This window comes from Rhodococcus gannanensis (assembly GCF_042681175.1).
Taxonomy (GTDB): Bacteria; Actinomycetota; Actinomycetes; order Mycobacteriales; family Mycobacteriaceae; genus Rhodococcus_G; species Rhodococcus_G gannanensis.
This window is the reverse complement of the sequence record NZ_JBHUFB010000020.1, coordinates 465,702-521,449: the sequence shown is the minus strand read 5'-3', so window position 1 is coordinate 521,449 and position 55,748 is coordinate 465,702. Positions and strand designations below refer to the sequence as shown.

The 55,748-nt window shown below is 69.5% G+C and carries 52 protein-coding genes and 2 pseudogenes (1 of these 54 only partly in view); 29 read left to right on the top strand and 25 right to left on the bottom strand.

The genetic code is table 11. From position 1 onward, the window contains the following. On the bottom strand, positions 1–299 hold the beginning of the coding sequence (locus ACFSJG_RS23190) for an SDR family NAD(P)-dependent oxidoreductase (RefSeq protein ID WP_378487578.1). It extends 571 nt beyond the left edge of the window; the window shows 299 of its 870 coding nt (coding positions 1–299); its start codon is at positions 297–299; its stop codon lies beyond the left edge, outside the window. A gap of 135 nt (positions 300–434) precedes the next feature. On the opposite strand from ACFSJG_RS23190, the gene ACFSJG_RS23185 reads away from it, so the two are divergent. Further along, positions 435–1,790, top strand: coding sequence for a hypothetical protein (locus ACFSJG_RS23185; RefSeq protein WP_378487577.1), 1,356 nt, complete (start codon positions 435–437; stop codon positions 1,788–1,790). Here ACFSJG_RS23185 and ramB read toward each other — a convergent pair. Next, a complete protein-coding gene (gene ramB / locus ACFSJG_RS23180; RefSeq protein ID WP_378487576.1) occupies positions 1,741–3,159 on the bottom strand; it encodes an acetate metabolism transcriptional regulator RamB in 1,419 nt (472 codons plus the stop codon). The two genes, ACFSJG_RS23185 and ramB, sit on opposite strands and share 50 nt — an antisense overlap. An 80-nt stretch (positions 3,160–3,239) precedes the next feature. Beyond that, positions 3,240–4,073: a TetR/AcrR family transcriptional regulator gene (locus tag ACFSJG_RS23175; protein WP_378487575.1), complete on the bottom strand. Its 834-nt coding sequence runs from the start codon at positions 4,071–4,073 to the stop codon at positions 3,240–3,242. Positions 4,074–4,161: 88 nt separating this feature from the next. Between ACFSJG_RS23175 and ACFSJG_RS23170 the strand changes: the two are divergent. The 3 genes and pseudogenes from ACFSJG_RS23170 to ACFSJG_RS23160 all read left to right on the top strand — a co-directional run. Further along, a pseudogene (locus tag ACFSJG_RS23170) lies at positions 4,162–5,157 on the top strand (RNA-guided endonuclease InsQ/TnpB family protein); the annotation flags it as partial. 255 nt (positions 5,158–5,412) lie between these two features. Then, on the top strand, positions 5,413–6,408 hold the full coding sequence (locus tag ACFSJG_RS23165; protein WP_378487928.1) for an ABC transporter ATP-binding protein: 996 nt from the start codon (positions 5,413–5,415) through the stop codon (positions 6,406–6,408). Further along, a complete protein-coding gene (locus ACFSJG_RS23160; protein ID WP_378487574.1) occupies positions 6,405–7,229 on the top strand; it encodes an ABC transporter permease in 825 nt (274 codons plus the stop codon). Before ACFSJG_RS23165 ends, ACFSJG_RS23160 begins: the two co-directional genes overlap by 4 nt. Positions 7,230–7,389: 160 nt before the next feature. On the opposite strand, the gene ACFSJG_RS23155 is transcribed toward ACFSJG_RS23160, so the two are convergent. The 3 genes from ACFSJG_RS23155 to ACFSJG_RS23145 all read right to left on the bottom strand — a co-directional run bounded on the left by ACFSJG_RS23155 (position 7,390) and on the right by ACFSJG_RS23145 (position 10,422). Continuing rightward, positions 7,390–8,175 (bottom strand): hypothetical protein, encoded by a 786-nt coding sequence (locus ACFSJG_RS23155; RefSeq protein ID WP_378487573.1) that lies wholly within the window; start codon positions 8,173–8,175, stop codon positions 7,390–7,392. A 217-nt stretch (positions 8,176–8,392) separates the two neighbouring features. Further along, positions 8,393–9,379 carry an esterase/lipase family protein gene (locus ACFSJG_RS23150; RefSeq protein ID WP_378487572.1) on the bottom strand — a complete coding sequence of 329 codons (987 nt, stop codon included), beginning with the start codon at positions 9,377–9,379 and terminating at the stop codon, positions 8,393–8,395. A gap of 128 nt (positions 9,380–9,507) precedes the next feature. Continuing rightward, entirely contained in the window at positions 9,508–10,422 is a 915-nt protein-coding gene (locus tag ACFSJG_RS23145; protein ID WP_378487571.1) for an MBL fold metallo-hydrolase, read from the bottom strand. Between the two features lie 521 nt (positions 10,423–10,943). Here ACFSJG_RS23145 and aceA point away from each other — a divergent pair. From aceA to metE, 3 genes are all read left to right on the top strand, one after another. Continuing rightward, positions 10,944–12,233, top strand: a complete 1,290-nt coding sequence (aceA, locus tag ACFSJG_RS23140) for an isocitrate lyase (protein ID WP_007534416.1) — start codon at positions 10,944–10,946, stop codon at positions 12,231–12,233. Positions 12,234–12,402: 169 nt separating this feature from the next. Continuing rightward, positions 12,403–13,299 carry a 3-hydroxybutyryl-CoA dehydrogenase gene (locus ACFSJG_RS23135; protein ID WP_378487570.1) on the top strand — a complete coding sequence of 299 codons (897 nt, stop codon included), beginning with the start codon at positions 12,403–12,405 and terminating at the stop codon, positions 13,297–13,299. Positions 13,300–13,420: 121 nt separating this feature from the next. Then, a complete protein-coding gene (gene metE, locus ACFSJG_RS23130; RefSeq protein ID WP_378487569.1) occupies positions 13,421–15,706 on the top strand; it encodes a 5-methyltetrahydropteroyltriglutamate--homocysteine S-methyltransferase in 2,286 nt (761 codons plus the stop codon). Positions 15,707–15,852: 146 nt separating this feature from the next. On the opposite strand, the gene ACFSJG_RS23125 is transcribed toward metE, so the two are convergent. Beyond that, positions 15,853–17,328, bottom strand: a complete 1,476-nt coding sequence (locus tag ACFSJG_RS23125; protein WP_378487568.1) for an endoglycoceramidase I — start codon at positions 17,326–17,328, stop codon at positions 15,853–15,855. 156 nt (positions 17,329–17,484) lie between these two features. Between ACFSJG_RS23125 and ACFSJG_RS23120 the strand changes: the two genes are divergently transcribed. From ACFSJG_RS23120 to ACFSJG_RS23110, 3 genes are all read left to right on the top strand, one after another. Continuing rightward, a complete protein-coding gene (locus ACFSJG_RS23120; RefSeq protein WP_378487567.1) occupies positions 17,485–18,525 on the top strand; it encodes an NAD(P)-dependent alcohol dehydrogenase in 1,041 nt (346 codons plus the stop codon). A 97-nt stretch (positions 18,526–18,622) separates the two neighbouring features. Further along, positions 18,623–19,189 (top strand): type 1 glutamine amidotransferase domain-containing protein, encoded by a 567-nt coding sequence (locus ACFSJG_RS23115; protein ID WP_378487566.1) that lies wholly within the window; start codon positions 18,623–18,625, stop codon positions 19,187–19,189. Between the two features lie 94 nt (positions 19,190–19,283). Further along, positions 19,284–19,538 (top strand): hypothetical protein, encoded by a 255-nt coding sequence (locus ACFSJG_RS23110; RefSeq protein ID WP_378487565.1) that lies wholly within the window; start codon positions 19,284–19,286, stop codon positions 19,536–19,538. 3 nt (positions 19,539–19,541) lie between these two features. Here the strand turns inward: ACFSJG_RS23110 and ACFSJG_RS23105 are convergent, their stop codons facing one another. After that, complete coding sequence (locus tag ACFSJG_RS23105) at positions 19,542–20,399, bottom strand: polyphosphate kinase 2 family protein (protein WP_378487564.1); 858 nt, start codon at positions 20,397–20,399, stop codon at positions 19,542–19,544. 202 nt (positions 20,400–20,601) lie between these two features. After that, positions 20,602–21,357, bottom strand: coding sequence for a TetR/AcrR family transcriptional regulator (locus ACFSJG_RS23100; RefSeq protein ID WP_378487563.1), 756 nt, complete (start codon positions 21,355–21,357; stop codon positions 20,602–20,604). A gap of 149 nt (positions 21,358–21,506) precedes the next feature. Here ACFSJG_RS23100 and ACFSJG_RS23095 point away from each other — a divergent pair, with 149 nt between their 5' ends. From ACFSJG_RS23095 to ACFSJG_RS23070, 6 genes are all read left to right on the top strand, one after another. Continuing rightward, positions 21,507–22,769 (top strand): DUF445 domain-containing protein, encoded by a 1,263-nt coding sequence (locus ACFSJG_RS23095; protein WP_378487927.1) that lies wholly within the window; start codon positions 21,507–21,509, stop codon positions 22,767–22,769. Between the two features lie 84 nt (positions 22,770–22,853). Further along, positions 22,854–23,288: a helix-turn-helix domain-containing protein gene (locus ACFSJG_RS23090; RefSeq protein WP_378487562.1), complete on the top strand. Its 435-nt coding sequence runs from the start codon at positions 22,854–22,856 to the stop codon at positions 23,286–23,288. Continuing rightward, a complete protein-coding gene (locus ACFSJG_RS23085; RefSeq protein ID WP_378487561.1) occupies positions 23,285–24,187 on the top strand; it encodes a heparin-binding hemagglutinin in 903 nt (300 codons plus the stop codon). The genes ACFSJG_RS23090 and ACFSJG_RS23085 overlap by 4 nt, the downstream gene beginning before the upstream one ends. Positions 24,188–24,291: 104 nt before the next feature. Beyond that, positions 24,292–24,585 (top strand): DUF2516 family protein, encoded by a 294-nt coding sequence (locus tag ACFSJG_RS23080; RefSeq protein ID WP_378487560.1) that lies wholly within the window; start codon positions 24,292–24,294, stop codon positions 24,583–24,585. 129 nt (positions 24,586–24,714) lie between these two features. Further along, positions 24,715–25,632, top strand: a complete 918-nt coding sequence (locus ACFSJG_RS23075; RefSeq protein WP_378487559.1) for an AurF N-oxygenase family protein — start codon at positions 24,715–24,717, stop codon at positions 25,630–25,632. 32 nt (positions 25,633–25,664) lie between these two features. After that, complete coding sequence (locus ACFSJG_RS23070; protein ID WP_378487558.1) at positions 25,665–26,675, top strand: alpha/beta fold hydrolase; 1,011 nt, start codon at positions 25,665–25,667, stop codon at positions 26,673–26,675. A gap of 39 nt (positions 26,676–26,714) precedes the next feature. Here ACFSJG_RS23070 and purU read toward each other — a convergent pair whose 3' ends face one another. The 3 genes from purU to ACFSJG_RS23055 all read right to left on the bottom strand — a co-directional run bounded on the left by purU (position 26,715) and on the right by ACFSJG_RS23055 (position 29,131). Next, entirely contained in the window at positions 26,715–27,602 is an 888-nt protein-coding gene (gene purU / locus ACFSJG_RS23065) for a formyltetrahydrofolate deformylase (protein WP_378487557.1), read from the bottom strand. 65 nt (positions 27,603–27,667) lie between these two features. Next, positions 27,668–28,558, bottom strand: coding sequence for a class I SAM-dependent methyltransferase (locus tag ACFSJG_RS23060; RefSeq protein ID WP_378487556.1), 891 nt, complete (start codon positions 28,556–28,558; stop codon positions 27,668–27,670). Between the two features lie 48 nt (positions 28,559–28,606). Continuing rightward, positions 28,607–29,131, bottom strand: coding sequence for a GNAT family N-acetyltransferase (locus ACFSJG_RS23055; protein ID WP_378487555.1), 525 nt, complete (start codon positions 29,129–29,131; stop codon positions 28,607–28,609). A 98-nt stretch (positions 29,132–29,229) separates the two neighbouring features. On the opposite strand from ACFSJG_RS23055, the gene deoC reads away from it, so the two are divergent. Together deoC and ACFSJG_RS23045 are read left to right on the top strand one after the other, a co-directional pair. Beyond that, entirely contained in the window at positions 29,230–29,892 is a 663-nt protein-coding gene (gene deoC, locus ACFSJG_RS23050; protein WP_378487554.1) for a deoxyribose-phosphate aldolase, read from the top strand. Between the two features lie 10 nt (positions 29,893–29,902). Continuing rightward, a complete protein-coding gene (locus tag ACFSJG_RS23045) occupies positions 29,903–30,181 on the top strand; it encodes a zinc ribbon domain-containing protein (protein ID WP_378487553.1) in 279 nt (92 codons plus the stop codon). A gap of 67 nt (positions 30,182–30,248) precedes the next feature. Here ACFSJG_RS23045 and ACFSJG_RS23040 read toward each other — a convergent pair whose 3' ends face one another. Continuing rightward, positions 30,249–31,019, bottom strand: a complete 771-nt coding sequence (locus ACFSJG_RS23040) for an LmeA family phospholipid-binding protein (protein ID WP_378487552.1) — start codon at positions 31,017–31,019, stop codon at positions 30,249–30,251. A gap of 121 nt (positions 31,020–31,140) precedes the next feature. Between ACFSJG_RS23040 and ACFSJG_RS23035 the strand changes: the two genes are divergently transcribed. Continuing rightward, positions 31,141–31,734, top strand: a complete 594-nt coding sequence (locus ACFSJG_RS23035; RefSeq protein ID WP_378487551.1) for a type IV toxin-antitoxin system AbiEi family antitoxin domain-containing protein — start codon at positions 31,141–31,143, stop codon at positions 31,732–31,734. A 30-nt stretch (positions 31,735–31,764) separates the two neighbouring features. Here ACFSJG_RS23035 and ACFSJG_RS23030 read toward each other — a convergent pair whose 3' ends face one another. The 4 genes from ACFSJG_RS23030 to ACFSJG_RS23015 all read right to left on the bottom strand — a co-directional run bounded on the left by ACFSJG_RS23030 (position 31,765) and on the right by ACFSJG_RS23015 (position 34,224). Continuing rightward, positions 31,765–32,550, bottom strand: coding sequence for a class I SAM-dependent methyltransferase (locus tag ACFSJG_RS23030; RefSeq protein WP_378487550.1), 786 nt, complete (start codon positions 32,548–32,550; stop codon positions 31,765–31,767). 36 nt (positions 32,551–32,586) lie between these two features. After that, positions 32,587–33,087: a DUF2505 domain-containing protein gene (locus tag ACFSJG_RS23025; protein WP_378487549.1), complete on the bottom strand. Its 501-nt coding sequence runs from the start codon at positions 33,085–33,087 to the stop codon at positions 32,587–32,589. Between the two features lie 99 nt (positions 33,088–33,186). Then, positions 33,187–33,693 (bottom strand): DUF2505 domain-containing protein, encoded by a 507-nt coding sequence (locus tag ACFSJG_RS23020; protein ID WP_378487548.1) that lies wholly within the window; start codon positions 33,691–33,693, stop codon positions 33,187–33,189. A gap of 27 nt (positions 33,694–33,720) precedes the next feature. Next, positions 33,721–34,224: a DUF2505 domain-containing protein gene (locus ACFSJG_RS23015; RefSeq protein ID WP_378487547.1), complete on the bottom strand. Its 504-nt coding sequence runs from the start codon at positions 34,222–34,224 to the stop codon at positions 33,721–33,723. Here ACFSJG_RS23015 and ACFSJG_RS23010 point away from each other — a divergent pair. Beyond that, entirely contained in the window at positions 34,223–35,335 is a 1,113-nt protein-coding gene (locus ACFSJG_RS23010) for a UDP-N-acetylmuramate dehydrogenase (protein ID WP_378487546.1), read from the top strand. The two genes, ACFSJG_RS23015 and ACFSJG_RS23010, sit on opposite strands and share 2 nt — an antisense overlap. 69 nt (positions 35,336–35,404) lie before the next feature. Further along, positions 35,405–36,664 (top strand): L,D-transpeptidase, encoded by a 1,260-nt coding sequence (locus ACFSJG_RS23005; RefSeq protein WP_417716671.1) that lies wholly within the window; start codon positions 35,405–35,407, stop codon positions 36,662–36,664. A gap of 101 nt (positions 36,665–36,765) precedes the next feature. Here the strand turns inward: ACFSJG_RS23005 and ACFSJG_RS23000 are convergent, their stop codons facing one another. From ACFSJG_RS23000 to ACFSJG_RS22985, 4 genes are all read right to left on the bottom strand, one after another. Next, the gene (locus tag ACFSJG_RS23000) at positions 36,766–37,785 is read right to left on the bottom strand and encodes a DUF2804 domain-containing protein (protein WP_378487544.1); all 1,020 of its coding nucleotides are present in this window, start codon (positions 37,783–37,785) and stop codon (positions 36,766–36,768) included. 2 nt (positions 37,786–37,787) lie between these two features. Continuing rightward, entirely contained in the window at positions 37,788–38,531 is a 744-nt protein-coding gene (locus ACFSJG_RS22995; protein WP_378487543.1) for an SDR family NAD(P)-dependent oxidoreductase, read from the bottom strand. Between the two features lie 84 nt (positions 38,532–38,615). Further along, entirely contained in the window at positions 38,616–40,925 is a 2,310-nt protein-coding gene (locus ACFSJG_RS22990; protein WP_378487542.1) for an arylsulfatase, read from the bottom strand. After that, positions 40,925–41,869, bottom strand: a complete 945-nt coding sequence (locus ACFSJG_RS22985; protein ID WP_378487541.1) for a TauD/TfdA dioxygenase family protein — start codon at positions 41,867–41,869, stop codon at positions 40,925–40,927. The genes ACFSJG_RS22990 and ACFSJG_RS22985 overlap by 1 nt, the downstream gene beginning before the upstream one ends. Positions 41,870–42,392: 523 nt before the next feature. Between ACFSJG_RS22985 and ACFSJG_RS22980 the strand changes: the two genes are divergently transcribed. The 5 genes from ACFSJG_RS22980 to ACFSJG_RS22960 all read left to right on the top strand — a co-directional run bounded on the left by ACFSJG_RS22980 (position 42,393) and on the right by ACFSJG_RS22960 (position 48,919). Next, positions 42,393–43,673 (top strand): ROK family transcriptional regulator, encoded by a 1,281-nt coding sequence (locus ACFSJG_RS22980; protein WP_378487540.1) that lies wholly within the window; start codon positions 42,393–42,395, stop codon positions 43,671–43,673. Continuing rightward, a complete protein-coding gene (locus ACFSJG_RS22975; protein WP_378487539.1) occupies positions 43,670–45,268 on the top strand; it encodes an ABC transporter substrate-binding protein in 1,599 nt (532 codons plus the stop codon). The genes ACFSJG_RS22980 and ACFSJG_RS22975 overlap by 4 nt, the downstream gene beginning before the upstream one ends. A gap of 19 nt (positions 45,269–45,287) precedes the next feature. Then, positions 45,288–46,247, top strand: coding sequence for an ABC transporter permease (locus tag ACFSJG_RS22970; RefSeq protein ID WP_378487538.1), 960 nt, complete (start codon positions 45,288–45,290; stop codon positions 46,245–46,247). Positions 46,248–46,249: 2 nt separating this feature from the next. Beyond that, entirely contained in the window at positions 46,250–47,137 is an 888-nt protein-coding gene (locus ACFSJG_RS22965) for an ABC transporter permease (RefSeq protein ID WP_378487537.1), read from the top strand. Positions 47,138–47,269: 132 nt separating this feature from the next. Next, positions 47,270–48,919: a dipeptide ABC transporter ATP-binding protein gene (locus tag ACFSJG_RS22960; RefSeq protein ID WP_378487536.1), complete on the top strand. Its 1,650-nt coding sequence runs from the start codon at positions 47,270–47,272 to the stop codon at positions 48,917–48,919. A 52-nt stretch (positions 48,920–48,971) separates the two neighbouring features. Here ACFSJG_RS22960 and ACFSJG_RS22955 read toward each other — a convergent pair whose 3' ends face one another. Further along, positions 48,972–49,829, bottom strand: coding sequence for a class II glutamine amidotransferase (locus ACFSJG_RS22955; RefSeq protein ID WP_378487535.1), 858 nt, complete (start codon positions 49,827–49,829; stop codon positions 48,972–48,974). A gap of 312 nt (positions 49,830–50,141) precedes the next feature. Here ACFSJG_RS22955 and rsgA point away from each other — a divergent pair, with 312 nt between their 5' ends. After that, positions 50,142–51,248 (top strand): ribosome small subunit-dependent GTPase A, encoded by a 1,107-nt coding sequence (gene rsgA / locus ACFSJG_RS22950; protein ID WP_378487534.1) that lies wholly within the window; start codon positions 50,142–50,144, stop codon positions 51,246–51,248. A gap of 59 nt (positions 51,249–51,307) precedes the next feature. Here the strand turns inward: rsgA and ACFSJG_RS22945 are convergent, their stop codons facing one another. Then, entirely contained in the window at positions 51,308–52,336 is a 1,029-nt protein-coding gene (locus ACFSJG_RS22945; protein ID WP_378487533.1) for a tocopherol cyclase family protein, read from the bottom strand. Positions 52,337–52,404: 68 nt separating this feature from the next. Then, a complete protein-coding gene (locus tag ACFSJG_RS22940) occupies positions 52,405–53,367 on the bottom strand; it encodes a TauD/TfdA dioxygenase family protein (protein ID WP_378487532.1) in 963 nt (320 codons plus the stop codon). A 163-nt stretch (positions 53,368–53,530) separates the two neighbouring features. Between ACFSJG_RS22940 and ACFSJG_RS22935 the strand changes: the two genes are divergently transcribed. Both ACFSJG_RS22935 and ACFSJG_RS22930 read left to right on the top strand, forming a co-directional pair. Then, positions 53,531–54,166, top strand: coding sequence for a TetR/AcrR family transcriptional regulator (locus tag ACFSJG_RS22935; protein WP_378487531.1), 636 nt, complete (start codon positions 53,531–53,533; stop codon positions 54,164–54,166). Positions 54,167–54,223: 57 nt separating this feature from the next. Further along, positions 54,224–55,051 carry an alpha/beta fold hydrolase gene (locus ACFSJG_RS22930; protein ID WP_378487530.1) on the top strand — a complete coding sequence of 276 codons (828 nt, stop codon included), beginning with the start codon at positions 54,224–54,226 and terminating at the stop codon, positions 55,049–55,051. Between the two features lie 90 nt (positions 55,052–55,141). Here the strand turns inward: ACFSJG_RS22930 and ACFSJG_RS22925 are convergent. After that, a pseudogene (locus tag ACFSJG_RS22925) lies at positions 55,142–55,748 on the bottom strand (Ig-like domain-containing protein); the annotation flags it as partial.

Genomic DNA, 55,748 nt, shown 5'->3' with positions numbered 1-55,748 from the left:
ATCGGCAGCTGCGCACCGACCCCCGCGTTCGCGACCACCACGTCCAGTCCGCCGAGCCCGTCGACCAGCTCGCCGACCGCGGACTCGAGGGCGTCCGGGTCGCGCACGTCGCAGTGCCGCCACGGGGCACGGCCGCACGTCACGGCGACCTGTTCGAGCAGTTCCGGGTCCAGTCCGAGTAGTGCGACCCGGGCACCGCGGCGGTGCAGGCGTGTGGCGAGTGCGGCACCGATGCCGCGCGCCGCGCCGGTGACGAGCACCCGGCGTCCGGCCAGGAGTTCGTCGAGCTGGCGTGCCATGGTGTCCCCCCGATGTCGGCGTCGTACGCAAAATAACAGGCATCTCCGACGCGCGAGGCGACTCCGCGTCGCGGCTGCCGGTAAATCGGTGGGGCCGTCGGTAGGGTGGGGAGCCTGTCTGCCAGGAGGGAGCCGATGGCGCTGCTGTCCCTGCTGCCGCCGGCGCGGAACCCTGTGGTCTTCACGCCGAGCGGGGTCGACTCGACCGTTCCTGTGACCGTCACGTGGGACACCGGCACGCTCGCGTCGGGTCGGCTGACTCTCCGGGTCGACGGGGGCGCGGAGTCCGTGTGCGGATTCGGGCGGACGGGATCGGCGGTCTCGACGGTGACCCTCAACCAGACCCAGACCTTCACACTGCGCTCCGCCCTGGGGCAGGTGCTCGCCACGCTGGTCCTCACCACCGCCCTCGAATCGGCGGCCGTCCCCGTGACGCCGAGCGAGCGGATCCGGATGAGTCGGGTCACGGTTCACCGTGACTCGATCCACTTGCGTTGGCGCACAGCACTGCCGATCTCCTGCTGGGCGGAGGCAACCGCGCCCGGGGAGCGGGCCCGGTTCGCCTGGACCGACCCCGGTTCCGTACACGAGGTGCGCTTCGATCGGCCCGGCGCCGACTGCACGCTGCGCATCGCGACGGAAGGCGCCGCGGCCCGATACGTGGGCACGGTCCGCGCGGGGACCGGTGAGTGGGTGGCCGACCCGGCGGAGTACCGCGCCCTGCACCTGCGGACCCGGACCGACGCGACGTCGTCCGGTGTTCCGGTCGCGAGTCACGTCGACGTCGACACCCCGGCCGGGCCGGTCACGGTGCGACAGTGGCCCGACGGTTCGCTCGCGGTCCAGGGCGACCGAGAGTCCACCCCGCTCGGTGGACCGTTCCGGGACGGCGTGCTCGCCTGCGTCGGCGCGGACGGACTGGTGGTCGTGGCGACGACCGCGGCCGGGGACCTCGTGGCCTGCGGGGCGCGCCCCGGCGCTCCCGCCGAGTGGGTTCCGCTGGGACAGCACGACCCTCGGTCGGTGGCGGCGGTGCCCACGCCGGACGGGGTGCACGTGCTGGTCGTCGGCGCCGACGGGACGCTGCGTCACCGCGTGTTCGACGGCGCGCCCGACGGGACCTGGGAGTCGCTGGAACCCGGCGTCGCCGCCGTCAGCGCGGTCGGTCACCCCTTACACGGCGTCGCGGTCGTGGCGGTCACGGGGACCGGGGCGGTCCGGCACCGGCGCCGAGATCTCGCCGGGGGCTGGGACGAGTGGGTGTGCCTCGGATCGGTGCCGGAGGCCGTCTGCGTCGCGTACCTGGAGGACCCAGACACCCTCGCCCTGACAGCCGTCGACCCGGACGATGCCGTGCAGGTGCTCGCCTGGACCGGCTATCCGGCGTCGTCGGGCCGCCGGACGTGGATGCCTGCGGGCACCCTGACCTCGGTCGAGGCGGTCACGACTCCGCGATCTGATACGGAGAGACGGAACTGCGGTGCTCGTTGATGTCGAGTTCCTTGCCGAGCGGCGGAAACGCCCGCTGCGGGCAGTTCGTCCGCTCGCACACCCGGCAGCCTGAGCCGATGGGCGTTGCGGCGGCGTCGGATCCGATGTTGAGGCCGTCCGCGTAGACGGTGCGGTGGGCGTGCCGTAGCTCGCAGCCGAGGCCGATCGCGAAGGTCTTGCCCGGCTGGCCGTACCGGGCCGCCCGACGCTCGACGGTGCGTGCGACCCACAGGTAGTTGCGACCGTCCGGCATCTGCGCGATCTGCGTCATCAGCTTGCCCGGATACGCGAACGTCTCGTACACGTTCCACAGCGGGCAGGTGCCGCCGCTGGACGAGAAGTGGAAACCGGTGGCGGACTGCCGTTTCGACATGTTCCCGGCCCGGTCGACGCGGACGAACGAGAACGGCACCCCGCGCAGCTTGGGTCGTTGCAGGGTGGACAGGCGATGGCAGATCGTCTCGTACGACTGGGAGAAGAACGCCGAGAGCCGCTCGACGTCGTAGCGGAAGTCCTCTGCCACATCGTGGAACTGCCCGTAGGGGAGCACGGTCGCGGCCGCGAAGTAGTTCGCCAGGCCCAGCTTCGCAAGGGACCGGGAGGAATCGGAGGTGAAGCTGCCCTCGTCGACGAGTTTCTCGATGAGGTCGCCGTATTCGAGGTAGGCGAGTTCGGCGGCGTACTTGAAGACCCGCTGCCCACCCGAGAGGTGAGGCGAGATCTCCAGCACCCGCTGGTCCGGGTCGTATCGGTGCAGGACCCCTTCGCCGAGGTCGATACGCTGCACGATCTGGACGTCGTGGACGTTCTGCAGCCGTTTCGCGATCTCGCCGGCGACGTCGCCCCGGTGGAACCGCATCCGGGCGGTGAGATCCTCCGCGGCCGTGTCGAGTTCGTGCAGGTAGTTCTGGCGTTGGTAGAAGTAGTCGCGTACCTCTTCGTGCGGCATCGTGATGGAGCCGGATCCGCTGCCGTCGCTGTACCGGTCCTCCGTCGCCGCGGCCAGCTGCGCGGTGGTGTTGCGGTAGCGGCGGTGCATGTTGACGACCGCGCGGGCGAGTGTCGGATGCGCGGACACCATCTCGGCGAGTTCCTGTGGGTCCGCCTCGAACCCGATCTCCTGGTCGAGGGCGACCTCCCGGAGCTCGGCGATGAGGCGGGTGTCGTCCTGGGAGGAGAAGAAGGACGTGTCGACGCCGAACATCTCGGTGATGCGGAGCAGGACCGGGACCGTGAGAGGCCGCGCGTCGTGCTCGATCTGGTTCAGATAGCTCGCCGAGATCTCGAGTGTCTTGGCCAGCGCGGCCTGGCTCATCCCGCGTTCGGTGCGCAGCTGCCGGAGGCGAGCCCCGACGAAGGTCTTGGCCATTGCACCAGGTTAGGCGCGTGCACCACACCTTCGCAATCAGGCCTTCGCACTCTTAGCTGCGCCGTCGAGGACGCGTCGGGTCAGGCCTGGCCGTCGACCGGAGGTGGGCAGTCGGTATCGGGCCACGGCACGGCCATGCAGTCGTCGAACGACGGGATGGGATCGCCCGAGGACTTCTCGATGAGCAGTTCGATGGTGTCGAGCAGGGCGCCGATACGCAGTTCGAACGGGGTGGCGCCGTTGTCGAACGCGCCGACGGTCCACAGCCTGGTCATCGTCGGGTACAGGCTCGGCTGGAAGGTGTTCTGCCAGAAGTCGGTCTGCGCCGCCCAGTAGGTCTCGTAATCGGTGCCCTGACTGCGCTGGTCGGCGTCCTCGGCGGCGGCGGACCGGGCGAACCCGGACACGGTCTGGTTGACGATCGCGATCGTCTCGACGACCTGGCCCGCGGTGAGTCCGGTGTCGACGAGGATCCGGAAGCCCGCCTCGTCCGCATCGAACACATTCGGAGCCAGTGGCATTCGCCAGCTGTTGATCGAGGTCAGCCAGGGGTGCGCGCGCAGCAGCGAGAAGTAGCCGTGGGCGTACGCCTCCAGTGCGGGACGCCATGCGAGATCGCGGTCGGGGAGGGCGAAGTCCGCGTAGGCGCGGTCGACCATCGCATCGACGAGGTGGTCGCGGCTGGGGACGTGAGAGTAGAGCGTCATCGCTCCGACTCCGAGCGCCCGGGCCACCGACCGCATCGACACCGCGTCGATTCCGTGTTCGTCGGCGACACCGACGGCGGCGTCCACCACCTGCCCTCGGTTCACGCGGGCGGGCCGGCCGCGGGTGGACGGCGGGGCCGGCTCCTCCCACAGTCGGGCGAAGCGCTGGTTGTCCGCCGCGGGCGTCTCGGGGGTCGAGTCGGTCATCGGGTGTTTGGCGCGGATACTCCCTCGCTCACGGAGAGAGGAAGCGCCGTCCTCCCTTCTGTCGGTGGTCTCGATTACGTTGCCGTGCATGGGGGAAGTGGTGCGGTACACGTTCCGGTTGCGGCCCGGCGCTCAGGTGGAGCGTGCCCTGGTCGCGGAATGGGATCGGTGCAGGTTCCTGTGGAATGAGGCGGTCCACCTGCAGAATTCGGGGGCACGGCCGACGTTCGGAAGCCTGTCTCGACTGTTGACCGACGCGCGATCGCGCAACATGTGGTTGAAGGATGGTTCTCAGGTCGCGCAGCAACAAACCCTGCGGACATACGCTCAGTCGCTGCAGCAGTCGTTCACGGTGAAGGGTCGTGGCCGGCCGACGTTCAAGGCCCGTAAGAAGGCACCCCTGACATTGGAGTTCACGCGACGCGGATTCCGGATCCACGACAGTCGGCTGATTCTGCCGAAAGGCATTTCCGTTCCGGTGGTGTGGTCGCGGGAGTTGCCGTCCGAACCGTCGAGTGTCCGCATCACCCGTGATTCGTTGGGGCATTGGTATGCATCGTTCGTCGTCCGCCGCGATGCCCCACCCGCCCCTGATGCGGCGGGTGGGATCGGTGTCGACTGGGGTGTATCCACGACGGCCACCACCACCGACGCAGCCTTCGACTTGCCGCATCTCGGCCACCGGAAACGGTGCGCGGCGGAGGTCGCGAAGGCACAACGGACGATGGCCCGTCGCCACAGCGGTAGTCGGGGTCCGCAGTCCAAGGGGTACGGGCGGGCGAAACGCCAGGCTGCGAGGCTGCAGAAGAAGGCCGCCCGGCAAACCGCACACGATTCGCGAGTGTGGGCGAAGCGGGTTGTCGACAGCCACGCTCTGATCGCGGTGGAGGACTTCACACCGAAGTTCCTGGCCAAGTCGACCACGGCGCGGAAGGCCGCCGATGCTGCGATCGGAGCGGCGAAGCGGGAGTTGATCGAGCGTGGTGTGCGGGCCGGCCGGAGGGTGGTGTTGGTTCGGCCCGCGTACACGAGCATGACGTGTTCGGGGTGTTTCGCGAGAGCCAAGCAGCGCCTCGGGCTCGGTGAACGAGTCTTCCGATGTGAGGTCTGCGGGTTCGCTGCGGGTCGGGATCGGAACGCTGCCGGGGTGGTCCTGGCTGTGGCAGAGCGCGGCTGCACACGTGTTGAGGATGTCAGTCAATGTGGTCACCTCCCTCCGGGGATGGTCGGGTTGCGGTCTGAGCGTGGAATCTCCTGCTTTCGGGCAGGGGAAGCGTTAAGGAACCTTCCTGGGAAATTGCCGTTGCGCAGATTTCTCGTGCAGCGTACCGTAAATCGCATGGCTGAATCGGTACACCGTACGGAAAACGCGATTCGGGCGAGGGGGCTCACGAAGACCTTTCGTCGCAAGAAAGAGACCGTCGAGGCGGTCAAGGGTGTGGACCTCGAGGTGAAACAGGGCGAACTCGTCGCCTTCCTCGGCCCCAACGGGGCGGGGAAGTCGACCACCATGCGCATGCTCACCTCGGTGCTGAGTCCCACCTCCGGGACCGCGGAGGTCGCGGGGTGCGACGTGGTGCGCGAGCCGGCGCAGGTCCGGGCCCGCATCGGCTACGTCGGGCAGGGCAATGCCGGCGGCTACTCGTACCGGGTGGGCGACGAGCTGCGCAACCAGGCGCGGTTCTACTCCGTGCCCGCCGACGTCGCCCGAGCCCGTTCGGCGGAACTGCTCGAGGCCCTCGAGCTGACCGGTCTCGAGAAACGCACGGTGCAGTCGTTGTCCGGTGGCCAGCGACGGCGCCTCGACGTCGCGATGGGGCTGATGAACCACCCGCGACTGCTGTTCCTCGACGAGCCGACCACCGGGCTCGACCCGCACGCCCGCGCCAACCTGTGGGACCACGTGCTGCGGCTGCGGGAGCAGAACGAGATGACCCTGCTCCTGACCACTCACTACCTCGACGAGGCCGATGCGATGGCCGAACGGATCGTGCTCATCGACCACGGCACCGTCATCGCGGACGCCACGCCCGCGGTGCTCAAACGCGACTACGCGGACGACGTCGTCACCGTCGAACTGTCCTCGGGCGAAGGTGTGGCCGCGGCCCGTTCGGTGCTGCCCTCCGCGGTCACCGGAGTCACCGAATCCGTCACCGACGGCGGCTCGGTCCGGCTCGCGCTCACCACCCACAACGGTCCGGAACTCGTTCCGCCGCTGCTGCGCACCCTCGACTCGGCCGGGGTCGCGGTCGCGTCCACCGACGTCAAACCCGCGTCGCTCGACGACGTGTTCCTGAACCTGACCGGCAGGTCCCTGCGCGAGGAGGCGGCATGACCGACGTCATCACCCGAACCGAGACGACGCCCTATCCCGTCGCCGACCGCTCCCGCGTCGGAAAGTGGCTGCACGACACCGGAGCCGTGTTCACCCGCGAGATCCTCGTCGTCCTGCGGGATCCCTTCTCGCTGATCTTCTCCCTGCTGCAGCCGCTGGTGTTCCTCGGACTCTTCGGCCCGCTGCTCGACGGAATGCTCGGTGCCGGGGGCATCGAGGGCGAGTCGGCTCTGCAGTGGTTCCTGCCCGGCGTGCTGGTGATGATCGCGATCTTCGGCACCGGAATGGTCGGCGGAAACCTGTTGTACGAGTTGATGACCGGCGCCTACGAGCGGATTCTCGCAACACCGTTGGACCGTTCGTCGATCCTCGTCGGCCGTGCGCTCAAGGAGTTCGCGCCGCTCGTCGTCCAGGCCTTGCTCATCACCGTCGTCGCCATTCCGTTCGGGCTCACCTTCTACCCGCTGCACGTCCTCGTCGGACTGTTGATCCTCGGCGTATTCGGCATCGGACTGGGTGCGCTGTCGTACGCACTCGGATTGGCGGCCAAGGGTCGTGAGTGGGTGTTCTGGGGTGTGCAGCAGTCGGTGATCTTCCCGTTGCTGCTGCTCGCCGGTATGATGCTGCCGCTGGAATCCGGCCCGGGCTGGATGCAGGCGCTGTCGAAGGGAAATCCGCTCACCTACATCGTCGACGCCGAGCGGGCACTGTTCACCGGTGTCATGTGGGACGCCGACGTCGCATGGGGGATCGTCGCCGCGATCGCCACCTGCGCGGTCGGACTCTGGGTCGGTATCCGGGCGGTCATGCGCAGCATCTGACGCACAGAACCCCTGTGCACACACCTTGTCGGTGGTGCACAGGGGCTCTGCGCGTGGAACCGTTCTTTGCCAGGGTGATCGTGAGACACACCCTGGCAAAGAACACGGGGGTGTGCGGCGACGAAAAGGTGTGTGCACCATCGGCACCCACCCTCGGACGTCACGCGCCGGGCAGCACCTCGACCGTGTCCTCGTCGAACTCGGGCAGGTCGAGCGGCTCACCGAACGAGTGGTACGTCTTCACCTGCGTGCCGTCGTCCTCCTTCACCAGGTAGCCGTCGTCGGCGATCCAGTAGTGCACCGCCGTCGGGACCTGGGGCCGCATCGCCGCACGGAGATCGACGCCCGACGACTTCATCTCCTCGGGGAGGGCCTCCAGAGCGAGGTCGATCATCACCTCGGGATCGGGCGTCACGACGAAGTGCGTCGTCGAGGTGCCGGCCACGTCCTCCCGGCCGCTGTCGACGATCTCCTTGGAGCTGAGCACCAGCTTCTTGACGAAGTCGGAGTCGAAGGTCTTGTCGAGCATCCCCGACATGCCGTTGCTGTCGGAAACCCGGTACCAGGTCCCCGGCTTCGCCCCCTCGGCGCCCTGACCGGGCAGCACGAACACGACGTTGCCCCGCATGAGAACGCCCTGCACCGGGGACGACTCGTCACCCATCTCGGTGTAGGTGACGCGCTGGGTGTAGTCGAGCTGGCTTTCGGTCGTCATGCCGCCCGCGGTGGTGGAGACGCGGATCGGTCCCGCCGTCAGCGTTCGGGTCACCGCCGCCTCGAGCTTCTCGGCAGGGGAGGAGGACGCCGACAGTTCGGCGACGGGCGCCGATTCGGCGGACTGCGCGGTGCCGGAGGTGTCGTCACCGCAGCCCGTGGCCGCGGCGGCGACCGCGGTGGCGAGCAGGGCAGTGGCGAACAGGCGTCGAATCGGGAGGTGCGTGCTCATTGCTCTCTTTCGGTCTCGGGATCGTCGAGTGTGCGCGTTCCGCCGCAACACCCCGGGGCGCTGCGGCGCACGGTGCACTCTCGCACGTCTGTTGGACGCACCGGGCGGCGCAGCGGTTCCGTGCACGCTCACGATCCGTCGCACCGACCTAGGCGCGGTGACCGTTGGACCGCTTCCCGGGAGCCGCCGCCGTTCCGCGACCCCGAGCCGGGGCGCGTCAGCAGGGCGGTCCTCCGGTCAGCGCCGGATCGAGGGCTTGGCGGACGAGGAACAGTGGGACCGGATGGTCGATCAGACCGGGACCGTCCGCACCGGGTTCTCCGAAGTCCCGGGCGTGCCCGACTGCGAGGTCGGGGTCCTGGCAGACGTCCTGCACGTACACGTTCCGGACCGACGTTCCGGGAGCGGCGACGAGGAACGAACTCTGGTAGGGGGTGATCGACTCGTCCTTGGTGGTCGCGATGACGGTGTAGTCGACGCCGGGGAACGTCTCCTGGCCCGCGTTGAGCTTCGTCAGGAAGGACGACCCGGGGACCTGCTGCCGCACGGCTTTCGGGGCGGTTGCGGCGGCGAGAGCCGTGGGATAGGTGCCACCGAACGTCGTTCCGTGTGTCGTCGGCCCGAGCAGGACGAGCGTGTGGACCGTGCTGCCATCCGGGGTCACGCCCCCCTCGAACCGGAGGTACTGGCGGGCGACCGTACCGCCCATCGAATGCCCGACGATGTCGACCTGTGCGGCCCCGGTCCGCTCGAGGACGTCGTCGACGAACCCGGCGAGTTCACGGGCGGAGTCCTCGATGTCTCCGGTTCCCCACCCTGTCACCCACGTCAGGTCGGACTGCAGCACCTGGGTGGCACCGTGGTTCAGCGCGAAGACGCAGTAGCCGTCGGCAGCGAGCTGCTCGACGAGCGGACCCCGGTGTTGCGTCTCGGGCGGGTCCCCCCACAGCTCGCCGGGTCCGCCCCACGTCTTCTGCATGCTCGCACCGACGCCGTGCACGAGCACGACAGGACGGGGGTGCTGCGGCGTCGGCGCGCACGTCCAGTCGTTGACGCCGGCGAGGGTGCCCTGCTCCGGTTCCGCCGTCGCTGCCGACCCTGAGGAACTCGCCGCCGCACCCGCGGACGGGAGTGCAGCGGCGCCGAGGGAGATCAGTGCAACGGTCGCGACAGTGGTTGCCGCGGTGCGAAGCCGGTCGAGCATGTGAGTCCCCCAGGGGTCGGTGTGTCGCGGATGCCGGCTGCCGGGTCCGTGCGAGCACACTCCGAGTGTGCCCGGGTGACCGTCCAGCCGCGGCGCAAACGGGCGTCCTCGTCTCACTGTCGCGGAACTCACGCCCAGGGGTTCTCGCGGGCGAAGACGGTGGGGAAGGAGAGCGTCACGCCGTCGCGGTCGGCGAGCCGGACGAGCACCGACATGGTGCGGTCGAGGTCGTCGCCGGCGTAGGGGAGTGCGCGCAGCGGCTGCGTGAGCGGTCGGAAGAAGTCGTCCCAGTGGACGAGGACCGCTCGTCGCGCGCCGACGGTCGCGACGGTCTCGGTCCAGTACGCCTCGATGTAGTCGTCGGACTGGATACCGAGCTGCCCGACTCCGAGATAGGCGACATCGGCGTTGGTGCCGTCGAGTGCGCCGGGAACGTATCCGGCGCTGCCCTGGACGAGGAGCGACCGGCCGGACCCGGTGTGGCGGACCAGTGTCGACCACGCCTCGCCGCAACGGAAGGTGGACGCGCGGACCGGTGGCACGACGGGCGCGGTGATCGTGCCGGGGTACCGATCGGGTGGACAGTGGTGCGACTCGATCAGCGTCACCTCGAAACCGCCGAACCGCATCGGGGCGCCGGGCGTCGCGGCCACCAACCGGTCCGAGGGAAGGCCGTGACCGAGGCCGACCTGCGTGGCGGAACCGCCGCCCACGAGAACGGCGCCGGTGCGCTCGGCGACCGCCGCGGAGTCCAGCGCGTGATCGAAGTGGGTGTGCACCGGGATCACCGCGTCGAGGGCCGTGACACCGACCCTGCCGAGGGCCGCGTCGATGCGCGTCGGGTCGGGTGCGATCCGGCCGAGGGCCACCCGGGCCAGCGACGGGCGGCTGAAGTAGCCGTCGGTCATGATCGCCGACCCGCCGTCCTCGACGAGCAGGGTCGAGACACCGAGAAACGTGACGGCAGGCTCCGCCCCCGCAGCGGGGACGTCGAACCGGTTCCGGTACGTGGAGATGTCGGGTCTACCGAGTCGCACGCGCATACCGGGCACGGTAGCCGGGGGCGATCGCGCTGCGACGATTTCGCCGTCGGCGCGGGTTTGGCAACGGTGTGGAGACGGCGGACGCAGGAGACCGAGGGCGTCTGCAGCGAGCAGTCCGGCCGGGTCGACCGCATCGCCCGGCGAAGGGTCGGGTTCCGTGATTGCCCTCACAAACGGGGTGTCCCGGCCGTGATGGCCACGGCTGGGAAGGCCTCGTTGCGAACCGTGCGCCGCCCCCGTGGTCGCGGCCCGGGGTGGGGCATCTGCCTGCGGAAACACCGTACCCGCGGGTAACTTCCGTCGCTGTAGCCGGCGCGTGGTGGCCCAATAGTTCTTCGCAATCTTTGCAACTTGGGGGGAGAATCTAGCGAAGCTTGGCATTAGCTACAGGTAGACGCCAGATTTTGCCTATGACACCCTTGATGCGTACACAGCAAGGGCCTGGCAAGGATGCGAAGCCGTACGGACGTACTGGACGAGCTCCCCGAAAGGCCAGTTGATCCGAAGAGAGTGGAGTCTTGATGTCGACCACCGGCACCCCGAAGACCGCAGAGCAGATCCAGCAGGATTGGGACACCAACCCGCGTTGGAAGGGCATCACCCGCAACTACACCGCCGAGCAGGTTGTCAAGCTGCAGGGCACCGTCGTCGAGGAAGCCACCCTCGCTCGCCGCGGCTCGGAGATCCTGTGGGACCTCGTCAACAACGAGGACTACATCAACTCCCTCGGCGCCCTCACCGGCAACCAGGCCGTGCAGCAGGTGCGCGCCGGCCTGAAGGCCATCTACCTCTCCGGCTGGCAGGTCGCCGGTGACGCGAACCTCTCCGGCCACACCTACCCGGACCAGAGCCTCTACCCGGCCAACTCGGTTCCGCAGGTCGTCCGCCGCATCAACAACGCGCTGCTGCGCGCCGACGAGATCGCCAAGGTCGAGGGTGACACCTCCGTCGACAACTGGCTCGCTCCGATCGTCGCCGACGGCGAAGCCGGCTTCGGTGGCGCCCTCAACGTCTACGAGTTGCAGAAGGCCATGATCGCGGCCGGCGTCGCCGGTTCGCACTGGGAGGACCAGCTCGCGTCGGAGAAGAAGTGCGGCCACCTCGGTGGCAAGGTGCTCATCCCGACCCAGCAGCACATCCGCACCCTGACCTCGGCTCGCCTCGCGGCCGACGTCGCGGACGTCCCGACCGTCGTCATCGCCCGCACCGACGCCGAGGCCGCCACCCTGCTGACCTCCGACGTCGACGAGCGCGACCGTGAGTTCCTGGACGGCACCCGTACCGCCGAGGGCTTCTACGGCGTCAAGAACGGCATCGAGCCCTGCATCGCCCGCGCGAAGGCCTACGCCCCGTACTCCGACCTCATCTGGATGGAGACCGGTGTTCCGGACCTCGAGGTCGCGAAGAAGTTCGCCGAGTCGGTTCGCAGCGAGTTCCCGGACCAGCTGCTGGCCTACAACTGCTCCCCGTCCTTCAACTGGAAGGCGCACCTGGACGACGCGACCATCGCGAAGTTCCAGCGTGAGCTCGGCGCGATGGGCTTCAAGTTCCAGTTCATCACCCTCGCCGGCTTCCACTCGCTCAACTACGGCATGTTCGACCTGGCCCACGGCTACGCCCGCAACGGCATGACCGCCTTCGTCGACCTGCAGGAGCGCGAGTTCAAGGCCGCCGAGGAGCGTGGCTTCACCGCCATCAAGCACCAGCGTGAGGTCGGCGCCGGCTACTTCGACAGCATCGCCACCACTGTCGACCCCAACACCTCGACGGCTGCTCTGAAGGGCTCCACCGAGGAGGGCCAGTTCCACTAGGAACTGCCACCCCAGTCGCCCGCGGCGGCGCTTCCCCGGCGCCGTCGCAGGGGTGACGACTCATCGTTCACCCCGCCGCGGGACCAACAGCCCGGATCCCGCGGCGGGGATGGACAACCGCGATGCACAGATATCTGCATGACGATCCACCACACGATGAGGAGCTGACGTGACCAGCGAGAAGATCCAGCGCGTCGGCGTGATCGGCGCCGGACAGATGGGCGCCGGAATCGCTGAGGTGTGTGCCCGCGCGCATGTCGACGTCCTGGTGTACGAGCAGACCCGCGAGCTTGCGGCAGCCGGACGCGCGCGCATCATGCGCTCGCTCGACCGCGGCGTGAGCAGTGGAAAGATCACCGAACGTGAGCGCGAGCAGGCCGCCTGGCGCCTCCGTTTCACCTCCGACCTGGGCGACTTCGCAGACCGGCAGCTCGTCGTCGAGGCCGTCGTCGAGGACGAGAAGGTCAAGAGCGCAATCTTCGCCGAACTGGACCAGATCGTCACCGATCCCGACGCGGTCCTCGCGTCCAACACCTCCTCCATCCCGATCATGAAGCTCGGCATCACCACCAGCCGTCCCGAGCGCGTCATCGGTCTGCACTTCTTCAATCCGGTGCCTGTGCTCCCTCTGGTCGAGCTGGTCACCACCCTCAAGACGAGCGCCGCGGTCACCGAGCGCGCCGAGCAGTTCGCCGGCGAGGTCCTCGGCAAGCAGGTCGTGCGATCCGCCGACCGCTCCGGCTTCGTCGTCAACGCGCTGCTCGTGCCCTACCTGCTCTCCGCCATCCGCATGGTCGAATCCGGTTTCGCGACCAAGGAGGACATCGACAAGGCGACCGTCCTCGGTCTCGCACACCCGATGGGCCCGCTGGCGCTCACCGACCTCGTCGGTCTCGACACCGTGAAGTCGATCGCCGACTCGATGTACGAGGAGTTCAAGGAGCCCCTGTACTCCGCACCGCCCCTGCTCCTGCGCATGGTCGAGGCCGGTCTCGTCGGTAAGAAGGTCGGCCGCGGCTTCTACGAGTACGCCGACAACGGCCGCGTCGCCAAGAAGGCCAGCTAGCCCGGAACGAGCCCTGTCCGCCGCGGGCGCACTGTCACATCGTGTGCGTCCCGTGAGCACGATGTGACATTTGCGCCCGCGGCAAGGGGTGTCCCAGCGCAGAAGGAAGGGGTCGACTCGAATGTCGAGCAGCGCAGCTGGTTACGGTTCCAGCGTCCTCGGGTATCCGCGGATCGGGCCCCGGCGTGAACTCAAGCGGGCGCTCGAGGCGTACTGGCACGGACAGTGTCCCCAGGCGGAACTCGTGGCAGTGGCACGAGAGCTTCAGGAGCAGACGTGGAGTGAGCTCGCCGCGACCGGTCTGACCCAGGTCCCGGGCAACACGTTCTCCTACTACGACCACGTCCTCGACAACGCGCTGCTGTTCGGGGCCGTCCCGTCCCGCTTCGTGCCCCTGCAGGGTGAGCTCGACGAACTCGACTTCTACTTCACGATGGCCCGCGGCCGGCCCGACTTCCCGCCTCTGGAACTGGTCCGGTACATCGACAGCAACTACCACTACCGCCAACCGGAGCTGGACGAGCGGACGCCGTTCGCGCTGCACGCCGACGCCCTGATGGACGAGTTCGAACGCGCCAAGGCGCGCGGTATCGAACTGCGTCCGGTGGTGCTGGGGCCCGTCTCGCTGCTACTGCTGTCCAAGGTGGGTCCCGATGCGGCCGAGGGCTTCTCGACCCTCGACCTGCTCGACCGGCTGCTCCCGCAGTACGAGGAGCTGTTCGAGCTGCTCGCGAAGGCGGGCGCGACCTGTGTCCAGCTCGACGAACCGATGTTCACGCAGGACCGCACCGCCGACGAGCTCGTCGCTCTGGATCGGGCGTACCGGACGCTGTCCCGGGCGCCGCTGCGGCCGCGCATCCTGGTCACCGGGCCGTACGGCAACCTCGGGGAGGCGCTGCCGATCCTCGCGGCCACCCAGATCGAGGCCATCGGCCTGGACCTGGTGTACGGCCGGATGTCCGCCGACGAGCTGGCCCGGATCCCCGGCCTCAAGCGCAAGCGGCTCTACGCGGGTGTGGTCAACGGCCGCAACGTCTGGCGGGCGGACAACGTCGTCACGCTGACGTACCTGTCGCAGCTCGCGGACGTCATCCCGGACCTCGTCGTGTCGACGTCGTGCTCGCTGATGCACGTGCCCTACGACGTGCTCGCCGAATGGGACCTCGACGGCGACGTCGCGGACCGCCTTGCCTTCGCCAAGCAGAAGGTCGGAGAGGTCGTGTCACTGGCGAAGGCCCTGACCGAGGGCCCCTCCGAACGCTGGCGCAAGAAGCCGACGTCGGTGCACTTCAAGCAGAAGCACGAGGTTCGGGCCAGGCTCAACGCGATCCGGCCCGCGGATCGGGTCAGGGCGCCGTACGAGGAGCGCCGCGCCGCACAGCAGGCCCGCCTGGACCTGCCGCTGGTGCCCGCGACGACTCTCGGCTCCTTCCCACAGTCCAGTGAGATCCGGCAGGCGCGCTACGAACTCGGGGAGGGCCGGCTCGACTACCCGGACTACGTCAAGCAGGTCCAGGAGGAGATCGAGCGGACGATTCGCCTGCAGGAAGACATCGGGCTCGACGTCCTCGTGCACGGTGAGCACGAACGCAACGACATGATCCAGTACTTCGCCGAGCTGATGGACGGATTCGCGTCCACTCGCGCGGGGTGGGTGCAGGCATACGGTTCGCGGTGTGTTCGCCCGCCGATCCTCTACGGCGACGTCAAGCGCCGGGGGCCGATGACCGTGGACTGGATCGGGTACGCGCAGTCGCTGACCGACAAGCCGGTCAAGGGCATGCTCACCGGTCCGGTGACGATGGTGGCGCGCTCGTTCGTGCGCCAGGACCAGCCGCTGCACGAGACCGCCGACCAGCTGGCGCTCGCGGTCCGCGACGAGATCGCGGACCTCGAGAAGGCGGGAATCGCGATCATCCAGGTCGACGAGCCCGCGATCCGTGAGCTGCTGCCGCTGCGTGCCGGAGGGCGCCTGGAGTACCTGGGGTGGGCGGTCGAGGCGTTCACGCTGGCGACCGGCGGCGCGAAGCCGGACACCCAGATCCACACGCACCTGTCGTACACCAGCAGGACCGAGGTGGTCGACGCCATCGAGCGCCTCGACTGCGACGTGACGGCGATCGTGGCGACCCGGTCCATCGACTGGGTGCTCGACGCGATCACCGAGCGCAAGCTCACCCATGGCGTGGGACCCGGTGTGTACGAGTCCCGTTCGGCGCGGATTCCCGACATCGACGAGTTCGACGAACTGCTCACCAAGGCTGCCGAATCGGTCGACCTCGACCGGCTGTGGGCGAACCCGGACGGTGGCCTCAAGACCCGCCACTACTGGCAGCTCGAACCGTCGCTACGGAACCTGGTTGCCGCCGCGCGGCGCCTGCGGAGGCGGGCGGCCCGGACCGGCTGACGCCACAGACGTGCGTTCCGTTCGCGGCCCGTGAGTGGTCGCGGCCGCGGAGGGAACGTCTCGAGGGGCCCGGACTGCACCGTCGTCCGGGATGGGAAGGCCCCGAACCGTTTTCGGTTCGGGGCCTTCTCGTGTCCGGGTGTCGGTCAGGAGCCGCTGCTGCCGCTGCCTGTCTCGGCCGGGAGGTTCGTGCCGTCGGATCCGGTTCCGTGGATGGAGACGGTCACCTGCGCCCCCGGGTCGGCCTCGACCGTGACGACGCGGGCGCCGGGTGCCGAGGTGACGTCGCCGCCGTCCGCCGTCACCACGTACCCGTCCGGGTAGTGCCGTTCCGAGACGTAGATCTCGGTGGGCTCAGGCGACGGCCGCGCCGTGTACGTGTAGCGGAAGTCGCCGCCGTCGGGGTTGAACTGCAGGGTGCCGGGCGTGCCCGCGGTCGCCTGCGGATAGGTGCGGACGAGTTGCCGCCCCACCTCTCCGAGGAACGGATCGGTCCCGCGGTTCGCGTAGAAGTGCCAGTACTGCCAGCCGATGAAGCGCTCGTCGGCGCGTCGAAGGGTGTTGCCGAGCACCGTCGGGTCACCGTCGCCGAATTCGGTGACCACGGTCGGGATGCCGGCGCGTCCGGTGATCGCGTCGATGTTCCGCCAGGTGTTGTTCTGCGTCGCGGTGCACAGGACCCGTAGGTCCTCGGGCAGTCCGAGGTAGATGGCGAGCTGGCTGGGGATGCAGTAGTCGTGCGGCGCGAACACGATGTTCGGGTCGGTGAGCGCGGGTGTCTCAGGCGGGTTCGCGAGGTTCGACGGCATCAGCTGGTTCCACGTGACGTTCGGTTCCCAGAACACCGGCATGGTCGGGCTCTCGGTCCGGATCGCGTCGGTGAGTTTCTGCATCGCCGCCTGGTACGTGCGGTCGAAGTCGGGGCAGCCGTTCGGGAAACAGGTCGGGAACGGGGATCCGGGCCACGGCTCGTTCATCACCTCGATGCCGAGCACCCCTGGCTTCCCGTTCATCCTGGCGGCGAGGGCGGCGAGCGCGTCACCCAGGTGGTCGAGGGCGCCATGGGTGTTGTTCCACACCTCGTCCCAGCCCCGGTTCATGCTCGGCATCAGGTTGTACAACGGGAACCCGGGATTGGGCTCGTTCGCGCCGGGCCGCGCCTCGATCGCCCAGGCGGGAAAACCGTTGCCGCCCCATACCTTCGAGAGGCCGTCCTGGTGGTTGTCGAGCAGCACCTGGATGCCGCGCGAGGTGAGCGTGTCGACGACCGCGGCGAGCCGGTCGAGGTACGCGTCGTCGATGCGTCCGCGTTCCGGCATCAGGGCGTCGAAGGAGGTGCCGAGGCGGACGGTGTTGAATCCGTGTCCGACGAGCAGATCCGCGTCCGCCGGTGTGAGCGTCTCGTCGGGATCCAGGTACGGGGCGGACTTGTCGACGGTGTTGACCCCGTGGAGCAGGACGGTGCGGTCGAACTCGTCGACGAAGTGGCGGCCGTCGACGTGGACCGAGACCGCCGCGGTCGGGGCCTCGTCGGCACCGGTGACGGGGGGAAGGCTGACGATCGGGAGGGCGACGAGCGCCCCGACCGTCGCGACGACTGCAGCCCTGTACGACACTCGCATCGCCGAACTCCTCGGGTCGAATGTGTTGGACATATGTCCAAAATTTGCGTGATGTTAGCGAATCCCATGTGTTCCTGGTCAGGAATTGCGGAATCGGGTGTCGGCGCTGCGGCCCGCCGTTGCGGTCGGTTCGGCGCCGGGGATAGACATATGGGCATGCTCACCGTTTCCGCCTATGCCGCGACCGCCGCCGACGCACCACTGGAGAAGACGACCATCGAGCGACGGGACCTCGGCCCGCTCGACGTCCTGATCGAGATCAAGTACGCGGGCATCTGCCACTCCGACATCCACACCGCCCGAAACGAGTGGGGCGGAACCCGGTACCCGGTGGTGCCCGGCCACGAGATCGCCGGCATCGTCACCGAGGTCGGCGCCGACGTGACCCGGCACAAGGTCGGGGACCGCGTCGGAGTCGGGTGCTTCGTCGACTCCTGCGGAGTCTGCGGGCCGTGTGAGGCCGGGGAGGAGCAGTACTGCGCCAACCGGGTCACCGCCACCTACAACTCCGTCGGGAAGGACGGAAAGGTCACCCAGGGCGGCTACTCGACGCACATCGTCGTCACGGAGAGCTTCGTCGTCTCCATCCCGGAAGGGCTGGACCTCGCCGCAGCCACCCCGTTGTTGTGCGCGGGCATCACGCTCTACTCGCCGCTGCGGCACTGGAACGCCGGTCCCGGCAAGAAGGTCGCCATCGTCGGGATGGGCGGACTCGGGCACGTCGGGGTGAAGATCGCGCACGCGATGGGCGCGGAGGTCACCGTGCTGAGCCAGTCGCTGTCCAAGCAGGAGGACGGGCTGCGGTTCGGTGCCGACCACTACCACGCGACCGCCGACCCGGCCGTGTTCAAGCAGTTGCGCAGCACCTTCGACCTGGTCCTCAACACCGTCTCGGTCAATCTCGACATCGACGCCTACCTGGGGACGCTCGCGCTCGACGGCACCATGGTCCTGCTCGGACTGCCGGAGAAGCCGATCTCGGTGCGCGGGTTCTCGCTGGCGGGCAACCGTCGCAGCCTCGCGGGATCCAACGTCGGCGGCCTGCGCGAAACCCAGGAGATGCTCGACTTCTGCGCCGAACACGGGATCGTCTCGGAGATCGAACTCATCTCCGCGGATCGGATCAACGAGGCGTACGAGCGGGTGTTGCGCAGTGACGTCCGCTACCGCTTCGTCATCGACGCCGCGACGTTCTAGGAGGGTGGTGGTGCGCGAGCGTGCACCACCACACCGGCCCGCACGCCAGGCGCATAATGGAGGTGACGCAGATCACGTCTGGTGAAGGGTCGAGGCGATGCGGGGTCAACTGGACGGGCACCGGGTGGCGGTTCTCGCCGCCGACGGCGTCGAGCAGGACGAACTCGTCGAGTCGAGGCGCGCGGTCGAGGCCGCCGGCGGCACGACGGAGTTGCTGTCCATCGCGCCCGGCGAAGTGCAGGCCTACCGCTCCGACATCGTGACTGCGGACCGGTTCCCGGTGGATCTGCTCGTGGGACGCGCGGACCTCGACAGCTACGACGGGTTGATCCTGCCCGGCGGGACGTTGTGCCCGGACCGGCTGCGGACCGACGACCACGCGGTCGCCTTCGTTCGGCACGCCATGCACATCGGCAAGCCGGTTGCGGCGATCGGACACGCACCGTGGACCCTCGTCGAGGCGGGAGTGGTCACCGGGCGCACACTCACCGCCTGGCCGAGCCTGCGCACCGACATCGTCAACGCGGGCGGGTTCTTCGTGAACGAGAAGGTCGTCGTCGACCGGAACCTGGTGACGAGCCGTAGCCCCATCGACCTGCCCAGCTTCTGCGCGGCCCTGGTCGGGAAGTTCACCCAGCATCCCGAGGTGATCGGTCGATTCTGAGCTGCACACGTGGACCCGCGACCCTTGTCGCTCCCGGTTCGGCGGGCGTAGCGTCGAACACCACAGCCGTTTCCTCTACCGAGAGGAGTGCACCATGAAGCTTCATCTGTTCGCCGAGTGGTTCGGCTACGCACTCGGCCTGCTCGCGATCATCGCGTTCGCGCTGGCCGTCGTCGCGGCGGCGTCCGGCTTCGCGGGGTGGGCGGTCGTGGCCGCGGTGACCTTCATGGTCGCGGTGGCGGTGGCCCTCGCCCTGGTCGGCGGCACCGTGCGGCACGACCACCGGCAGCGCAGGCACACACCGCGGTTCCCGCTGCCCGGCGGCAGCGCCTGGCCGGTCAAGCCCTGAACGTCAGGACCGCGCCAGTCGTAGTTTCTCCGCCTCGACGTCGAAGTCGGCGGGCGGCCATGTCAGGCCGAAGCGTTCGAGCGCGTCGATCAGCAGTTCCGTCACCGCCAGCCGGGTGAACCACTTCCGGTCCGACGGGACCACGAACCACGGCGCGTGCTCGGTCGACGTCCGATCGAGCATCGCCTGGTACGCCTCCTGGTACCTGGGCCAGAAGCCGCGTTCGGTGATGTCGCCCGGGTTGTACTTCCAGTACTTGTCGGGACGGTCGAGGCGCTCGGCGAGGCGCGCCTTCTGTTCGTCGAGCGAGACGAACATCGCCACCTTCACGAGGGTCGTCCCGGAATCGACGAGGTCACGCTCGAAGGCGTTGATCTCGTCGTAGCGGGCCTCCCACTCGGCGCGGGGGACCAGGTCGTGCACCCGCACCACGAGGACGTCCTCGTAGTGCGAGCGGTCGAAGACCCCGAGCTGGCCCTTCCGGGGCAGTTCCCGGCGGATCCGCCACAGGTAGTGGTGTCGTTTCTCCTCGGGCGTCGGGACCCCGAACGAGGCGTGGTCGACGCCCTGCGGGTCGACGTGGCCGATCACGTGCCGGACCACTCCGCCCTTGCCCGCGGTGTCCATGCCCTGCAGGACCAGCAGCACGGACCGGTTCTCGTCGGTCGTGCGGGCGCACGCGAACAGCTTCTCCTGCAGCCCCGACAGCACCGCACCGCGCTCCTCGAGCAGTCGGGCACCGAGGGCCTTGTCTCCCGCGAAGCCGGGGGTGCCGCCGGTGTCGAGTTCGCCGACGCGGGTGGTGGGGGTGACGCGCAATGCCTGCGCGGCGGGGATCAGCCAGCCTTCACTCTTGCCCATGGTCGTGACTCTCCCACGAGGGGAGCGGGTTCGACGGGATCAGGGCGTGTCTCCCAATCCCCTTGCGGCGCCCCTGGCGTTCAATCGCCGCCCGGCTGCGTTGTCGTCGGCGCCGATACAACCCCGGTATCGGCTTCTCCTCCGCCTTCCCGGACGACGATTGATTCGCCAGGTGCATCCGAGCGGGATCGGAAGACACGCCCTACAGCGCTTCCGGCCGGTCGGGCAGCAGCGGGTGCGGCATCGACTTGAACCGGGCCGGCGACGCTGCGACGGCCGCGATGCCGGTGACTCCGCCCCAGGTCATCATCGTCAGATAGTCGATCAGGTCGTTCGCGGTCATCGACCTGTTCGAGATCCACCAGTGCGTGGCCAACTGGACGGCACCGACGATCCCGTACGCCCACGGCAGGGCGCCGCCCGAATCCATCTCCATCTGGCGCAGCTTCAGCCCGAGGACCGCCGAGAGCGCCTCCGCGATCATGCGTTCCGACTCGGCGACCACGTCGCGGTTGGCGCCCGAGCTGTTCGCCATCACGTAGAGGTAGACCTCGGTGTCCTCGGACACGGTCTCGACGTAGGCGGTGATGGCCACCCGCGTCAGCTCGTACTCGTCCATGTCGGCGCCGATCGCGGCGTACATCCGCGGCGCGAGCACCGTCTCGACCCAGCGCGTCATGGTGGCGCTGGTCAGATCGCTCTTGTCGTTGAAGTACCGGTACAGGACGGTCTTCGACACGCCGATCTCGGAGGCGATCTCGTCCATGCCGACATCCCGACCGCGGATGCGGATGGCGGCCAGAGTGCCGTCCACCAGTTCCTCCCGGCGGGCGATCTTGTGCTCGCGCCATCGCCGTTTGCGGCCGTCGGTCTTGTCGGGCTTCGCGCCGGGCGTGGTGACGCCCGTGTTGTCGTCGACCTCGTTGGTGTCGAGGTCGGTCGCTGTCTTCTTCGGCACTGTTCTCGCCACATCCGTTCCAGATCGATCCTCAGGTCAGCTTACGGTGGGCGGCCCTGCTCGATGTGATCGCCGGTGCGGGTGGAAGGCGTGTCCACGACCCGGCGCAACCCGGTACCGCGCGAGGATTCGGCACAATTGAGCGGGTGATGCAGTTGCTGGGTGTCGACGACGCCGTCAAGCGGCGCGACTTGCGCCGAATGAAGGCGATCGCGACCGGATTTCTCGTTTTCGCGACGATCGTCTTCCTGCTGGCGCGATGGCAGGAGTCCGTCGGTGCGGGCGCATGGGTCGGGTACGTCCGCGCGGCGTCCGAGGCCGCGATGGTCGGTGCGCTCGCCGACTGGTTCGCGGTGACCGCGCTGTTCCGGCATCCGCTGGGACTGAAGATCCCGCACACCGCGATCATCAAGAGGAAAAAGGACCAGCTCGGGTCCAGCCTCGGCAGCTTCGTGGGGGAGAACTTCCTCGCTCCCGAGGTGGTGTCGCAGAAGGTGCGGGCAGCACAGGTGCCCCTGCGGCTGGGGACGTGGCTCGCCGATCCCGCGCACGCCGAGCGGGTTGCGGCGGAGACGGCGACGGTGCTCCGCGGGTTCGTCGAGGTGCTGCGGGACGAGGACGTGCAGCAGATCATCGACAACACGATCGTGCGCCGGATCGCGGAACCGGCGTGGGGCCCGCCGATCGGCAAGGTGCTCGCCGAGCTGCTCGCGGAGAACCGTCAGCTGCCGCTGCTGGACATGCTCGCCGAGCGCGCCCACCAGTGGGCGCTCGGCAGCCAAGAGACCATCGACCGGATCATCGACCGGGACAGCCCGTCCTGGTCGCCGAAGTTCGTGGACCTGCTCCTCGGCGAGCGGATCCACCGGGAACTCGTCGATTTCACGTGGAAGGTCCGGTCCGACCCCGAGCACGAGGTACGGCTGGCGGCGAACCGGTTCCTGATCGACTTCGCGCAGGACCTGCAGCACGATCCCGCGACGATGGCGAAGGCGGAGAAGATCAAGTCCGAGCTGATGGGCCGCAAGGAGGTGACCGGGGCCGCGGAGGCCGCGTGGAAGGTCGCCAAGCGGATGATCCTCGAATCGGCGGACGACCCGAACAGTGCGCTCCGGTCGCGGACGCGGGACACCGTGATGCGGCTCGGTGAGCGGTTGCGCGACGACGCGGAACTCCGGGCGAAGGTCGACGGCTGGCTGGACACCGCGGTGCGCTACGTCAGCGTCAACTACCGGGGTGAGATCACCGGGATCATCACCGAGACGGTCGAGCGGTGGGACGCCGAGGAGGCGAGCCGCAAGATCGAACTCCAGGTCGGCCGGGACCTGCAGTTCATCCGGATCAACGGCACGGTGGTCGGTGCGCTCGCCGGCCTGGTGATCTACACGATCTCGCATCTGCTGTTCGGCTGACGCCCGTCGGTGCTAACAGGGTGCTTGCAATAGTTAGCACCCTGTCGTAGCGTGGATGTCGCACACAGGGGTAGGGAGCGGGCTTTGAGTGAGGACACCCGGTCGACCGGAGACAGTGCCGGCGACGTTGCGGCACGGGTGGTCACGTCCGCCGCGCAGGACATCGGCAGCTTCATCAAGTCGCAACGTGAAGCCGCGGAGGTGTCCCTGCGTCAACTGTCGCAGCTGGCGGGGGTCAGCAATCCGTACCTCAGCCAGATCGAGCGCGGATTGCGCAAGCCGTCCGCCGAGGTGCTCGGCCAGATCGCCAAGGGCCTCCGCATGTCTTCGGAGGTGCTGCTCGTGCGGGCAGGTCTGCTCGAGCAGCGGGTCGGAGGCCCGGTGCGGGACGCGCTGCTCGCCGACACCGACCTCACGGAGCGCCAGAAACAGGTGCTCCTCGAAATCTACGAATCGTTCCGACGTGAGAACGCGCCGAGAACGGAATCCCAACCCGAGGAAACAGGAGAATCCACATGACTGATCTCAAGGGTTTCGACACCGTCAAGACGCCGATCTTCGCCGCGGTCGGGGCCGGTGACGTCGTCGTGCAGGCCGTCGCCGACATCGTCGCCCAGGTCCGCGAGCGTGCCGTCGCCGCCGGTGACGACCTCACCGTCGACGCCGCTCGCGAGCGTTTCGACAAGCTCTCCGGCGACATCACGGTCGATGCTGCGCGTGAGCGTCTCGACAAGCTGACCGGCGACCTGACCGAGGGCGTCGAGTCGCTGCGGGAGCGGCTCGCCGGCCTGCCCGCCGAGCTGCCCGAGGAACTCGCCGACCTCCGCGAGAAGTTCACCGCCGAGGAGCTCCGCAAGGTGGCGGAGGCGTACCTGAAGGTCGCCGCCGACATCTACACCTCGCTCGCCGAGCGCGGTGAGGAGACCGTCGAGCGGATCCGCAAGCAGCCCGCGCTCGAGGAGGGCTTCGACCGCGCCGAGTCGGTCCTCGGCGACGCCGCGACGCTGACCGAGGAGGCTCTCGGGACCGTGGCGCGCCAGACGCGCGCCGTCGGCGAGCAGGCCGCAAAGCTCGCGGGTCGCGCCGCCGAGAAGATCAGCGACGTCGCCGACGAGGTCTCCGATGCCGTGTCGGACGCCGGCGAGCAGGTCGCGAGCCGGTTCGTCGGTGCCGGTGAGAAGGCCGAGGCGACCACGGAGACCGCCGCGACCAAGGTTGCCGCTGCCGCTCCGAAGGTGACCGCTCCGGCGAAGCCGGCCCCGGCCAAGCCCGCGGCCAAGGCGCCCGCCAAGAAGGCTCCGGCCAAGAGCGCTCCGGCGAAGACTGCCCCGGCCAAGAGCGCCGCGAAGCCGGCCACCAAGACGGCCGCGACGAAGGCGCCCGCCAAGAAGGCGGCCCCCAAGTCGACCGGCGCCTGAGAGTCCGATCGTTGCCCGTCGGCCCCCGTGCAGTCCGCTGCCCGGGGGCCGACGTGTCGGCGTCGCAGCCGATCCTGCGCGCGGATGCTCGTTAGGATGGACCGGTGAGCACCGCCTACTCCCTGACCGACCTGATCCTGCGCGCGCTTCAGTTGCTCGCCCTCGCCGCGGGAGCCTTTGCGCTGTTCCACGCGGCCCGGCAGCGTGCGGACGCCTTCACCGCCGTGGACAAGCTGAGCAAGCCCATCTGGGTCGGCATCCTCGCGGTCGCGGTGCTGGTGGTGTTCCTGTTCGATGTCGTGCAGCTGTTCGGCCTGGTGGCGGTGGTCGCCATCGGTGTGTACCTGGTCGACGTGCGACCCCGGGTGGACGAGATCCAGCGTGGTCCACGCTGGTGACCAGTGACTGAGAATCAAAGTCACAGATACCGTTGACAATGGGTATCCGAACGACGCATTGTTGAGGTGTTCGCGTGGGTCCGGACATCGTCCGCGCCCACCCGCAGGCACTCGGCGAGGAGCGGCGTCATGTCGATCGACCACACCGGCCGGCCCCCTCGGGAACGGGTCGGGACCCGTCAGGAAACGGCCTCGCGCCTGCTCGCCTCCGCCGCCCGCAAATCGTACGACCCGCTCGTCGAGGTCGACTGGGACGCGCCGATACCGCCCGACCTCTACGGCATGACCCCCGAGTGGTGCAGTCTCTACGGCACCGACCTCTGGGAGTCGATGACCGAGGAGCAGCGGATCACCCTCACCAAACACGAGGCCGCCAGCATCGCGGGCACCGGGATCTGGTTCGAGATGATCCTCATGCAGATGCTCCTGCGTGACGTCTACAGCCACGACCCGGCCTCCGCGCACTTCCAGTTCGCGCTCACCGAGATCGCCGACGAGTGCAGGCACTCGGTGATGTTCGCGCGATCCGCGACCAAGTTCGGGATCCCGTCGTACCAGCCGCGACCGTGGATCAGGCAGTCCGCACGGCTGTTCAAGGCGACCGCGACCGGATCACTCGCGTACGGCGGCACGCTGTTCGCCGAGGAGATCCTCGACATGATGCAGCGCGACTTCATGCGGGACGAACGCGTCCAGCCGATCACCCGCACGGTCAGCCGGATCCACGTCACGGAGGAGGCGCGGCACATCAAGTTCGCGCGCGAGGAGGCGACGCGCCGGGTCGCGAACGCCTCCGCCTTCACCCGGGCGCGTATCCGCCTCGCCCTCGGCGTCACCGCGTACTTCGTCGTGACCAGCCTGGTCAACCCGAAGGTGTACGCGGCGGCCGGACTCGACCCGAAGCAGGCGCGCGCCGCCGCGGCATCGAACCGGCACTACCACGACATGCTCCGCCAGGGCTGCGCGAAGACCATCGAGTTCCTCGACGGGATCGGCCTGATCGGCGGCCCGTCCACGGTGCTGCTGCGCCGCGCCCACATCATCTGACGTCCCGTTCCACCATCTCGAAAGGTCCATCAGTGCGCTCATCGTCACGACGCATCCTCCTGGGAACGGTCGCGGTTGCCGCGGTCGCCGGTGCCGCGACGGCACTCCGCCGCCGCAAGTCCGTGGCCGGTCTCCTCGCAGCCGGTCCGAATCCCGCTCTCGCCGACCCGGTTTCGCATCCCGAGGAGCTGTCCGTCGTGTCCGCGGACGGGCACCGCATCCACGTCCTCGCCTACGGCGACCCGACCGCGCCGCCCATCGTCTTCGCGCACGGCTGGACGTGCTCGACGATGATGTGGTTCCCGCAGATCAACGAGTTCGCCGAGAACTACCGAGTGATCGCGTACGACCAGCGCGGCCACGGCCGCAGTGAGCTGGGCGCCGCGGCCCCGACACCGGCGATGCTCGGTGACGACCTCGACGCGGTCCTGTCGGCGACCGTCCCCGACGGCACCAAGGCCGTCGTCGTCGGTCACAGCATGGGCGGGATGTCCGTGATGTCGTGGGCACTGAGGCACCCGGATCGCGTGGCGGAGAAGGTCAGCGCGGTCATGCTCGCGAGCACCGGCGCCGATCGGCTCGTCTCCGAGCTCGCGGTCATCCCGAAGCGCATCGGCATCCCGCCGCTGCCGATTCCCGTCGCGCGTGCCGTGCTCGGCGCCGCGGTACCGATGGTGGAGACGCCGTTGACTCGTCGAGCGCTGCAGTACGTCGCGCTGGCGCCGGGATCCACCCGCGAGGAGGTGGCGTTCACCTCCACGATCGTCCACCAGTGCGCACCCGCGACCCGTGCCGGCTGGGGCCGCGCCCTCAGCGAGCTGAACGTCGCCGAGGCGCTCGACAACCTCGTCGTGCCGACCACCGTCGTCGTCGGGGACGCCGACCGGCTCACCCCGCCCGTGCACTCGGTGCGGATGGCAGACCGGCTCGACGCGCACGACCACCTCGCCCGGCTGATCCGGCTGCCCGGGATCGGGCACATGTCGACCATCGAAGCGGCAGCCGAGGTCAACGCCGAGATCCGGCGACTGCGGAGTTTGTGAACCTTGCCGGTCCGTGTCCGGACCGGCAGGACCTCCGGGTCAGCTGAAGACGACGGTCTTGCGCCCGTGGACGAGGACGCGGTCCTCGAGATGCCAGCGCAGTCCACGGGCCAGGACCAGCTTCTCTATGTCGCGGCCGAGCCGGACCATGTCACGCACCTCGTCGGAGTGGTCGACCCGGATCACGTCCTGCTCGATGATCGGGCCGGCGTCCAGCTCTGCGGTCACGTAGTGGCAGGTGGCGCCGATCAGCTTCACACCGCGGGTGAACGCCTGGTGGTAGGGGCGTGCTCCGACGAACGACGGCAGGAAGCTGTGGTGGATGTTGATCGCGCGCCCCGCCCAGTGCTCGCACAGTTCCGGCGGCAGCACCTGCATGAACCGGGCCAGCACCACCGCGTGCGGATCGTGCACGTCGACGAGTTTGCGCACCTGCTCGAAGGCGGGCCCGCGCTCGGCGGGATCCTTCGGGAACGACACGTAGTGGAAGTCGATGCCGTGCCTGCGGGTGACCTCTTCGAGATCGGGATGATTGCCGATCACCGCGGCGACGTCCACGGCCAGCTCACCGCCCGCCACCCGGCCCAGCAGGTCGTGCAGGCAGTGGCCCTCCTTGCTGACCAGCAGGACGATGCGCTTGCGCATGCCGGTGTCGTGCAGCGTCCAGTCCGTCTCCGGGCCCAGCTCGGCCGCGACCGACGCGAACCGGTCCCGCAGCTCCTCCAGGCTCAGCCCGATCGAGGAGGCCCGCACCGCCTGCCGCGTGAAGAACCAGCCCGAGTCCTGATCGGCGTGGTAGGCGGCCTCGACGATGGAACCGCCGACCTCGGCGAGGAAGGTCGAGATGCGGGCCACGATGCCGGTCCGGTCGGGGGTGCCGAGGGTGAGGACATAGCGACGGTCGTCGTCACGGGAGGGCGTACTCATGTCCGACAGTCTGTCAGGTGCATCGAGCGCCGGAGCCCGGACCGCGGGAAACCGCTACCGGTCGGCTACCGCACCACCACGGCCGTCGCCACCAGCGTTCCCGCGTCCACGACCTCGACGTCCCGTTCGGTGAGCAGCGCGAGGTACTCGAGCCGCACCGCCTCCACCACGTCGTCTGTCAGCGACATCAGTGGCGCCCGCAGCGCGCTGCCGAGTACCAGGTCCCAGGCGAACTCCGGTGACAGGGGAATCAGGTTCGACAGTTCGTTGACCTCGACGGACGCCGCGCCGAACCGGGACAGCCAGGCGCGCAGCGCGTCCGGGGTGTCGAGGTCCGCCAGGGCGGACGGGCGGATCGGGCGCGACGCGTCCGGCACGTGCCGGGCGACGGCCTCGAAGTAGGCGCCGGTGACGTCCTCGAGCGCGCCGCGTCGCCACACCGTCACCCCCACTCGGGAGACCGGACGCAGCAGTCGCAGCAGTCGCGCCGTCGCCATGTTCGGGTGCGGCAGGAAGAAGATGCCGTAGGAGCAGGACAGCACGTCGTACCGACCGAGTGGGACGTCGCTCGGCGGCTCCCAGCGCGTCGCGTCGGCTCGCACGAAGTCGATGTTGCGCAGGGCGCGGTCGGAGGCTGTCACCCTGCCGAGTTCGAGCAGGTCGTCGGCGACGTCGACGGCGTGGACGAGGCCCGTCGGTCCCACCGCGGCGGCGGCCGGAATCGCCGACGCTCCCGCGCCGCAGCACACGTCGAGCACCGTGTCACCGGGCCGCAACCGCAACTGGAACGCGAGCGACTGACCGGCCGGCCCCCACACCGTCGGGGTCAGTCTGTCGAACTCCCGGGCACCGGCGTCGAACACCTGGCCGAGAGCCTCGGTGGCACCGCCGGGATCCTCGGCGGCGCCCGTGAGAACCGCTGTGTGCCGTGCCGCCACGTCGGCGGAGTCGCTCATGCCGTAAGGGTAGCCCCGGAGGGCGCGCACTGTTTACCGCAGCGGTCGTCAGAGCTCGTAGAACGGTTGCGCGTAGCGGAATTCGCCCTGTACCTCCGCCGTGTGGGCGGAGAGGGGGCGCACCTGGAAGTGGCTGACCCACTCCGCGATTCCCGGGTCGATCGACAGCGTGGCGCCGGGGACGAACCCGAAGCGCGGGTAGTAGTCGAGGTGGCCGAGCAGTCCGACGAGCGTCTCGCCGAGGGCGTCGGCACCGCCGAGGCAGGCGTGCATCAGCGCGGCCCCGACGCCGGCGTGCTGGCGGTCGGGAAGCACCCCGATCGGGCCGAGCGCGAGGACCGGGTGAGGGCCGACGCTCGCCCGGGTCAGGCAGACGTGCCCGACGACGCGTCCCGTCGCGTCCTCGGCGACCAGCGACAGGGCCGGGATCCAGGCGTCCGAGTCGCGCAGCGCGGTCACCAGTGCCACCTCCACCGGTTCGGTGGCCCCGGGCGGTGTCTCGTGCGCGAAGGCGAGACGGTGCACGGTGGCGACGGCATCGGCGTCGGCGGGGCGTTCGCGGCGGATCAGCATGGCCGTCAGTGTCGACGCACCGCCGCGGTCTCGGCAACCGGATTGTCCGCCCGTGTCTCCTCCGCCGGGCAGGCGGCGCGCTGTGCCAAGCTCGACCCATGCCCGACACCCTCACCCGCGCAGCGGTCGCCGCGATGGTCGATCACACCCTCCTCAAGCCCGAGGCGACACCCGCCGACGTCGCCGCGCTGATCGCGGAGGCCGCCGAGCTCGGCGTCTACGCGGTCTGCGTGTCCCCGTCGATGCTGCCGCTGCGGGCCGGTGCGCAGAAGGTCGCCGTCGTCGCGGGATTCCCGTCCGGCAAACACCATTCGCTGGTCAAGGGATCCGAGGCGCGGCTCGCGGAGCAGCAGGGCGCCGACGAGGTCGACATGGTGATCGACGTCGGTGCCGCCGTGGCAGGCGACTTCAACGCGGTGCTCGCCGACATCCTGACCGTGCGTGGCGGCTTGGCGGACGCGACCGTCCTCAAGGTGATCCTCGAAACCGCGGCGCTCGGCGACGAGGCGATCGTCGAGTGCTGCCTCGCGGCGGAGCGGGCGGGCGCGGACTTCGTCAAGACGTCCACCGGGTTCCATCCGGCCGGCGGTGCCACGACGTCGGCGGTCCGGCTGATGGCGCAGACCGTCGGCGGCCGGCTGGGGATCAAGGCCAGCGGCGGCATCCGCACCGCGGACGCCGCCCGCGAGATGATCGAGTCAGGCGCCACGCGGCTCGGGCTTTCGGGGACCCGCGCGGTACTCGACGGGTTCCCCGACTGACGGCCGGGGGTTGTTCACCCGGCTGCTTGAGGAGAAGGCCACCCGGTATGGGCGGGACTTCGTCAAGGTGGACCGGTGGTTCCCGGCCTCGCAGACCTGCTCGGTGTGCGGGCGGGTCGATGGGCCGAAACCGTTGTCGGTGCGGGAATGGTCCTGCTCGTGTGGGGTGGTGCACGACCGCGACCTGAATGCTGCACGAAACATCCTCGCCGCCGGACGGGCGGAGAGGCGAAACGCCTGCGGAGAGACGGTAAGTCTTCCCGCTTGGGCGGGGAGCATGACTCGATGAAACAGGAACCCACCGAGAGCGCCGCCGGCGCTGGTAGGAATCTCTGGCCTTCAGGCCGGGGAGGACGTCAAATCAGGACCGAGCAGCCCTCGACGGGCTGTGCGCCGGGCTCGGGGGCGGGCAGGGTGAACGCGCCGCCGGACAGCGACAGCTGGAGGCCGGTGTCGGTGACGGTCAGTGACTGCGCGGTCATGCCGAGCGGGAAGGTCTGCAGGCTGCTGGTCAGGATGTCGACGACGCCGCTGACCAGATCGGTGGGCAGGCCCAGCCCGAACAGTTCCGCGCCGACGGTCTCCACGTTCACGACGCCGTTCGAGATCGTCGGCTGCACCGTCAGCTCGGCGAGATTGCCGAGCACCGCGAACCTGATCGTTCCCGCGGTCGGATCGGTGGTCACGCCGGTGACCAGGGTGCCGAACGGCTGGGCCGCGATCGTGGCCGCGATCCCGTCGGACGACCAGTCGATGTCGGCGGAGGAGCTGCCGATCGTGCCGCCGGAGGTGTCGCTGCTGGTGAGGTCGATGTCGTCGACGCGCGCGTGGACCTTCATGTCCTTCGCGGGTCCGAAGCTGGAGTCGTCGCTGTCGATGGTGATGTGCGGGACGTTCTTGTCGATGGCCTGCAACAGCACGGGCTTCGCACTGAGCCCGACGTCCACCTGGGATCCGAGCTGGCTTTCGAACTGGTCCGCCATGCACTGTTTCACATTGTTGCGGACGTAGAACTCGCCACCGATCAGCACGGCGGCGAGGGCGACGATCACGACCACGATGACGATCAGGGCGCGACTGCGCTTCGGTCGAGCGCTCGCGGTGGGGGCGGATGCGGTGGAAGCCATTGGACGGATTCTTCCCCAGATTCCTGAGTCGGTTCTGAGAACGAACCCGATGAAAGTGTGTGGAATTCGCCACGCGGACGCATATGTGACGTATGACACAGTTTGGCCGTACTCTGTCGGAATGGACGAGATCCGTGAGACCGAGCTACGGGAACGCGCTCTCCGCGAGCGCGCCGGGGTGCAGGACGGCTACTTCACCGCCGGTCAGGCGCGATCGTGCGGATACTCGGCCGAGGAGATGGCGGACGCCGTCGTCTCCGGCAGTTGGTCCCAGCCCGACCCCGGCCTGTTCCGGCTCGCCCCGTGGCGAGCCGGCGACCTCGACGAGGTGGCCCGCTGCTGCGTCCGCCTCAACGGAGCGGTCGTCTCGCACCAGAGCGCCGCGGAACTCCACGGGCTCGGTCACCTGCATCCGAGCTTCCTGCACGTGACCGCGGCCGAGGAGGCGCACCTGCGGCTCGACCGTGTCGCGGTGCACCACAACGACCTCGAGCTCGGCGACACCGAACACACCGGGGCGTTCCGGATCACCACCCCGCTCCGCACCGTCCTCGACCTCGCCGAGGGCGGTGTGTCGCAGTGGGTGCTCGACGAGGTGGTCGGCGACGGCCTCGCGATCGGGCGGCTCGGCCGAGCAGAGGTCGAGGCCGGTTCGGACGGCAGCACGCCGCGCGTCCGGCAGAGACTCCGTCGAGCGCTGTCGGCCTGGGCGTGACGGTCGCTCGGGTGACCTGAATCGGGCCGGTCAGTCGGCGATCGGCGCGACCAGCGACCAGGGCACCGTCAGCACGTTGTCCCGTAGTCGGCGCCGCGACACCTCGACCGGAATCCCCTCCGCCCGCAGGAGGTCCAGGGTGGCCCGCCACCGCACCCGCGGGCCGAACGCGGCGTGCGGGGCCGCGGTCGCCCACGCCCGGTCGGCGGCCAGCAGCAGTGCGTGCACGCCCTCCCCGGGGACGTTGCGGTGAATCAGCGCCTTCGGCAGGCGCTCGGCCACGTCACCGGGCCGGTCCACGTCGAACGGATCCCACGCCAGCGTCAGCGACAGTGGACCCTGCGCGTCCAGAAGTACCCACGCGCAGCGCCGACCGCGTTCGTCGCAGGTGCCGTCCACGAACAGTCCGTCCGGTGCGAGCGCCGACCGGATCTTCGCCCAGGCCCCGTCGACCGCGTCCTCCGGATACTGGCGCAGAACGTTGAAGGCCCGCACCAGAACCGGACGAAGCCCCGCGAGTTCGAATCCACCGCGGGCGAAGCTGACGCCGTCGCGGCCCGGGACGACGCGGTCGGGGTCGATCTCGAGGCCGACCACCCGCAGGTCCGGCCGTACGGTCCGCAACCGGTCGGCCAGCTCGAACGTGGTGTCGGGGCGCGCGCCGTAGCCGAGGTCGACGACCAGCGGGTCGGCAGCGGAGCGGAGGAGGTCGACGACCTGTGGGCGGTGCATCAGCCAGCGGTCGCTGCGCCGCAGCCGGTTGATTCCGGTGGTCCCGCGCGTGATGACGCCGTCGGGTCTGGCTGCGCGGTTCATGCCGGGGGTCGGTTCATGTCGGACGTCCCGGCGAGGCTACTGCTCCGCGAGCCAGTCCGCGGTGACCCGCGCCTCGGTGCGCAGCAGGTCGACGACGTTGACGAGCATCATCTGCTCGAGCTTGCCGCCGATGAACGGGATGAACACCTTCGCCTCCGAGGACGTCCGGAGCGTGGACCCGGAATCGGTGGCGAACAGCGACATGGTGCCGGTGAGGCTGCCCGGTCCCGCGGGGATCGAGGCGCTGTACGTACCGGTCACGGTTTCTTCGAACGCGCTGTAGTGCTCGCGGCGGGTGATGACCATGTCCTTCTTCATCACGGACTGCGCGGCGTCGGGCAGCGCGCTGCGGGGAATGAGGTGATTGAAGACCAGGTCGATGCCGTCGTCGGTCACCTCGAAGGACTCGACCTCGTTGTCCGAGAACTTCCGGAGCTCGATCATCCGCGCCTCCCAGTAGTCCCGGTTGGACAGCGCGGCGTACACCTCCGCCGTCGAATGCGTGTAGCGAGCGGAGTAGTCGATGCGTCGAGCCATGACCGGCAGGCTACCGGCTCGGCACGTCTCGGCCACAACGGATCGGGCCGGCTGCGCCCACCCGGGCGCAGCCGGCCCCGATCCGTCGGGCGTGTCGGATCAGGCGTTCGCCGCGACCCACTCCTCGGTGGCCGTCTGGTCGCGCTGCAGGAGGGGGCCGATGACCTGGTCGGCGACCATGCCCTCGATCGCGCCGCCGATGAGCTTGATAGCGACCTCGACCTCGCCCTGAAGCGTCAGCGTCGACTGCTGGCCGGCGTCGGCGAGTACGGCGGTGCCGTTCGCGGTGATCGGCAGGCCGGTGGTCGAGACGGTGAAGGTGCCGGTGGCCTGGCCGTTCTCGAACGGACCCCAGGCTTCGCCGCGGGTGAGCACCAGATCGCCCTTGACGGCCTTGGAGACCATTCCGGGCAGCGCGCTCTTGTCGAGGGCCTGGCTGATCGCGACGTCGATGGTGCCCTCGCCGCCGTCGAGGTGGTCGAGGACGACACCGTTCTCGGCGCTCTTCTCGACACGCTGCAGCCAGAAGTCGCGGTTGGTCAGCGCGCTGTGGACGGCCGCCGCGGGTGCGTTGTAGGTCAGGGTGAGTTCGATTCGGCGTGACATAGTGGGGCAGATTACATGTTCGCGCCGTCACCCACGGCTGCTGAGCCAGCGCGCGGTGAACTCGTCCTCGTGGTTGAAGATCTCCGTGATCCGCTCTGCGATGACCGCCTCGATCCGCCCGCCGATCAGCGGCAGCGGCACCAGCACCTCGCCGTCGAGCTCGACGATCGACCCGGTCCCGGAGGCGGACAGGGTCACGGTGCCGGTCAGTTCGCCCGGCATCCCGGTCACCCGCGCGGTGACCGCGCCGGTGGCGCGTTCGCCGACCAGCGGCCCCCACGATTCGGTGCGGACGATCTGCAGGTCACCCGGCCGGATCTTGGTCACCATCGACGGCAGGTGCTCGGCGGGGATCGCCTGCTCCATCTCGACGGACACCGTGCCGTCGCCGATCTCGAGCGTGTCGAGGCGCGCGTTGTCGCCGCCGACCTCGGCGATCCGCTCACGCCAGTACCGTTCGTCGGTCAGCGCGGCGTGCACGCTGGTGACCGACTGTGGATAACCGACCGAATGCGGGATGCGGCGTGCCATGTTCGGCACGCTACCGTGTGAACTCGTGCGGGTAGCGAAGGACGTGGCGGCCGAATACGGCGCCGAACTGGACGTGGACGCGCCGATGTCGCGGCTGACGACGCTGCGGGTCGGTGGACCGGCGCACGCGATGCTGACCTGCCGCTCCACCGACACCCTCGTCTCCGTCGTCCGCGCTCTCGATGCGGCCGACGTGCCCTTGCTGATCCTCGGGGGCGGCTCGAACCTGCTCGTTGACGACGCCGGCGTGGACGCTGTCGTGGTCCGGGTCGCGAACGACACGATCCGCTTCGACGGTTCGGTCGTCGCCGCCGAGGCGGGCGCGGTCTGGGACGAGGTCGTCGCGCGGTCGGTGGCGGCCGGGCTCGGCGGCCTCGAATGCCTGTCCGGCATTCCGGGATCCGCCGGTGCGACGCCGGTGCAGAACGTCGGCGCCTACGGCGTCGAGGTGTCGTCGCTGCTGCGGCGGGTTCAGCTCCTCGATCGCGCGAGCGGTGAGGTGCGCTGGGCGCTGCCCGACGAACTCGGGCTCGGCTACCGCACCAGCACTCTCAAACACACAGACACCGCCGTCGTCCTCGCCGTCGAGTTCGACGCCACCGAGGACGGCCTGAGCGCGCCCCTGCGCTACCGCGAACTCGCCGCCGCGCTCGGCGCGGAGGAAGGGGAGCGGCAGCCCGCGGCGCAGGTGCGTGAGACGGTCCTGCGACTGCGCGCGGGCAAGGGAATGGTCCTCGACGACACCGACCACGACACCTGGAGCGCCGGGTCGTTCTTCACGAATCCCGTCGTTCCGGACGAGCGGCTCCCCGAAGTGCTGGCCGCGATCTCGGCGCGGGTGGGCGACGCACCCGTGCCCCGATTCCCGGCGGACGGCGGCACGAAGCTGTCGGCGGGCTGGTTGATCGAGCGCGCGGGATTCGAGAAAGGCCATCCCGGTCCGGGTTCCGCGGCCCGGTTGTCGACGAAGCACACGTTGGCGCTGACCAACCGTGGCTCCGCGGTCGCCGGGGATGTGCTGGCCCTCGCGCGCGAGGTCCGCGCCGGGGTGCAGGACGTGTTCGGGGTGCGACTCGAGCCGGAGCCGGTGACGGTCGGCTGCGCCGTCTGAGCCCCGTCGGTCGGGGTATCCCCAGCTTGTGACGCCGAGCACACGTGTGGCGTCGGTACCGTGGAGTGCGTGGCTGTACAGGGTAAACAGACAAACAAGACACGCGGTCGGGCGGCGCTCGTCCTCGCCGCGCTGCTGACCGCGCTGATCGCGCTGGTTGCGGGCTGCTCCACGGGCGGCACCGCAACGCCGGTCTCGCAGTCGGAGCAGGATCCCGACGTCTCCGTCACCCAGGAGCCGGCCGTCGGATCGACGGACGTCTCCCCTCGAGATCCCGTCAGCGTGACCGCGTCCGGCGGCACCCTGCAGGACGTCGCCCTCACCAGTCCGTCCGGCAAGGTCGTGCAGGGCACGCTGTCGGCGGATCGGAGTAGCTACACGATCACCGAGCCGCTCGGCTACGGCGCCACGTACACATGGTCCGGGACCGCGGTCGGCGCGTCCGGGGACACCTCGCCCGTGGACGGCACGTTCACCACCGTCGACCCGGATTCGGTCACCTCGGTCACCACCTACATCGCCGACGGGCAGGAGGTCGGCATCGCCGCACCGATCATCCTCAAGTTCGATGCGCCGGTCGCCGACAAGGCCGCGGTCGAGAAGGCCCTGACCGTCACCACCACCCCGCAGACGGTCGGGTCGTGGGCCTGGCTGCCCGACGACGGCGGCTCCCGCGTGCACTGGCGTCCCCGGGACTACTGGACGCCGGGCACGACCGTGCACGTCGCGGGGAATCTGTACGGCGTGGACTACGGCGACGGTGCCTACGGCGAGTCCGACTTCACCCTCGACTTCACCGTCGGGCGCAGCCAGATCGTCAAGGCCGACGCCACCAGCCACCGGATGAAGGTGATCCGCGACGGCGCCACGATCATGGACATTCCCGTCAGCTACGGCGAGGGCAACGAGGACCGCAACGTCACGCGCAGCGGCGTCCACGTCGTCACCGAGAAGCACGAGGACTTCCTGATGTCGAACCCGCCGTACTACGAGAACGTCCGGGAGCGCTGGGCGGTCCGGATCTCGAACAACGGCGAGTTCATCCACGCGAACCCGGCGACCACCGGCGTACAGGGGTCGGCGAACGTCACCAACGGTTGCATCAACCTGTCGTTGTCCGATGCGGAGGAGTACTTCGGGACGGCGATGTACGGCGACCCGGTCGAGGTCACCGGCACTCGACTCGACCTGTCCGCCGCCGACGGCGACATCTACGACTGGGCGATCGACTGGTCGACGTGGCAGTCGATGTCGGCGCTGCCCGACTCGGACGCCGGCACCACCGCGTCGGGCGACGGCGGCACACCCGCCGCCCTCCCCACCCGCTGACGGGCCCACTGCGACTGGTGGCTGAATGTGGCGTTCATGCGGATGGGGCGCATGAACGCCACGTTCAGCCGATTGACGGGGCCGCCTTCAGGCGATCGGCGCTACCACTTGTTGCGGACCTGCTCGGCGAATCCGAGCAGGTCGTGAATCTCGACGCGGCTGCCGTCGTCGAGGACGACGTGCCCCGAGTAGCGGCCGAACACCTGGTGCTGGACGGACGCGAGGATCTTCAGGTCGGTCGTGGCGGCGCGGTCGAGAATCGGCGTGAACGTCATCTCGAAGCGTCGATCGTTGCTCGTGAAGGTCCAGTCGGCACCGTCGTAGGTGCCGGCGGGCAGGTGGAACGTCACCTCGTCTAGTTTGTGGCCGACCCCGCCCGAGAACACGATGTTCTCGGTGGCCGCGGAGGTGTCGCCGAACCCGTGGCCGATGTTGAACCCGAACGGCTTCCCGTCGACGACGCCGGACGCCGATCCCCAGTACCAGGTGTTGTCGTACGTCCAGACGCCGCGGCCCCAGTCGAAGACGCCGAAGGCGGAGTCGGGTTCGAATCGGACGGTGTCCTCGCCGACGGTGATCTCGCCGCTCGCGGGCAGGCAGTTGATCTTCTGGTTGTAGTAGAACGCCTTCGGCGCATCCGGGAACGGGGTCGCGATCACCATCCGGTCCATCGCCGGCTGCGCGAGGACGAGTTCGCCCCGCAAACCGCGGCCGTTTCCGAAGCGGGGATGGTCGACGGTGAGGATGCGGCCCGCGGCGGTGTGCCGGTACTCGAGCAGCAGTCCGCGGTGCTCGGCGCGGACGTCGCCGGTGTCGGCGCTCGCCGGCAGTCGAAGGCGACCCAGCGGGAACGGTGTCATGACGTTCTCGGTGGTCTCGGTGCGAGCCGCGAAGTCCAGCCAGGACACCCCCAGCAGGCCCATGTACCCGTTGTCCGCGACGGTCAGCGCCAGCCCGTGATCGGGCGTGAGGACGCAGTAGTAGTCCCACTCCTTGATCCGGAGCCGGTTCGCCGCGACGGCGCTGCGGTCGTACCGGCGCACCTCGGAGCGTGCCCAGCCGGGCTGGGCGAGCCGGCCGTGACCGTCGAGGAGGTCGCCCGGTGTCAGTTCGCGCCGCACGGCTATCGGCGCGAGAAGCGGCCGGCGGACGCCTGGTCGCGAGGTTTCATGACGATCTGGTCGAGATTCACGTGCGACGGCCGGGACGCGACGAACCCGATCACCTCGGCGACGTCCGCCGCGACCAGCGGCGTGATGCCCTCGTACACCTTCGCGGCGCGGTCCTCGTCGCCGTCGAACCGGACGAGCGAGAACTCCGTCTCGACGGCGCCCGGTGCGATCTCGGTGAGCCGCACGGGCAGTCCGAGCAGTTCGCCGCGCAACGTCCGGTGCAGCACGGCCTGGGCATGCTTCGCGGAGGTGTAGCCGGATCCGTTGTCGTAGGCCTCGAGTGCCGCGACCGAGGTGATGGTGACGATCAGCCCGTCGCCGGAGTCGATCAGCTTGGGCAGCAGGGCGCGGGTGACGCGCAGGGTGCCGAGGACGTTGGTCTCCCACATCCACCGCCAGTCGTCGAGGTCGGCGTCGAGGACGGACGCCAGCCCCTTGGCGCCGCCTGCGTTGTTGACCAGCACGTCGACCCGTGGCACGACGGCGGCGAACGCGTCGACGGAGTCCTCGTCGGTGACGTCGAGTTCGAGGGCCGTGCCGCCGATGTCGTTGGCCAGGCGTTCGAGGCGGTCGAGGCGACGGGCACCGACGACGACGTGGAAGCCCTGCGCGGCCAGTGTCCGGGCGGTCGCCTCGCCGATTCCCGAGCTCGCTCCGGTGACGACGGCGACTAGTGCATCAGGCGAAATGGTCATGTCCTCAGCCTATGCGCCTCCGGCGCCCGTGCGCGTTTCTGGTAGCTCCCACTACCAAAAACGCGCACAGGGTGCCGCAGGCGCCTAATCGGCGGCGAACTCGGCTTCGCGTTCGATCGCCCGAACCGCGGCGGGTGGGACGCCGACGGGGCCGGGGGAGTAGGTCACCGACCTCAGGCGGCCCGTGTACCGGAACGGCCCACGGCGTTCACGCAGTTCCCACGACACCGGTCCGCGGGCGTCGACGCCGACCGAGATGCCGGTCCACGGCGCCATGCCGACGAGCTGCACCTGCCCGAGCAACTGCGCGACGTCCTCGCCGTCGACGCGGATCGTGAAGTCCCACCGCAGTCGTGGGGCCACGACCGTGGACACCTCGACGACCCGGGCGCCCGGCGGCAGCGGTCCGGCGTCGACGGCGGTGTACCGGCCGTAGCTGTTGACGCCGAACATCAGGTGCCCGTCCTCGACGTACAGCAGGTAGCCGCCCTGCGGATCGCCGTGCGCGACGAGGACACCTTCCGCGCCGGGTTCGAAACCGTCCAGGTCGACACGAATGTCGAAGTCCCGGAACGCGATCAGCTTCGACGACCGGTACCGCTCAAGCGTTGGCGTGCCGGGCAGGATGCGCACCGGGCGGGCCAGTGCCTGTTCGGCGGGCCTGCGGGTGAACAACGCAGTCGGCGTGACGAGCGGGAAGACCGTGTTCGCCCAGGCCGAATCGTCCCAGGCGGCAGCGAGTTCCGCGACCTTCTCCGGATGCAGATCCGCGACGTCGCGGATCTCGGTCGGGTCGGTGCGCACGTCGAACAGCTGCCACTGCGGGGCATCGACGTTCGCGCCGGGATGGAGCGCCAGCAGTTTCCAGCCGTCCCGGTAGAAGCCGCGGTTGCCGACCATCTCGGTGTACTGCTCGGTGTGCGCGCTCACCGCTGCCGGGTCGCGGAGCAGTGCCGAAGCGTCCACGCCGTCGAAGGTCTTGACGGGCAGGCCCTTGCGCTCGGTGGGTACGTCCACACCGGCGAGGGTGAGCAGCGTCGGGGCGAGGTCGGTGACGTACGCGAACTGGTCCCGGACGCCGTTGTCCCCGGACTCCCTGCGCAGACCCGCCGGCCACGACAGCACGAACGGCACCCGGACGCCACCCGCGAACGACTGTCCCTTGTAGAAGCGGAACGGCGTGTTCGACGCCTGTCCCCAGCCACGCGGGTAGTGCACGCCGAGCTTCGCCGACCCGATCAGCGACTCGTCGTGCGGGACGTCCCGCTCCCAGTCCGGGTCCGGGACGTGCGCGAACTCCGCGAAGTAGCTGCGGGTGCCTTCGGCGCCGCCCTCGGCGGTGCCGCCGTTGTCGGAGGTGAACACGACGATGGTGTTGTCGAGTTCGCCGAGTTCTTCGATCGTGTCGAGGACGCGGCCGACGGACTGGTCGACCGAGTCGACCATCGCCGCGTACACCTCCATGTACCGCGCGAAGCGCCGCCGCTGGTCGTCGGTCAGCGAATCCCACGCGGGGACGTCGTAGCCCGGTTCGGAGTTGCTCGGTGCCGCCTGGGTTCCCGGGGGGAACAGGCCCTGCGCGAGCTGCGACGCGAAGCGGTTCTCCCGCACCGTGTCCCAGCCCTGCGCGTACCTGCCGCGGTACTTGTCGACGTCCGAGTCCTTCGCCTGCAGCGGACCGTGCATCGCGACGTGCGCGAAGTACAGGAAGAACGGCTTGTCGGGTTCGTGGGCCCGCAGGTCCTTCAGGTACGTCACGGCCTTGTCGGTGAGATCGTCGGTGAGGTAGTAGCCCTCCGGGTACTCGTCGACGTCGACGGCGGAGTTGTCCGACACCAGCTGGTTGGGATGGAAGAAGGAGTTCAGGCCTTCCAGCGACCCGTAGTAGCGGTCGAACCCGCGTTGTGTGGGCCACGAGTCGCGGTCCGCTCCGGGGCGGATGTTCGCGTCCCGCACCAGGTGCCACTTGCCGACCGCGTACGTCGCGTAGCCGCCCGCGCGCAGGATCTCGGGGAGCGTCTGGGTGTCGTCGGACAGCTCCAGCCGCAGCCCGGGGAAGCCGGGGTCGGCGTTGGCGACGAAGCCGTAGCCGGCGCGGTGCGGATTCACCCCGGTGAGCAGCGCCGCGCGCGACGGTGAGCACAGCGGGGTGGTGTGGTAGTTCGTCAACCGCACGCCGGAGGCGGCCAGGCGGTCCAGGTTGGGGGTGTCGATCTCGGAGCCGAACGGGCCGATGTCGCTGTACCCCATGTCGTCGATGACGACGACGACGATGTTCGGGGATCCCGGTGCGGCCGAGATTGTTTCGCTCCAGGAAGGCGTCGAGTCGTCGACCGTGCGGCCGACGTGGCCGGCGAAGCCCTCGTATCCTCGGGCGTGCGGAGGGACGGTCATCAGGCCTCGATCAGCGCGGGGTTGTCGACGGACGAGAAGTGCGAGGCGTCGCCGGAGACGATGCGGCTGCGTTCGCCGTGAATGTCGACCGGCACGTCGCCGGCGAGGGTGATCCGGGTCAGACGCCTGCGCTGGCCGTCGTAGTCGTCGATCGCGTAGTGCTGGGTGGCGCGGTTGTCCCAGATCGCGACGTCGCCCGCTTCCCAGTTCCAGCGGGTGGTGTGCTCGAGCTTGGTGACGCGGGCCTGCAGCAGCTGGAACAGTGCCTGGGACTCGGTGGTGCCGAGGCCGACGAAGTTCTTGACGAAGTGGCCGAGCAGCAGGGTCCGTTCGCCGGTCTCCGGGTGCACGCGGACCACGGGATGCTGCGTCTCGTAGTACGTCGACTGGAACTCGCGACGGTATTCCTCGGTGTTCGCGTTCAGCTCCGCGGTCGTCTGCGAGGTGTAGTCGTAGACGTTCGTGTGGGTGGCCCACAGGTTCTCCACCAGGGCCTTGAGCGGCTCCGGCAGCGACTCGTACGCGGCGGTCGTCGACGCCCACGTCGTCGAGCCGCCGTAGGAGGGGAGCACCTCCGCGCGCAGGATGGACGCCTTCGGGATGCGGTCGACGAAGGTGACATCGGTGTGCCAGCTGTTGGCGCGGCCGTACTCGGAGTCGATCGGCAGGATCTTCTCGCCCTTGGAGGTGACGGTCGGGTGCGCGGTGGTCGGCTCGCCGATCAGCCGTGCGAACTCGTACTGCGTCTCCTCGGTCAGGTGGTGCTGGCCGCGGAAGAAGATCACCTTGTGCTCGAGGAGGGCCTTGCGGATCAGGGCCACGCCGGCCGGGTCCAGGTCGCCGCCGAGGGTGACGCCGTCGATACGGGCGCCGATGTGGGCGCCGAGCCTGGTGACCGTCGGCGTGCCGGTCTCGCTCGTACCGGCTGCGAAATCGATGGACATGGAAGACCTTTCGTCGTCGCGATGGGGCTGTCGCTGCGGAATCATGCAACCGGCCCGGCGGCGCGGTGCCCAGGTTTTCGGTCACCGTGATTCGTTTACCCCCGTTCCGCGGGAAACATTTCCCCGTGAATCTCGGGAAATGCGATACCTATTTCCCCTCCGCCCCAGGAGAATTCGTGGGAATCTCCCCGCTTGTCCGGACATTGGCGTGGGTGCTACGTTGTCGCCATGACTTCCGGCCGGCCCACCCCGATGCGGGTCACGTATGTGACCGCCGCACTGGGCTCTCGCCTGCCTCTTGCGCGGGAACTCTGTTGTTCCCTCCGCGGTATCTGTAGCTGATCGCGCTGCCTCTCCTCCGCACGTCCGTCTCCCGTCGGGAGTCGGACGCGTCGGTGTCGACCCCGTTCCGCACCCCCTGACTCCGGGGTGCCCTCGCGGGCGACGGCTCGGACCCATCTTCCGGCAGCGTTCCTCCACCGTGTAGGCATGTCCCGCCAGGGACGAAGCGCAAGGAACCCGTGTGACCATCACCGCCCTGACCTCGACGTCCCCCCGTTCGACCGCTCGCCGCGCCGTGCGCGGGGCCGCTCGCCGCCCCGCCGCGTCCGCCCTGGTCGTGCCCCCGCAGCTGCGGATCTCCGACGTGCCCGCCGCGGCGGTGTTCCGGGTGGCGTGCGCACAGGGACCCATCTCCCGTGACATCGCCGCGAAGGCCACCGGGCTGAGCACGGCCACCGTCAACCGTCAGGTCGCGGCACTGCTCGGGGAGGGCTTGCTCCGGGAACGAGCGGATCTCACCGCATCCGGTGTCGTCGGCCGGCCGCGGGTGCCGTTCGAGGTCAACCACGAGCCGTACCTCACGGTCGGTGTCCACATCGGAGCAGCGGTCACCGGAATCGTCGCCAGCGACCTGCGGGGACGCATCCTCGGCGCCGTCGAGATCCCGACCCCGCCCGGTCCGCAGGAACTCGCGCTGGCGCAGATCACCCGTAGTGCGCGGTTGTTCCTCGGGCGTTGGCACCGGCGGCGCCCGCTGTGGGTGGGGGTCGCGCTCGGTGGCCGGGTCGACGCCGCCTCGGGACGCGTCGATCACCCGAGGCTGGGTTGGTCCGACGCCCCGGTCGGCGATGTCATCGGCGGGGGGCTGGGACTGCCGGTCTCCGTTGCCGGGCACGTCGAGGCGATGGCCGCGTCCGAACTGCTGCTGGCGCCGCAACGGCCCGGCGACGGTGCCGCCACCGGCACCAGCCTGTACTTCTACACCCGCGAAACAGCCGGAGTCGCACTGACACTCGACGGCCGCGTGCACACGCCCTCGAGCGGACCCGGCTCGATCGCCCACCTTCCCACCGGCTCGGACGCCGTCTGCGTGTGCGGTGCCCGGGGTTGCCTCGAGGCGACCGTCAGCGATCGCGCCGTCACCGATGCGGCCGTCGACGCGGGCATCGTCGACTCGCGCGACGGCGGCATCGCGGGCGTCTACCGCGCCGCGGCGGCCGGTTCCCTCGCCGCGCACGAGTTGCTGGTCGAACGGGCTCGCGTGCTCGGCCGGACCGCGGCGATGCTGCACGACCTGTTCAACCCGGACCGCGTCATCCTCGGCGGTCAGGCGTTCACCGAGTACCCGGCGGGCGTACCGCACGTCGCGGAGGCGTTCTCGAAGACGTCGCGGCTGGCGCGCAAGGACATTCGCATCACCGGATTCGGTAACCGAGTCCAGGAGTTCGCCGCGGGAGTCGTCTCGCTCAGCTCCCTCCACTCCGATCCACTCACCTCTATTCGAAGGACTTCCGTTCAGTGAGCAAGACATCTCTTCACGTGGCCCTCGACCGGCGCACCTTCTTCCGCGGCGCCGGACTGACCGCTGTCGCGGTACTCGGGACCGGCCTGCTCGGTGCCTGCTCGTCCGCGGTCGGAGAGCAGAGCGCCGCCGCAACCGGGGCGGCGGAACCGGTGCGCGGAGGCACCCTCAAGGCCGGAATCGGCGAGGACGTCCTGCCGGCGACGTTCCTGACGAACACGTCCGGCGCGACGACGGTCATCGGCCTCGCCTACGACAGCCTGATCTCGTACCCGCACGACAAGGTCGAGCCGCAGCCGCGACTGGCGACCGGGTGGACACTCGCTCCCGACGGTCTCTCGCTCGCTCTCGACCTGCGTGACGACGTCACCTTCCACAGCGGGCGCCCCTTCACCTCGAAGGACGCCGAGTTCTCGATCCGCACCTACGCGGACCCCAAGTGGACCGCGCAGCTGCGGAGCACCGCCGCCGCGATCACCGGCTTCGACACCTCCGACCCGCACCGTCTGGTCCTGACGTTCGCGCATCCGCTGGGCAACGTCTTCGACCTGCTCGACACCGTCCCGATCCTCGACAGCGAGACCATCGACAAGCTGACGGCGGGCGAGGCGTTCATCGGCACCGGTCCCTTCAAGCTGACCGCTCGGGTGCCGAGTACGTCGCTGACGTTCGAGCGAAACGAGAACTACTGGATCCCGGAGCGGCCGTACCTCGACCGTGTCGAGGTGTCGATCATCCCCGACGCCCAGGCGCTGTTGAGCTCGCTGAAGTCCGGTCAGGTGCAGATCGTCAACGGCCTCAACTACCGCGACATCGAGACGATCGGGAAGACGGCCGGATACCAGGCAATTCCGCTCGAAGGTGCAGAGCTCGGCGTGTACGTGGGAACCAACGTCACCAATCCCGCGTTGTCCGACGTGCGGGTCCGGAAGGCGATCGCGCACGCACTGGACCGGGATCGCATCGTGAGCGAGGTGTTCCGCAGCTCGGGATACCCGGTGAACCTGCCGTGGCCGAAGTCGTCGCCGGCCTACGACGAGTCCCGCAACGCCACGTACAAGAGGGATGTCGCGAAGGCCAAGCAGGTCCTCGCGGAATCCGGTGTCGCGGTGCCGAACCTGACACTCTCCTACGGCGCGGGCAACCCGTTCTACGAGGCGACGGCGCAGATCGTCCAGGCGAACCTCGCCGAGATCGGGATTCCGACGACGCTCGATCCTCAGGAGTACGCGTCCTTCGTCAAGAACCTCATCGGTGCGCAGTTCCCGGGGCTGTGGGTGACGTTCCACTCCTGGGCGCAGTACGTCCCGTCGACGCTGACGGTCAGTGCGTACCCGTTCAACGCCCGCAAGAACGCGTCTCGCTTCGACAGCCCCGCGTACGTTGCCGCGGCGGACGCGGCCTGGCAGGTGCCGGACGGCTTCAGCGACCAGGCGGTCGACGCGTACGGCGCGGTCAGCGACCAGTTGCTCGAGAACCTCTTCCTGATCGAGGTCGGCGTCATCTACAACCAGTACGCCGCCGCGGCGGCCGTGCAGGACGTCGGGTGGACGAAGCGGTCCGAGATCCAGCTCACGAACACCTACCTGGCCTGACCCGAGAAAGGAGACCGCCGTGGTGCGTTATCTCGTGCATCGGGTGCCGTCCGCAGTCGCGGTCCTCGTGCTGGCCTCGTTGCTGATCTTCTTCGTCCTCCGGCTCGTCCCGGGCGATCCGGCGACCACGCTCGCGGGACCGGATGCGTCACCGGAATCGATTGCTGCCGTGCGGCACTCACTGGGACTCGACCGCTCGATCCCGGCCCAGTACATCGCCTGGATCGGGGGAGTGCTGACGTTCGACCTCGGTCGGTCGTACGTCCTCGGCGGCCAGATCGCCGATCTCGTCGGGGACGCCCTGCTGAACACGGTGGTCCTCACCGCGGCGGCCCTCGTGCTGGCGCTCGTGGTCAGTCTGGTGCTGTCGGTCGCGGTCGTGGTCTGGCCGACCCGGTGGCTGACCGGACTGGTCGGCGCGTTCAACACGCTCGCAGTCGCGCTGCCGACTTTCGTCACGGGGGTGTTGCTCGTCCTGCTGTTCGCGGTGCTGCTGCCACTGCTCCCGGCCGGCGGCGTCCCACCGGACGGGTTCTGGGCCAGGCCCGACATCTCCGTGCAGTACCTGGCGCTGCCGACCGTCTGCCTCGGCCTACCGGTCGCGGCCGCGCTCACCCGGTTCCTCACCGAGGCGCTGCGCACCGAGATGCGGCAGCCGTACATCCTCACGGCCCGGGCGCTCGGGGTGTCCCGGTGGAACCTGGTGACGCGCAGCGCACTCCGCAACGCACTGCCGACGATGCTCACCATCCTCGGACTGCAGACCGGTCAGCTGCTCGGCGGCGCCGTCCTCGTCGAGGCCATCTTCGCGTGGCCCGGCATCGGGCAACTGATCGAGCAGGGCATCAGCCGTCGCGACTACCCCGTGGTGCAGGTGCTGCTGCTGATCGCGGTGTCGGTGTTCGTGATCGTCCAACTCGCGACGGACGTCGCACACGCGTACCTGGATCCGCGGATCCGGATCGGAGGACAGTCGTGAGCGTGACCGGAACGGAAACCGGTGCCCTCGCCGAGGTCATCGCACCGGGTCGGGCGCTTCCCGACCCGCCCCGCCGGCGACGGCCGGTGGTCACCGCGCTTACTCGCGGGCAGGGACTCGTCGGTGTGCTGCTGGTCGCGGGCGTCACGCTCGCCGGGCTGTTGGCGCACTGGCTCGCGCCGTTCGACCCGAACCTCCAGATCCCGGGCGCCAACCTCCTCGGGCCGAGCGCGGAGCACTGGTTCGGCACCGACGAGGTCAACCGGGACGTGTACTCCCGCGTCCTGCACGGTATTCGGATCAACCTGCAGATCATCCTGATCGCGGTGCCGATCGGCGCGCTCGTCGGGTCGCTGCTCGGCCTGGTCTCCACGCTGCACCCGGCGGCGGACGTCGTCGCCCAGCGACTGTTCGACGTGGTGCTCGCATTTCCGGCGCTGATCCTGGCGATCGCGCTGGCCGCGATCGTCGGACCGGGCGCGCTGACCGTCGGCATCGTCATCGTCGTCGCCGAGATCCCGATGTTCGGCCGTACCGTCCGCACCCAGGTGCTCCGGATCCGGGAGCTGCCGTACGTGGAGGCCGCCGAGGTGATCGGTGCGTCCCGCTGGTGGACGCTGCGGACCCACGTGCTGCCCAACGCGTCCGAACCGCTGGCGGTGCAGCTGGCGCTGTCGATGTCGGTCGCGGTGTTCGTCGAGTCCGCGATGAGCTTCATCGGCATCGGGGTGCGGCCACCGGAGCCGTCGCTCGGGTCGATCGTCGCCGACGCCGTCCCCAACCTCGACGCCAACCCCATGTTCGCGATCGGCCCGCTCGTCGTCATCGCGGCGCTGGTGCTCGGCTTCCTGCTGATCGCCCAGGCCCTCGGGTCCGCCCGCCGCACCTGATCCCACCCCATGTCCGCCCCGACCACTCCCGACGGTGGGCGAATGTCACATCGTGCGCGTTGGACGCACCGAATGTGACATTGCGCCCACGGGGAAGGCAGCGGACGCACCGCCCGACAGGAGTACACGACGATGACCGAGAAGATCCTCGACATCGAGAACCTCACCATTCGGTTCGGCCCGGACGCCGAACCGGTGGTCACCGAGCTCGACCTGGCCGTCGCGGCCGGCGAGATCGTCGCGCTGGTCGGCGAATCGGGGTCCGGCAAGTCGATGACCGCGAAGGCCGTGCTGGGACTGCTCCCCGACGGTGCCGCGGCCACCGGGTCCGTTCGGCTCGGCGGCGACCAGATCGTCGGCGCCGCGGAACCCGAGCTCGCGCGACTGCGCGGGACGCGAGCCGCGATGGTCTTCCAGGAGCCGCAGACGGCGCTGAACCCGGTGCAGAAGGTGGGCTGGCAGATCGCGCAGGCGCTCCGGGCGCACGGCAGGATCTCCCGCGCCGACGCTCGCGCTCGCGCCGTGGAGCTGTTGCGGCTGGTGGAGATTCCCGACCCGGAACTGCGCGTCGACTGGTATCCGCACCAGCTGTCCGGCGGGCAGAAGCAGCGGGTGGTGATCGCCCTGGCGCTGTCCGGGAACCCGGACCTGCTCATCGCGGACGAGCCGACGACCGCCCTCGACGTGACGGTGCAGGCGGAGATCCTGACGCTGCTCCGAACGCTGCGTGACGAGCGGGGCACCGCGATCCTGCTGATCACCCACAACATGGGCGTGGTCGCGGACATCGCCGAGCGGGTCGTCGTGCTGCGCCACGGAAAGCTCGTCGAGGAGCGCGGCGTCCACGACCTGTTCGCCGCGCCGCGGGAGCGGTACACGAAGCAACTGCTGGCTGCGGTGCCGCGCCTTCCCGACGGTGAGGGCGATGTTCCGGTGGCCGAGGCGTCGGAAGGGGCGCCGGTCCTCGCGATCCGCGAGCTCGACGTGGTCTACCCGGCCCGGCTGGGCAACAAGGAGTTCCATGCGCTGCACTCGGTGAGCCTCGACGTCGCGGCGGGCGAGGTGCTCGGCCTGGTCGGCGAATCCGGTTCCGGCAAGACCACTCTCGGTCGTACCGCGCTCGGTGTCGTGAAGGCCACGTCCGGCACGGTCGCCTTCGACGGCACCGACCTGACGACGGTGTCCGCGCGCGACCTGCGCGCCCTGCGCCGCGGCATGGCGCTCGTGCACCAGGACCCGGCGGCGTCACTCGACCCGCGGCGGAGCATCGCCGACTCGATCGGAGAGCCCCTCGTGGTGCACCGCGCGGCCTCCGGCGCGTTGCTGCGGGCCCGCGTCGAGGAGCTGCTCGACTCGGTGCGGCTGCCGCGGGCGTTCGCCGACCGTCGGCCGTCGGAACTGTCCGGTGGACAGCGACAGCGGGTCGCGCTGGCACGGGCCCTGGCCCTCGCGCCGCGACTGCTCGTCGCCGACGAACCCACCAGCGCCCTCGACGTGTCGGTGCAGGCGGAGGTGCTGGAGTTGTTCGCCGACCTGCGGGAGGAGTACCGCTTCGCGTGCCTGTTCATCAGCCACGACCTCGCGGTGGTGCACCAGGTCGCCGATCGGGTGGCGGTGCTCCGCCACGGCGCGGTCGTCGAGAGCGGTCCCACCGCGGATGTGTTCGGCCGTCCCCGCGACGAGTACACGCGCGGACTGCTGGCGGCGGTACCCGCGCCGGATCCCGAGGTGCAGCGTCGGCGTCGCGAGGGGGAGTCGGTGGCGCTGTCGGCGGTCGGCTGAGCCGACGATTCTCGAGCGGTCGGCTGAGACGGCTGCGGTGACGGCCGAGGTTTCAGCGGCCCGCCTGCGACGCTGCGGCGGTCGCGCTCAGGTCCGCCATGGTCAGCGGGCGCGCGGGAGGGTGGTCGACGACGGTCTCGCGGGTGACGGTCAGGTCTTCCGCGACGTGCAGCAGTTCGCCCGATGCCAGGGGAGTCCAGCCGGGGTTCTCGTCCATCGGTTCGCTGGCCACGACGACGGCGGGTGCCGCCGCGAGGTCCCCGGACCGGACGCGGACGGTGCCTGCCGCGCTCGCGTGTTCCAGGTGGCGGCCGTTGTCGCGCCCGCGTTCGAGGACGAACAGTTCGTGGGTGTCGGGGTAGCGCACCGCCCACATCTCGGTCGCGGTGGTCAGCACCAGGTTCGCGGCGAGCACCGGCACCTCGTCGGCCACCCACCGGAGTGCGTCGCCGATGCCTGCGGTGACGTCGCCGCGGGCCTCGACGTACTTCGTGATCAGCGCGAACAGGCGTTCGGAGTCGGTGTCGCCGTGGACGAGTGAGCGGTACGGCCCGAGCTCGGCGTCCAGCTTCGGCAGGTCCTCGAGGACGCCGTTGTGTGCGAAGATCCGACCGCGTTGGGTGAACGGGTGGGTGTTGGCGTCGGTGAGTCCGCCGGTCGACGCGTAGCGGATGTGCGCGACGAAGGTCGTCGACTCCCGTTCGCGGGCCTCCGTCGCGAACGCCGGATCCCGGTAGGCGGCCGTCGGCTGCTTCTCGATCAGGGGCTCACCGCTCGCGGTGAAGGTGCCGAGGCCGGTGCCGTCCGGTTCGCGCCTGCTCTGCACGGCGAGGCTGTCGGAGGCGTCGAGCAGCCAGAACGTGGCGCGCACCCGGTCCGGAGCACTGGACATAGCGAACAGCCGGCACATGCCTCCACGGTAGGAGCGGGCCTCTGCCGGTGCATCTCGGGCGCGGGATCCAGCCGGGCAACGGTCCGCCGCGACGGCCGGAAAATCGGTTGCCGAGGCTGTTAGCGTGGTTTCAGTGGTGACCATCGGGGTCATGCTCTCGAGACCGAACGAGGTGGGTCGATGACTGTCGTGGCGACGGCTGCCGTGTGCAGCGCCCGATTCATCCCCCTCTCCCGGGTCTCGTCCTGATCAACGCCGACCGTTCTCGGACTCTCCGGAGTCCTCGGTGGAGCGTGCGTCGCACGGGACCCCTTCACAAAGGTCTCCGACATGTTTCACAACCCTGCTTCCGAGCACGTTTCTCCTGAAAACACAACGACTCTCACCGACTTCGGCTGGGACGACGAGCGCGATCGTTCCTTCACCGACCACCGGGCGTCCGGGCTGATTCCCGGCCGGATCGTGCGTGCCGAACGTGGCCGGTGCCAGGTCGTCACCGAATCCGGAACGGTGCGGGCGGTGGTCGATCCACGGTCGTGCGCCGAGGACCGACTGACGCCGTGCACCGGTGACTGGGTGGCGGTCCGGCCGGCCACCGCGACCGACTCCGCCGCCGTCGTGGAGGTCCTGGAGCGGCGGACCGCCGTCGTTCGTTCCAGCGCGTCGCGCAGTTCGGACAGCCAGGTCCTGGCCGCGAACGTCGATACCGTCGCGGTGGTCGTGTCCCTCGCGGACCCGGTCCGGCACGGGCGGATCGAGCGGATGCTGGCTCTCGCCTGGGAAAGCGGTGCCGTACCGGTGGTGGTGCTCACCAAGGCCGACCGGTGCGCCGACCCCGGCTCGGCGGCGGCCGAGGTGGTCGCGGTGGCGCCGGGGGCGCAGGTCCTGGTCACCAGCGCCGCCACGGGTGACGGACTGGACGACCTCGTCGCCGCCGTGTCCGGGACGGTCGTCCTTCTCGGTCCGTCGGGTGCGGGCAAGTCCACACTGGGCAACCGTCTGCTGGGCGAGGACCTCCTCGAGACCGGCGCGGTGCGGGCGAGCGACGGCAAGGGCAGGCACACCACCGTGTGGCGTGAGCTCCTGCCCCTGCCTCACGGCGGCGTCCTGCTGGACACCCCCGGCCTGCGCGGCGTGGGACTACACGACGTCGAGGAGGGTCTGGGCCAGACCTTCGCCGAGATCACCGACCTCGCCGAGGAGTGTCGTTTCGCCGACTGCGCGCACGTCGCGGAGCCGGGCTGCGCCGTCCTGGCGGCTGTCGAAGAGGGGCGCCTGACCAGCCGTCGCCTCGACAGCTACCACCGGTTGCAGCGGGAGAACGCACATGCCGCGGCCCGGACGGACGCCCGCCTGCGCGCCGAGCTGGAGCGGCCGAGGAAGCAGGTCTCACGCCTGATCCGGTCCATGAAACAGGGCCCGAACTTCAAGGGGTGACGTCTCTGTGCGCACTTCTGGTAGCTCCCACTACCAAGAAGGCGCACAGGCGGCGGCAGTCAGGAGGTGAAGGGGCGGGCATCCACTGCGTCAGGATGCTCGCCCCGCCGGACGACTTCGGCCTGCGCACGGTCCAGACCGCCGTGCTCGAGCCCGGCGACGACGCTCGTCCCGGCCCACCACTCGCGGCCGTCGCGGCGGACCCGCACCTCCATCCGTCCGCCGAGGTGTTCGATCGCGCCTGCGATGTTGCGGCGTTCGGCCGGCAGCGGCACAGGCAGAACGTGCGCGTTCCCGAGCGGCCCGCTCGCATCGACCTCGACGCTCCACCGTGCGCTGCGCGCACGCAGGGACCAGGTCTCGTCGGTGACCGTCGCGCGGACCAGCGCCACCGGCGGACACAGTCGCAGTACTCGGCCGCCGGGCAGTCGGACGATCAGTGAGGTGACCTCCGCGCGGAGCGGTCCGGCCGTCACCTCGCCGCCCGCGAAGGCGACGCAGGCGTCCGGATCGTCGAACCCGTGCGCCTGCCCCCACCACCAGGAGTCGGGGAATCCGCCCTTGCCCCAGTTCTTCTCGGCGTACACCTGGGAACCGGTCAGGTCGATTCGCTCGTCGCCGACGACTGTGGACCCGACTGCGCGGCCGCCGAGCAGCCACGGATGCCAGTACTGATTCAGTGCCGGGACGGCGTGAAAGACGCTGGAACCGCCGAACGTCCGATGCGGCCAGGGTGTCGGGTCGGCGACGGTGACGTCGAGGAGGGCGTCCGGCCCGAGGTCCATCCGTACGTGACGGGGATCGGCCGTGAATGCGTCGCCGGCGGTCGCGCCGAACACGACCTCGTCGGCACCCGCGACGGGGTGCGCGACGGTGCGGACGAAACCGCTCGGGTGCGCGATCAGGCCGAGTGTCGCCCAGTGCCCGGTGGGGGAGCGGTTCACGCCGCACAGCGCCACCACCACGGCGCCGTCCGGGCGGGTGAAGCGCCAGAAGTAGCCCTCCATCGCGACGTCGTGCGCGCGGCGCGGATCACCCAACGGGAGGTCGGCTCCCGTCCGGCGGTATGCGGCGAGCAGGCTCGGCATGGACACAACGGTAGGCGCTCGCGCGCACTCCGGCAGAGTGCGCGCGAGCGCCGGTCGGTGAACGGGGGTCAGGACGCGAAGCCGGGGAAGCGGTCCGGGACGTCGACGACGGAGAAGTGCGAGGCGTCGCCGGTGCGGATGCGGCTGGTGGCACCGTCCACCGAGACCGGAACGTCGCCGGCGAGGGTCACCCGGTGCACGCTGCGCTTGTGCGTCCCGTAGTCGGCGATGCCGTAGTGCTGGGTGGCGCGGTTGTCCCAGATGACGAGGTCGCCGGGGGTCCACGCCCAGCGCAGGGTGTTCTCCAGGCGGGTGATCCGGTTCTGCAGCAGCTGGAAGAGTGCCGCGGACTCGTCGTTCTTGAGACCGACGAAGTTCTTCACGAAATGCCCGACGAGCAGGCTCTTCTCGCCGGTCTCGGGGTGCACGCGGACGACGGGGTGCTCGGTCTCGAAGACCAGGCGGGTGAACTCCTTCATCCGCTCGTCGCGGGCAGCGGAGGCGGCCCGGTCCGCGTGCACTCCCGCGTAGTCGTACTCGTTGCTGTGCACGGCCCAGAGGTTGTCGACGAGCGCCTTCAGCGGGGCGGGAAGCTGGTCGTAGGCGGCGGTGGTGGACGCCCAGGTGGTGGCGCCGCCGTAGGGCGGAATGTTGACCGCACGCAGGATCGACGCCTTCGGGATGCGGTCGATGAAGGTGACGTCGGTGTGCCAGCTGTTGGCGGCGCCTTCGATGACCAGGGTGCGGTTGTCCGCGGACGTCAGCGTCGGGTGGGTGGTCGTCGGCGAACCGAGGGTGCGGGCGAAGTCGTACTGGATCTCGTCGGTGAGGTGGTGCTGTCCGCGGAAAACGACGACCTTGTGCGCGGCGAGGGCGTAGCGGATCGCGTACGCGGTCTCGGCGGAGATGTCGCCGCCCGTCTGGACGCCCTCGATCAGGGCGCCGATGTTCTCGCCCAGCTTGCTGACCGTGATGCCGCCTGCGGCGTAGATGCCCTCGGCAGTGTCCGGTCGAATCTCGGTGGTGGTCAAGGCTTCTCCTCGGATGAATGTGGGTCGGGTGGAACCGGGTCGGTGCCGCTCCGATGCGCTGATGACGACGAAAGTAAGCGGGTGGTGTTAATTCGGGAACCGATCGGATCGGGCTGCGTGAATTCGTTGACCGAGAGCACTCGGGTCCGATAGGGAAGGCGTCATGGTGACCCTCCCAACGGCGCGGCGCGGCCGCTACATCTCCGGCGAGCAGACCCGCGTACTGCTGATCGAGACGGCGGAGCGGCTGTTCGCCGCCAGCGGCTACGAGGGCGTCACCCTCGCCGACATCCGCGGTGCGGCGCGGCAGGGCAACGCGTCGGTGATCCGCTACTACTTCGGCACCAAGGAGGACCTGCTGCGGGCGATCTTCGAACATCGACTCCCGGCCATCAGCGCGGAGCGCACCGCGCTCATGACGGCGGTGCCGGGCGGGCTCTCGACACGGGACGCCCTGTGGGCGCTGCTGCGACCACTGGTGTCGTGTCTGGAGAACGGATTTCACTACGTCGGCCTGCTCGACCGGCTGCTCGACGCAGGCATCCTGGCCGACGCGTTCGCCACGGCGGACCCGTCGCTGACAGCGAGCGCGCACATCGTCGACGAGGCGCTCCGCGCGGCGCTGCCCGGAATCCCCGAACACGTGCGCGGCGTCCGCATCCGGATGGTCTACGAGAGCGCACTGCGCACCCTGGCCCGCTACGACCGCACCGGGACGGCACCGACACCGAGCGAGCTCGAGATGTACGTCGACGCCTGGGAGGGGATGCTGCGCGCACGGTCACCGCGGCATCCGTGACCGGACGGTCCCCGGGCCGGGCTTCGGCAGGGGGAGCGCAGCGCCTACGGTGGCGGCATGGCACTTCGCGAAGCATTCGGCATCGACGGCACCTCGCTCGTCTACCGCGTCACCGGACCCGAGGGTGGGCAGCCCCTGGTGCTGCTGCACGGCTGGGCGCAGTCGATGAACTGCTGGGGCGCGGGCGTCCTCGACGCGCTCGCCGCGCGATACCGGGTGATCGCCGTCGACCTGCGTGGACACGGGTACTCGGGCGCACCGGAGTCGGGCTACGACGACTCGAAGATCTGGGCCGGCGACGTCGCCGCGATCCTCGCCGCGGAGGGCGTCGAGCATGACGCCGTTCTCGTCGGCTGGTCGTACGGCGGGCTCGTGATCGCCGACTACCTGGCCGAATGCGGCACCGATGCGGTCGCCGGGATCGTCCTCGTCGGCGCGATCACGAGCATCGGGCGCGGGCAGAAGGGCGGTCGGGTCGGGTCGTCGATGCGCGAGGCCATGCCGGGCGCGCTGTCGGAGAACCCGCGCGAGGCAATCAAGGCACTCGGCAGCTTCGGGAACGCGCTGACCGGTGAGACCGAGGGCGTCGGCGCACAGTCGCAGGCACTGTTCGGTGCGAGCCTGTCGACGCCGCCGCGGGTGCGTGCCGCCCTGTTCGGTCGTGAGGTCGCGCACGACGACGTCCTCGCCGCCCTCGACGTCCCGGCGCTCGTCATCCACGGCACCGTGGATCGCGTCGTCGACGTGTCCGCGGGACGGCATGCAGCAGAACTGATTCCGAACGCCACCGCATCCATCTGGGACGGCGTCGACCACGGACCGTTCGTGGAGGACCCGGAGCGGTTCGTTGCCGAGGTGAGCGCGTTCGTCGACGGACTGGGCTGACCTCCGCCTGGCGCACACGGGGGAAGGGCCCCACCGGATTTCTCCGGTGGGGCCCTTCCCCTGTTGTTTCAGTGTGCGGTCAGGTCCGGATTACGACGCGAACAGGCTGGCGACCGATCCGGCGCCGTCGCCGTCACCCGGGGTGCCCGCAGGCGCGACGGTGACGTCCTTGGTGACGGTCATCGCGTTGCCGTCGACCACGACCTCGGCGGTCAGCGTCTGGCCACCCTCGGCCGGGATCCACTGGCAGGTCGCGGTGCCGTTCTCCGCGACGGTGGTGGTGCACACCGTCGTGGTGCCGACCTTGACCGTTACGGGAGCACCCGCATCGGCGCCGGTGACCGTGATCGTCGCCTCGGTCCCCGCGACCAGCGAGGCCGGGGCCACGGTGATCACAGCGCTGCCGGACGGAACCTCGGTCACGTCGACGGTGATCGGTGCGGAGGCGGGGCTGGTGCCGATGTTGTTGGCGGCGACCGCGGTCACGGTGAGGGCGCCTGCGGTGTCGGTGGTGATGTCGCAGGCGAAGTTGCCGTTGTTGTCGGCGACGGTGGTGCAGGTCTTGCTGCCGGCGGTGACGGTGACGTCGGTGCCTGCGTCGGCCTTGCCGGTGATGGTGACGGTGCTGCCTGCGGTGACGGTGGCCGGGGTGGCGACCAGGTTGGTGGGTGCGCCGGGTGCGGTCGGTGCCGGGGTG

What these genes read in the sequence shown, in the direction of transcription:
- ACFSJG_RS23185 (WP_378487577.1), top strand. Translation starts at nt 435, where the DNA reads ATGGCGCTGCTGTCCCTGCTGCCGCCGGCGCGGAACCCTGTGGTCTTC.
- ramB (WP_378487576.1), bottom strand. Translation starts at nt 3,159, where the DNA reads ATGGCCAAGACCTTCGTCGGGGCTCGCCTCCGGCAGCTGCGCACCGAA.
- ACFSJG_RS23175 (WP_378487575.1), bottom strand. Translation starts at nt 4,073, where the DNA reads ATGACCGACTCGACCCCCGAGACGCCCGCGGCGGACAACCAGCGCTTC.
- ACFSJG_RS23165 (WP_378487928.1), top strand. Translation starts at nt 5,413, where the DNA reads ATGGCTGAATCGGTACACCGTACGGAAAACGCGATTCGGGCGAGGGGG.
- ACFSJG_RS23160 (WP_378487574.1), top strand. Translation starts at nt 6,405, where the DNA reads ATGACCGACGTCATCACCCGAACCGAGACGACGCCCTATCCCGTCGCC.
- ACFSJG_RS23155 (WP_378487573.1), bottom strand. Translation starts at nt 8,175, where the DNA reads ATGAGCACGCACCTCCCGATTCGACGCCTGTTCGCCACTGCCCTGCTC.
- ACFSJG_RS23150 (WP_378487572.1), bottom strand. Translation starts at nt 9,379, where the DNA reads ATGCTCGACCGGCTTCGCACCGCGGCAACCACTGTCGCGACCGTTGCA.
- ACFSJG_RS23145 (WP_378487571.1), bottom strand. Translation starts at nt 10,422, where the DNA reads ATGCGCGTGCGACTCGGTAGACCCGACATCTCCACGTACCGGAACCGG.
- aceA (WP_007534416.1), top strand. Translation starts at nt 10,944, where the DNA reads ATGTCGACCACCGGCACCCCGAAGACCGCAGAGCAGATCCAGCAGGAT.
- metE (WP_378487569.1), top strand. Translation starts at nt 13,421, where the DNA reads ATGTCGAGCAGCGCAGCTGGTTACGGTTCCAGCGTCCTCGGGTATCCG.
- ACFSJG_RS23125 (WP_378487568.1), bottom strand. Translation starts at nt 17,328, where the DNA reads ATGCGAGTGTCGTACAGGGCTGCAGTCGTCGCGACGGTCGGGGCGCTC.
- ACFSJG_RS23120 (WP_378487567.1), top strand. Translation starts at nt 17,485, where the DNA reads ATGCTCACCGTTTCCGCCTATGCCGCGACCGCCGCCGACGCACCACTG.
- ACFSJG_RS23115 (WP_378487566.1), top strand. Translation starts at nt 18,623, where the DNA reads ATGCGGGGTCAACTGGACGGGCACCGGGTGGCGGTTCTCGCCGCCGAC.
- ACFSJG_RS23110 (WP_378487565.1), top strand. Translation starts at nt 19,284, where the DNA reads ATGAAGCTTCATCTGTTCGCCGAGTGGTTCGGCTACGCACTCGGCCTG.
- ACFSJG_RS23105 (WP_378487564.1), bottom strand. Translation starts at nt 20,399, where the DNA reads ATGGGCAAGAGTGAAGGCTGGCTGATCCCCGCCGCGCAGGCATTGCGC.
- ACFSJG_RS23095 (WP_378487927.1), top strand. Translation starts at nt 21,507, where the DNA reads ATGCAGTTGCTGGGTGTCGACGACGCCGTCAAGCGGCGCGACTTGCGC.
- ACFSJG_RS23085 (WP_378487561.1), top strand. Translation starts at nt 23,285, where the DNA reads ATGACTGATCTCAAGGGTTTCGACACCGTCAAGACGCCGATCTTCGCC.
- ACFSJG_RS23075 (WP_378487559.1), top strand. Translation starts at nt 24,715, where the DNA reads ATGTCGATCGACCACACCGGCCGGCCCCCTCGGGAACGGGTCGGGACC.
- purU (WP_378487557.1), bottom strand. Translation starts at nt 27,602, where the DNA reads ATGAGTACGCCCTCCCGTGACGACGACCGTCGCTATGTCCTCACCCTC.
- ACFSJG_RS23060 (WP_378487556.1), bottom strand. Translation starts at nt 28,558, where the DNA reads ATGAGCGACTCCGCCGACGTGGCGGCACGGCACACAGCGGTTCTCACG.
- ACFSJG_RS23055 (WP_378487555.1), bottom strand. Translation starts at nt 29,131, where the DNA reads ATGCTGATCCGCCGCGAACGCCCCGCCGACGCCGATGCCGTCGCCACC.
- deoC (WP_378487554.1), top strand. Translation starts at nt 29,230, where the DNA reads ATGCCCGACACCCTCACCCGCGCAGCGGTCGCCGCGATGGTCGATCAC.
- ACFSJG_RS23040 (WP_378487552.1), bottom strand. Translation starts at nt 31,019, where the DNA reads ATGGCTTCCACCGCATCCGCCCCCACCGCGAGCGCTCGACCGAAGCGC.
- ACFSJG_RS23035 (WP_378487551.1), top strand. Translation starts at nt 31,141, where the DNA reads ATGGACGAGATCCGTGAGACCGAGCTACGGGAACGCGCTCTCCGCGAG.
- ACFSJG_RS23030 (WP_378487550.1), bottom strand. Translation starts at nt 32,550, where the DNA reads ATGAACCGCGCAGCCAGACCCGACGGCGTCATCACGCGCGGGACCACC.
- ACFSJG_RS23025 (WP_378487549.1), bottom strand. Translation starts at nt 33,087, where the DNA reads ATGGCTCGACGCATCGACTACTCCGCTCGCTACACGCATTCGACGGCG.
- ACFSJG_RS23020 (WP_378487548.1), bottom strand. Translation starts at nt 33,693, where the DNA reads ATGTCACGCCGAATCGAACTCACCCTGACCTACAACGCACCCGCGGCG.
- ACFSJG_RS23010 (WP_378487546.1), top strand. Translation starts at nt 34,223, where the DNA reads ATGTTCGGCACGCTACCGTGTGAACTCGTGCGGGTAGCGAAGGACGTG.
- ACFSJG_RS23015 (WP_378487547.1), bottom strand. Translation starts at nt 34,224, where the DNA reads ATGGCACGCCGCATCCCGCATTCGGTCGGTTATCCACAGTCGGTCACC.
- ACFSJG_RS22995 (WP_378487543.1), bottom strand. Translation starts at nt 38,531, where the DNA reads ATGACCATTTCGCCTGATGCACTAGTCGCCGTCGTCACCGGAGCGAGC.
- ACFSJG_RS22990 (WP_378487542.1), bottom strand. Translation starts at nt 40,925, where the DNA reads ATGACCGTCCCTCCGCACGCCCGAGGATACGAGGGCTTCGCCGGCCAC.
- ACFSJG_RS22985 (WP_378487541.1), bottom strand. Translation starts at nt 41,869, where the DNA reads ATGTCCATCGATTTCGCAGCCGGTACGAGCGAGACCGGCACGCCGACG.
- ACFSJG_RS22960 (WP_378487536.1), top strand. Translation starts at nt 47,270, where the DNA reads ATGACCGAGAAGATCCTCGACATCGAGAACCTCACCATTCGGTTCGGC.
- ACFSJG_RS22955 (WP_378487535.1), bottom strand. Translation starts at nt 49,829, where the DNA reads ATGTGCCGGCTGTTCGCTATGTCCAGTGCTCCGGACCGGGTGCGCGCC.
- rsgA (WP_378487534.1), top strand. Translation starts at nt 50,142, where the DNA reads ATGTTTCACAACCCTGCTTCCGAGCACGTTTCTCCTGAAAACACAACG.
- ACFSJG_RS22945 (WP_378487533.1), bottom strand. Translation starts at nt 52,336, where the DNA reads ATGCCGAGCCTGCTCGCCGCATACCGCCGGACGGGAGCCGACCTCCCG.
- ACFSJG_RS22935 (WP_378487531.1), top strand. Translation starts at nt 53,531, where the DNA reads ATGGTGACCCTCCCAACGGCGCGGCGCGGCCGCTACATCTCCGGCGAG.
- ACFSJG_RS22930 (WP_378487530.1), top strand. Translation starts at nt 54,224, where the DNA reads ATGGCACTTCGCGAAGCATTCGGCATCGACGGCACCTCGCTCGTCTAC.